Origin of the sequence: Streptomyces sp. NPDC028635 (genome assembly GCF_040637635.1) — a bacterium.
GTDB lineage: Bacteria > Actinomycetota > Actinomycetes > Streptomycetales > Streptomycetaceae > Streptomyces.
The window spans coordinates 1-56,621 of sequence record NZ_JBEZWX010000023.1; the positions used below are offsets into that span (position 1 = coordinate 1).

48 protein-coding genes and 2 pseudogenes (1 of these 50 running past the window's edge) are annotated in these 56,621 nt (G+C 72.9%); 19 read left to right on the forward strand and 31 right to left on the reverse strand.

Annotated elements, in window-relative coordinates; translation table 11 throughout:
* Positions 1 to 126 precede the first annotated feature (126 nt).
* Positions 127 to 1,173 (forward strand): glycosyltransferase, encoded by a 1,047-nt coding sequence (locus AB0E88_RS23175; RefSeq protein WP_361633371.1) that lies wholly within the window; start codon positions 127 to 129, stop codon positions 1,171 to 1,173.
* Positions 1,174 to 1,184: 11 nt separating this feature from the next.
* Here the strand turns inward: AB0E88_RS23175 and AB0E88_RS23180 are convergent, their stop codons facing one another.
* Positions 1,185 to 1,841, reverse strand: coding sequence for a hypothetical protein (locus AB0E88_RS23180; protein WP_361633374.1), 657 nt, complete (start codon positions 1,839 to 1,841; stop codon positions 1,185 to 1,187).
* Between the two features lie 71 nt (positions 1,842 to 1,912).
* Here AB0E88_RS23180 and AB0E88_RS23185 point away from each other — a divergent pair, with 71 nt between their 5' ends.
* Together AB0E88_RS23185 and AB0E88_RS23190 are read left to right on the forward strand one after the other, a co-directional pair.
* Complete coding sequence (locus AB0E88_RS23185) at positions 1,913 to 3,922, forward strand: O-antigen ligase family protein (protein ID WP_361633377.1); 2,010 nt, start codon at positions 1,913 to 1,915, stop codon at positions 3,920 to 3,922.
* Entirely contained in the window at positions 3,919 to 4,836 is a 918-nt protein-coding gene (locus AB0E88_RS23190; RefSeq protein ID WP_361633380.1) for a glycosyltransferase family 2 protein, read from the forward strand. Before AB0E88_RS23185 ends, AB0E88_RS23190 begins: the two co-directional genes overlap by 4 nt.
* Here AB0E88_RS23190 and AB0E88_RS23195 read toward each other — a convergent pair.
* The 10 genes and pseudogenes from AB0E88_RS23195 to AB0E88_RS23240 form a co-directional block, all read right to left on the reverse strand.
* Positions 4,815 to 5,606, reverse strand: a complete 792-nt coding sequence (locus AB0E88_RS23195) for a glycosyltransferase family A protein (protein ID WP_361633383.1) — start codon at positions 5,604 to 5,606, stop codon at positions 4,815 to 4,817. The genes AB0E88_RS23190 and AB0E88_RS23195 overlap by 22 nt on opposite strands.
* Positions 5,607 to 5,617: 11 nt before the next feature.
* A complete protein-coding gene (locus AB0E88_RS23200) occupies positions 5,618 to 6,550 on the reverse strand; it encodes a hypothetical protein (RefSeq protein WP_361633386.1) in 933 nt (310 codons plus the stop codon).
* Positions 6,547 to 8,064: an oligosaccharide flippase family protein gene (locus AB0E88_RS23205; protein WP_361633389.1), complete on the reverse strand. Its 1,518-nt coding sequence runs from the start codon at positions 8,062 to 8,064 to the stop codon at positions 6,547 to 6,549. Before AB0E88_RS23205 ends, AB0E88_RS23200 begins: the two co-directional genes overlap by 4 nt.
* Positions 8,018 to 8,941: a Wzz/FepE/Etk N-terminal domain-containing protein gene (locus AB0E88_RS23210; RefSeq protein WP_361633392.1), complete on the reverse strand. Its 924-nt coding sequence runs from the start codon at positions 8,939 to 8,941 to the stop codon at positions 8,018 to 8,020. Before AB0E88_RS23210 ends, AB0E88_RS23205 begins: the two co-directional genes overlap by 47 nt.
* A 51-nt stretch (positions 8,942 to 8,992) precedes the next feature.
* Positions 8,993 to 10,105 (reverse strand): UDP-N-acetylglucosamine 2-epimerase (non-hydrolyzing), encoded by a 1,113-nt coding sequence (gene wecB / locus AB0E88_RS23215; RefSeq protein ID WP_361633395.1) that lies wholly within the window; start codon positions 10,103 to 10,105, stop codon positions 8,993 to 8,995.
* Positions 10,106 to 10,108: 3 nt separating this feature from the next.
* Positions 10,109 to 11,368 carry a nucleotide sugar dehydrogenase gene (locus tag AB0E88_RS23220; RefSeq protein ID WP_361633397.1) on the reverse strand — a complete coding sequence of 420 codons (1,260 nt, stop codon included), beginning with the start codon at positions 11,366 to 11,368 and terminating at the stop codon, positions 10,109 to 10,111.
* Positions 11,368 to 12,138 (reverse strand): WecB/TagA/CpsF family glycosyltransferase, encoded by a 771-nt coding sequence (locus AB0E88_RS23225; RefSeq protein WP_361633400.1) that lies wholly within the window; start codon positions 12,136 to 12,138, stop codon positions 11,368 to 11,370. The genes AB0E88_RS23220 and AB0E88_RS23225 overlap by 1 nt, the downstream gene beginning before the upstream one ends.
* Positions 12,135 to 13,301 carry a hypothetical protein gene (locus tag AB0E88_RS23230; RefSeq protein ID WP_361633402.1) on the reverse strand — a complete coding sequence of 389 codons (1,167 nt, stop codon included), beginning with the start codon at positions 13,299 to 13,301 and terminating at the stop codon, positions 12,135 to 12,137. The genes AB0E88_RS23225 and AB0E88_RS23230 overlap by 4 nt, the downstream gene beginning before the upstream one ends.
* 306 nt (positions 13,302 to 13,607) lie before the next feature.
* Positions 13,608 to 14,207, reverse strand: a complete 600-nt coding sequence (locus AB0E88_RS23235) for an acyltransferase (RefSeq protein WP_361633404.1) — start codon at positions 14,205 to 14,207, stop codon at positions 13,608 to 13,610.
* 461 nt (positions 14,208 to 14,668) lie between these two features.
* Positions 14,669 to 14,803: pseudogene (locus tag AB0E88_RS23240) on the reverse strand (metal-sensing transcriptional repressor); the annotation flags it as partial.
* Positions 14,804 to 14,885: 82 nt separating this feature from the next.
* On the opposite strand from AB0E88_RS23240, the gene AB0E88_RS23245 reads away from it, so the two are divergent.
* The 6 genes and pseudogenes from AB0E88_RS23245 (at position 14,886) to AB0E88_RS23270 (ending at position 20,130) form a co-directional block, all read left to right on the forward strand.
* The gene (locus AB0E88_RS23245; protein ID WP_361633407.1) at positions 14,886 to 15,785 is read left to right on the forward strand and encodes an MBL fold metallo-hydrolase; all 900 of its coding nucleotides are present in this window, start codon (positions 14,886 to 14,888) and stop codon (positions 15,783 to 15,785) included.
* 213 nt (positions 15,786 to 15,998) lie between these two features.
* The gene (locus tag AB0E88_RS23250; protein ID WP_361633409.1) at positions 15,999 to 17,411 is read left to right on the forward strand and encodes a DEAD/DEAH box helicase; all 1,413 of its coding nucleotides are present in this window, start codon (positions 15,999 to 16,001) and stop codon (positions 17,409 to 17,411) included.
* A 111-nt stretch (positions 17,412 to 17,522) separates the two neighbouring features.
* Positions 17,523 to 17,765, forward strand: coding sequence for a DUF5302 domain-containing protein (locus AB0E88_RS23255; RefSeq protein ID WP_361633411.1), 243 nt, complete (start codon positions 17,523 to 17,525; stop codon positions 17,763 to 17,765).
* A 277-nt stretch (positions 17,766 to 18,042) separates the two neighbouring features.
* Positions 18,043 to 18,174 (forward strand): annotated as a pseudogene (locus AB0E88_RS23260) (substrate-binding domain-containing protein); the annotation flags it as partial.
* Positions 18,175 to 18,649: 475 nt separating this feature from the next.
* Positions 18,650 to 19,309 carry a ScbR family autoregulator-binding transcription factor gene (locus AB0E88_RS23265; RefSeq protein ID WP_361633413.1) on the forward strand — a complete coding sequence of 220 codons (660 nt, stop codon included), beginning with the start codon at positions 18,650 to 18,652 and terminating at the stop codon, positions 19,307 to 19,309.
* Between the two features lie 56 nt (positions 19,310 to 19,365).
* Complete coding sequence (locus AB0E88_RS23270; RefSeq protein WP_361633416.1) at positions 19,366 to 20,130, forward strand: SDR family oxidoreductase; 765 nt, start codon at positions 19,366 to 19,368, stop codon at positions 20,128 to 20,130.
* A 67-nt stretch (positions 20,131 to 20,197) separates the two neighbouring features.
* Here AB0E88_RS23270 and AB0E88_RS23275 read toward each other — a convergent pair whose 3' ends face one another.
* Positions 20,198 to 20,860, reverse strand: coding sequence for a ScbR family autoregulator-binding transcription factor (locus AB0E88_RS23275; RefSeq protein ID WP_361633418.1), 663 nt, complete (start codon positions 20,858 to 20,860; stop codon positions 20,198 to 20,200).
* A 236-nt stretch (positions 20,861 to 21,096) separates the two neighbouring features.
* Between AB0E88_RS23275 and AB0E88_RS23280 the strand changes: the two genes are divergently transcribed.
* Positions 21,097 to 22,062, forward strand: a complete 966-nt coding sequence (locus tag AB0E88_RS23280; protein ID WP_361633420.1) for a ScbA/BarX family gamma-butyrolactone biosynthesis protein — start codon at positions 21,097 to 21,099, stop codon at positions 22,060 to 22,062.
* 7 nt (positions 22,063 to 22,069) lie between these two features.
* The gene (locus AB0E88_RS23285; protein WP_361633423.1) at positions 22,070 to 23,047 is read left to right on the forward strand and encodes an NAD(P)-dependent oxidoreductase; all 978 of its coding nucleotides are present in this window, start codon (positions 22,070 to 22,072) and stop codon (positions 23,045 to 23,047) included.
* 42 nt (positions 23,048 to 23,089) lie between these two features.
* Here the strand turns inward: AB0E88_RS23285 and AB0E88_RS23290 are convergent, their stop codons facing one another.
* The 10 genes from AB0E88_RS23290 to AB0E88_RS23335 all read right to left on the reverse strand — a co-directional run bounded on the left by AB0E88_RS23290 (position 23,090) and on the right by AB0E88_RS23335 (position 34,535).
* Positions 23,090 to 23,842, reverse strand: a complete 753-nt coding sequence (locus AB0E88_RS23290) for a 2OG-Fe(II) oxygenase (protein WP_361633425.1) — start codon at positions 23,840 to 23,842, stop codon at positions 23,090 to 23,092.
* Between the two features lie 101 nt (positions 23,843 to 23,943).
* The gene (locus AB0E88_RS23295) at positions 23,944 to 24,489 is read right to left on the reverse strand and encodes a methylated-DNA--[protein]-cysteine S-methyltransferase (protein ID WP_361633428.1); all 546 of its coding nucleotides are present in this window, start codon (positions 24,487 to 24,489) and stop codon (positions 23,944 to 23,946) included.
* 35 nt (positions 24,490 to 24,524) lie between these two features.
* Positions 24,525 to 25,325 (reverse strand): MGMT family protein, encoded by an 801-nt coding sequence (locus tag AB0E88_RS23300; protein WP_361633431.1) that lies wholly within the window; start codon positions 25,323 to 25,325, stop codon positions 24,525 to 24,527.
* On the reverse strand, positions 25,322 to 25,912 hold the full coding sequence (locus AB0E88_RS23305; RefSeq protein ID WP_361633434.1) for an RNA polymerase sigma factor: 591 nt from the start codon (positions 25,910 to 25,912) through the stop codon (positions 25,322 to 25,324). Before AB0E88_RS23305 ends, AB0E88_RS23300 begins: the two co-directional genes overlap by 4 nt.
* Before the next feature lie 148 nt (positions 25,913 to 26,060).
* A complete protein-coding gene (locus tag AB0E88_RS23310) occupies positions 26,061 to 26,792 on the reverse strand; it encodes an AfsR/SARP family transcriptional regulator (protein WP_361633437.1) in 732 nt (243 codons plus the stop codon).
* A 339-nt stretch (positions 26,793 to 27,131) separates the two neighbouring features.
* Complete coding sequence (gene metK / locus AB0E88_RS23315) at positions 27,132 to 28,352, reverse strand: methionine adenosyltransferase (RefSeq protein WP_361633439.1); 1,221 nt, start codon at positions 28,350 to 28,352, stop codon at positions 27,132 to 27,134.
* 35 nt (positions 28,353 to 28,387) lie between these two features.
* A complete protein-coding gene (locus AB0E88_RS23320) occupies positions 28,388 to 29,785 on the reverse strand; it encodes a lyase family protein (RefSeq protein ID WP_361633442.1) in 1,398 nt (465 codons plus the stop codon).
* A complete protein-coding gene (locus AB0E88_RS23325; RefSeq protein WP_361633445.1) occupies positions 29,782 to 31,752 on the reverse strand; it encodes an FAD/NAD(P)-binding protein in 1,971 nt (656 codons plus the stop codon). Before AB0E88_RS23325 ends, AB0E88_RS23320 begins: the two co-directional genes overlap by 4 nt.
* A gap of 48 nt (positions 31,753 to 31,800) precedes the next feature.
* A complete protein-coding gene (locus tag AB0E88_RS23330) occupies positions 31,801 to 32,814 on the reverse strand; it encodes a methyltransferase (protein WP_361633448.1) in 1,014 nt (337 codons plus the stop codon).
* A gap of 2 nt (positions 32,815 to 32,816) precedes the next feature.
* A complete protein-coding gene (locus AB0E88_RS23335) occupies positions 32,817 to 34,535 on the reverse strand; it encodes a class I adenylate-forming enzyme family protein (RefSeq protein ID WP_361633451.1) in 1,719 nt (572 codons plus the stop codon).
* A gap of 226 nt (positions 34,536 to 34,761) precedes the next feature.
* Between AB0E88_RS23335 and AB0E88_RS23340 the strand changes: the two genes are divergently transcribed.
* Together AB0E88_RS23340 and AB0E88_RS23345 are read left to right on the forward strand one after the other, a co-directional pair.
* Complete coding sequence (locus tag AB0E88_RS23340; protein WP_361633454.1) at positions 34,762 to 36,465, forward strand: FAD-dependent monooxygenase; 1,704 nt, start codon at positions 34,762 to 34,764, stop codon at positions 36,463 to 36,465.
* A 138-nt stretch (positions 36,466 to 36,603) separates the two neighbouring features.
* The gene (locus AB0E88_RS23345) at positions 36,604 to 37,476 is read left to right on the forward strand and encodes an AfsR/SARP family transcriptional regulator (protein ID WP_361633457.1); all 873 of its coding nucleotides are present in this window, start codon (positions 36,604 to 36,606) and stop codon (positions 37,474 to 37,476) included.
* Between the two features lie 112 nt (positions 37,477 to 37,588).
* Here the strand turns inward: AB0E88_RS23345 and AB0E88_RS23350 are convergent, their stop codons facing one another.
* The 3 genes from AB0E88_RS23350 to AB0E88_RS23360 form a co-directional block, all read right to left on the reverse strand.
* Positions 37,589 to 39,157, reverse strand: coding sequence for an MFS transporter (locus AB0E88_RS23350; protein WP_361633460.1), 1,569 nt, complete (start codon positions 39,155 to 39,157; stop codon positions 37,589 to 37,591).
* A gap of 679 nt (positions 39,158 to 39,836) precedes the next feature.
* Positions 39,837 to 40,643 carry an SDR family oxidoreductase gene (locus AB0E88_RS23355; protein ID WP_361633463.1) on the reverse strand — a complete coding sequence of 269 codons (807 nt, stop codon included), beginning with the start codon at positions 40,641 to 40,643 and terminating at the stop codon, positions 39,837 to 39,839.
* Between the two features lie 126 nt (positions 40,644 to 40,769).
* Positions 40,770 to 41,396 (reverse strand): cupin domain-containing protein, encoded by a 627-nt coding sequence (locus tag AB0E88_RS23360; RefSeq protein WP_361633466.1) that lies wholly within the window; start codon positions 41,394 to 41,396, stop codon positions 40,770 to 40,772.
* Positions 41,397 to 41,620: 224 nt separating this feature from the next.
* On the opposite strand from AB0E88_RS23360, the gene AB0E88_RS23365 reads away from it, so the two are divergent.
* Entirely contained in the window at positions 41,621 to 43,294 is a 1,674-nt protein-coding gene (locus tag AB0E88_RS23365; RefSeq protein ID WP_361633469.1) for an FAD-binding oxidoreductase, read from the forward strand.
* A gap of 62 nt (positions 43,295 to 43,356) precedes the next feature.
* On the opposite strand, the gene AB0E88_RS23370 is transcribed toward AB0E88_RS23365, so the two are convergent.
* Complete coding sequence (locus AB0E88_RS23370) at positions 43,357 to 44,019, reverse strand: class I SAM-dependent methyltransferase (protein ID WP_361633472.1); 663 nt, start codon at positions 44,017 to 44,019, stop codon at positions 43,357 to 43,359.
* A gap of 202 nt (positions 44,020 to 44,221) precedes the next feature.
* On the opposite strand from AB0E88_RS23370, the gene AB0E88_RS23375 reads away from it, so the two are divergent.
* The 3 genes from AB0E88_RS23375 to AB0E88_RS23385 are packed head-to-tail and all read left to right on the forward strand — an operon-like array spanning position 44,222 to position 47,617.
* Positions 44,222 to 44,788 (forward strand): flavin reductase family protein, encoded by a 567-nt coding sequence (locus AB0E88_RS23375; protein WP_361633475.1) that lies wholly within the window; start codon positions 44,222 to 44,224, stop codon positions 44,786 to 44,788.
* Positions 44,789 to 44,814: 26 nt separating this feature from the next.
* Entirely contained in the window at positions 44,815 to 46,395 is a 1,581-nt protein-coding gene (locus AB0E88_RS23380) for a 4-hydroxyphenylacetate 3-hydroxylase N-terminal domain-containing protein (RefSeq protein ID WP_361633478.1), read from the forward strand.
* Between the two features lies 1 nt (position 46,396).
* Complete coding sequence (locus tag AB0E88_RS23385; protein ID WP_361633481.1) at positions 46,397 to 47,617, forward strand: MFS transporter; 1,221 nt, start codon at positions 46,397 to 46,399, stop codon at positions 47,615 to 47,617.
* A 165-nt stretch (positions 47,618 to 47,782) separates the two neighbouring features.
* On the opposite strand, the gene AB0E88_RS23390 is transcribed toward AB0E88_RS23385, so the two are convergent.
* The 4 genes from AB0E88_RS23390 to AB0E88_RS23405 form a co-directional block, all read right to left on the reverse strand.
* Positions 47,783 to 48,700, reverse strand: coding sequence for an Ada metal-binding domain-containing protein (locus tag AB0E88_RS23390; protein ID WP_361633484.1), 918 nt, complete (start codon positions 48,698 to 48,700; stop codon positions 47,783 to 47,785).
* A 354-nt stretch (positions 48,701 to 49,054) separates the two neighbouring features.
* Positions 49,055 to 50,440: a class I adenylate-forming enzyme family protein gene (locus AB0E88_RS23395; RefSeq protein WP_361633487.1), complete on the reverse strand. Its 1,386-nt coding sequence runs from the start codon at positions 50,438 to 50,440 to the stop codon at positions 49,055 to 49,057.
* 66 nt (positions 50,441 to 50,506) lie between these two features.
* A complete protein-coding gene (locus AB0E88_RS23400; protein WP_361633490.1) occupies positions 50,507 to 51,616 on the reverse strand; it encodes a 3-dehydroquinate synthase II in 1,110 nt (369 codons plus the stop codon).
* The gene (locus AB0E88_RS23405; protein WP_361633636.1) at positions 51,613 to 52,419 is read right to left on the reverse strand and encodes a 2-amino-3,7-dideoxy-D-threo-hept-6-ulosonate synthase; all 807 of its coding nucleotides are present in this window, start codon (positions 52,417 to 52,419) and stop codon (positions 51,613 to 51,615) included. The genes AB0E88_RS23400 and AB0E88_RS23405 overlap by 4 nt, the downstream gene beginning before the upstream one ends.
* Before the next feature lie 222 nt (positions 52,420 to 52,641).
* Between AB0E88_RS23405 and AB0E88_RS23410 the strand changes: the two genes are divergently transcribed.
* Positions 52,642 to 54,294 carry an FAD-binding oxidoreductase gene (locus AB0E88_RS23410; protein ID WP_361633493.1) on the forward strand — a complete coding sequence of 551 codons (1,653 nt, stop codon included), beginning with the start codon at positions 52,642 to 52,644 and terminating at the stop codon, positions 54,292 to 54,294.
* 102 nt (positions 54,295 to 54,396) lie between these two features.
* Positions 54,397 to 55,905, forward strand: a complete 1,509-nt coding sequence (locus AB0E88_RS23415) for an FAD-dependent monooxygenase (RefSeq protein WP_361633496.1) — start codon at positions 54,397 to 54,399, stop codon at positions 55,903 to 55,905.
* An 85-nt stretch (positions 55,906 to 55,990) separates the two neighbouring features.
* On the opposite strand, the gene metF is transcribed toward AB0E88_RS23415, so the two are convergent.
* On the reverse strand, positions 55,991 to 56,621 hold the 3' portion of the coding sequence (gene metF, locus AB0E88_RS23420; protein WP_361633499.1) for a methylenetetrahydrofolate reductase [NAD(P)H]. The gene runs 260 nt beyond the window's last position; 631 of the gene's 891 nt are visible here — the last part of the coding sequence; its start codon lies off the right edge, out of view; its stop codon occupies positions 55,991 to 55,993.

Consider the following 56,621-nt stretch of genomic DNA (forward strand, 5'->3'; position numbering starts at 1 on the left):
GGGGCGGCCCGTTCTCACCCCCGACCCGCCCCCGCGACCCCAATAATATTCTCCCCCGCCGCGCGGGGGGGGGGGGGGGCGCCCGCCCCCGCCCCCCCCCACCACCGGGGATTGGCTGCCGCACCGATGAGCACCGTCAGTGTTGTCATCCCCTGCTACAAATACGGCCATTTCCTCGCCGACTGCGTCAGCAGCGTCCTGGACGAGCAGGACGGCGTGGACGTCCGGGTCCTCGTCATCGACGACGCCTCGCCCGACGACTCCGCCGAGGTCGCGCGAAAACTGGCCGCCTCCGACCCGCGCATCGAGGTCCACGTCCACGAGACCAACAAGGGCCACATCGCCACCTACAACGAGGGACTGCTGGAGTGGGCCGACGGCGACTACGTCGCCCTGCTGTCCGCCGACGACCGGCTCGTCCCGGGCGCACTCGTCCGCGCCGCCGCCCTCCTCGACACCCACCCCGAGGCCGGGTTCGCCTACGGGCGCCCCCTGCGCTTCCAGCACGGCGGCCCGCTCCCGCCGGCCCGCACCCGCTCCACCGGCTCCGTCGTCTACCCCGGCCAGTGGTGGCTGGAGCGCCGCTTCAGGGAAGGCACCGGCTGCATCACCTCACCGGAGGTCGTCGTCCGCACCAGCCTCCAGCGCACGGTCGGCGGCTACGACCCCGCCCTCCCGCACGCCGGTGACATCGAGATGTGGATGCGGCTCGCCGCCCACGCCGACGTCGGCTACATACGCGGCGCCGACCAGGCCTTCTACCGCGTCCACGGCGACAACATGTCCACCACCGACTTCGGCGGCCAGCTCGACGACCTGCGCCAGCGTCTCGTCGCCTTCGACTCGGTGCTCGACAAGTGCGGCGACCGGCTGCCCCACCGCGACCGTCTCGCCGAGCAGGTCCACACCCGGCTCGCCCGCTACGCCCTGCGCCGCGCCTACCGGGCCTACGACCGGGGCCGTACCGACGTCGTCCCGGTCGAGGCGTGCGTGGCGTTCGCCGAGGAGTGCCTGCCGGGCTACCGGGCGCTGCCCGAGTACCGGGCGCTGCGGCTGCGGCGGCGGATCGGGCCGGCGGCGATGCCGTACCTCCAGCCGCTGGTGTGGTCGGCCGTGGCCGACCGCGGCCGGGAATGGCTGTGGTGGGAGTCCTGGAAGCGCCGCGGCATCTGATGCGACCGAACTCAGGGAGCCACGGGAAGCGGCCCGGCGTGCCGGCCCGGCCTGACCTCGCGGCGGCTCATCAGGTACCGGTCGAGCCACAGCGCGCCCACCACACCACCGGCCAGGCCCAGCAGCGCGGCCCCGGCCAGGCCCCGGCTCGGCGTGCCCCGCACCTCGGCCGCGCTGGGCGACACCAGCACCGAAGCGGTGATCCGCGACCCGTCGGGGACCCCCTGCGACGTCTGCAACGCCTCGACGTGCCGGGTGTAGACGTCGACGACCCGGCGTACGGCGCGCACGGCGGTGCCGGAGTCCGACGCCTGCGCCTGCACTTGGAGCGAGGGGATCAGATAGCGGGGCGTCGCGCTGGTGCCGCTGTTGCGCGGCACCAGGTGATAGGTCCCCTCGACCCCGGCCGCCCGCAGCTCCCGGTCGCCCGCCGGGGACTGGAGCTGCTGGATCACCGAGTAGGAGACCAGGGCGAGCGGCGGCTGCAGATTGGTGAGCTGGTTCGGCTGGTTGCGCGTCACCGGAGGCTTGAGGACGACCACCGCGGAGCCGGCGTACTGCGGCGCGGGACGCACCACCTGCCAGGCACCGGCGGCCGTCAGCAGCAGCGCGGCCACCACGACGTACCAGCGCCGCAGCAGCGCGTCGGCGACGTTCCCGGGCGACATAGGAGATCCTTCCGTCACCCCCGATACTGGCAGGACGCGCGGCGTGATGCCACCGATTGGGGGGACGGTACGTGAGCCTTGGTGAGATATGGGCCATCCTGCGCAGACGCTGGTACTTCATGGTGCCCTTCACCCTGCTCAGTCTGCTCGGCGGCGGCTATCTCTACCTGACGGTGCCCGTCTCCTACCAGTCGCAGAGTTCGGTGGCGTTGCTGGATTCCTCGGCGGTGGCACGGCTGGCCCCGACCTTCGGCAACCCCATCTCGAACGCGGGCGGTTCGCTGATCGTCACGGCCGACGTGCTGATCCGCACCCTGGAATCCAGCGACGCGGCGAGGGAACTGCGCGGCCGGGGCGTCACCGACCCGTACACGGCGGGCTTCGCGCCGCAGAGCGAGAGCCCGCTGCTCTCCCTCAGCGTCACCGGCACCGACCGGGCGAAGGTGCTGCAGGAGACCAACACCCTGACCGCGTTCGCCGGTGAGCAGCTCGTCGCCCTGCAGGAAGCCGCCAAGGTCCCGCCCGCCTACCTCGTGCAGACGGCGCCCGTCGTCCTGCCCCAGACACCCGTCGCGAAGTCGAAGAGCCGCTACCAGGACGTGGCGGCCGTCGTCATCCTGGGGGTCGTCAGCGCGTTCCTGCTGTCGATCCTGATGGAGGGTGTCGCGGTGGTCCGCCGCCGGCGGCGCACCGAGTCAGGGCCGAACGAGACCCGCGCCGCGAAACGCGCCGGCAGGCCGGCCCGGCGCGTCGACGCCACGGCGATCCTCACCGTCTATCTGGCCCTGGCCCTGTTCATCCCGTCGAACCTCGCCCTGCCCGCGCTCGGCGGCGTCGGCACCCCGGCCAACGTCTTCGCCCTGCTCGGCCTGTTGTGGTACCTCGCGACCTGGCTCGGCGGCCGCATCCTGCCCGCCCCGGGCACCCGGCTCGCCCGGGTCGCGATGTGCGTGCTCGGTGTCGCCGTTCTCCTCGCGTACATCGCGGACGCGATGCGGGAGAGTTCGCACCAGGAGGTCCTCGGCGCCGACCGCGGGCTGATCGGCTATCTGGTGTGGGTGTCCCTGGTCGTCCTGACGTCGGCGGCCGTCCAGGAGCGGGGCCGGCTGGACGTGCTGCTGCGCCGCGTGGTGGTGCTCGCGTCCGTCGTCGCCGCGATCGGCTTCTACGACTTCTTCGCCGCCACCAACATCGCCGACTCGCTGCACATCCCCGGCCTGCAGACCAGCGTGGCCCAGGTGTCCGTCATGGACCGCGGCGCCTTCACCCGGCCCCGCTCCACCACGGCCCAGCCCCTGGAGTTCGCCGGCGTACTGGCCATCCTGCTGCCCTTCGCGATCCAGCAGGCCTTCGATCCGGTACGCCGTCATCTGCGGGCCTGGCGCCGCTGGGCGCCGGTCGTGCTGCTGGCGGGCGCGCTGCCGCTGTCGGTGTCGCGGACCTCGATCATCGGCCTGCTGCTGGTGGCCGTGGTGATGGTGGTGCGCTGGAAGCCGGCCCGGCGCTGGGCCGCGATCGGCGTGATGACGGCGTCCGTGGCCGTCTTCAAGGTCCTCGTGCCCGGGCTGATCGGCACGATCACGGGCCTGTTCGCGTCGTTCCTGTCCAACTCCGACAGCAGCACCCAGGCCCGCACGGTCAAATACAGCGCGATCGTGCCGTATCTGAAGGAACACCCGCTGTTCGGGCGGGGCTTCGGCACCTTCACCCCGGACCTGTACTTCTTCACCGACAACCAGTACATGCTGGGCCTCGCCGAGATGGGTGTCGTAGGACTCCTCGCGCTGCTCACCCTGTTCGTCACCGGCATCCACCAGGGCGGCGCCATCCGCCGTCTCGCCCGCACCGAGGCCGACCGCGAACTGGGACAGGCGTTCTTCGCCTCCTGCCTGGTCGCGATGGTCATCAGCGCCACCTTCGACTCGCTGAGCTTCCCGATGTTCGCCGGCATGTTCTTCCTGCTGCTGGGCGCGGGCGGCAGCTACCTGGGGTTCATCCGGCGCGAGGCCGCGGCCGCCGCCGTCGTGCGCCGCAGCACACCCACCGAAGCCCGGCTTCCCGACCTCGTGGAGTCCCGATGAGCCGCGTCGCCGTCATCGTCGTCACCTACAACAGCGCGGCGGTGCTCCCCGGGTTCCTCGCCGCGCTCCCGGACGGCATGACCGGCCTGGACTGGCGGCTGGTCGTCGCCGACAACGACTCCGCCGACGACACCGTCGACGTCCTGAAGACGCTGGCCCCGGACGCCACCGTCGTGCAGACCGGCCGCAACGCCGGGTACGCCGCCGGTGTCAACGCGGCGCTGGCCGCCGCCGGCGACCCCGGTGCCGTACTGATCTGCAACCCGGACATCCGCATGCGGCGCGGCTGCGCCAGACGGCTCGTCGACAGCCTCGGTGACGGCGTCGGCATCGCCGTGCCCCTGCTCTACGAGGAGGGCGGGGACACCCCGCACCACTCGCTGCGCCGGGAGTCGAGCGTGCTGCGGGCCCTCGGCGAGGCCGTCATCGGCAACCGCCGGGCCGGGCGTTTCCCGGCGCTGAGCGAACTCGTCACCGACCCGGGCGCCTACCGGCGGCCCACCCGCGCTGACTGGGCGACGGGCGCGCTCATGGCGATCTCCGCCGCCTGCCTCGCCGCGTGCGGCCCGTGGGACGAGTCCTTCTTCCTCTACTCGGAGGAGACCGAGTACTGCCTGCGGGCACGCGACCTCGGACACGCCACACAGCTGGAACCGACGGCCGAGGCCGTCCACCTCGGCGGGGACTCGCAGGTCTCGCCCTGGCTGTGGAGTCTGCTCACGCTCAACCGGGTACGGCTGTACCGGCGCCGCCACGGGCCGCTGGCGACCGCCTGCTTCCGCGCGGCCGTCCTGCTGCGGGAGACCTCACGCGCCCTCCTCGGCCGCGCCGCCAGCCGGGCCGCGGCCGGCGCGCTGCTCACCCCGGGCGCCCTGCGGGCCACCCCCGGCCCTCAGGCGGACCAGGTCGTGTAGAAACTCCCCGGATTCACCAGGTACCGCACGGTGGCGTGCGGTACATGGCGCACCCGGTGGCCGCGGCTGTAGCGGCGGATCAGCTCCCAGTCCTCGCGCGGCATCACCTCGGGGGTGCGCCGCAGCCGGCTGAAGTGCAGGGCCCGGGTGCGCCGCGCGACGAACGCGTTGGTGTCCAGGAACGACTCCCGGGCGGCCCGGCGCCGGTCGAACGGTACCGACAGCACGTCCCGTTCGGTGCCGTCCGGCAGCACGCGGCGCAGCGCCGTGTAGACGCCGTCGGGCCCGTCCGGGGCCTCCAGCACCGCCAGCGCCCGCTCCAGGTGGTCCGGCTCCCACAGGTTGTCGTCGTCCAGGAACGCCACGTACCGCGAGCGGGTGAGGCGGATGCCCACGTTGCGCACGACGCCGGCCACACCGGTGTTGCGGGCCAGCGACACCGCGAACAGCCGGGGATCGTCGGGCAGTTCGGGCAGCCCGGCGCCGTCGTCGACCACGATCACGACCTGGTCGCGCACGCTCTGGGCGAGAGCCGAACGGACGGCCGCCCGCAGCGCGTCGGGCCGGCGGTGGGTGGCGATGACCGTGGCGACGAGCGCGGCGGGCGGGGGAGCCGCGGCGGGCGCGAGCCGGCGGACCTCCGCCGTCTCCAGGCGGCGCAGGCGCAGCGCCGAGGGGGCGAGCAGCACCTTGTTGCGCAGTTCGAACAGGACGAGCCAGCCGAAGGCGCCCTTGAGCAGCTCCCAGGGGGCACGGACGATACGTCGCATGATCCTCTTCCTCAGCCGGCCGGCCTGGGGACGATCGGGGTGCCGTCGGAGAACCGGTTGCCGCGCCAGACGTTCCCCCTGCCGCCCTCGTTCCAGGCGGTGACCGCCCCGTAGACACCGGAGTTGCGGTGGTAGCGGCGCGAGAAGACGTTGTCCGTGACCCTGACCATCGTGGCGCCCGGCCCGCCCCCGTACAGCGCGTACGCGCCGCCCGCCAGCAGGTTGCGCTCGACGGTGACCCGGGAGACATGGCCGCTGTCCGCGAACAGGCCGACGGCGGCGGACGCCCCGCGGTCCACGGGCACCGGGTTGAGGAGCGTGTTGTGCCGGATCACCAGCTCGCCCGTGCTGCCGCCGCCGCTGATCACCGCGTCGGTGTGCTGCCACTCACCGCCGGTGTTGCGGAACGGCACGAGGTCGTGGACGTAGTTGTCGTGCAGATACCCCTGGCCCATGGACAGGGCGTTGCCGAACACGGAGACGTCGCACCAGCCGACCTCGATCGAACTCGTCCCCATGTTGGAGACGGCGTAGTCCACCCCGCCGTTGTCCGGGCCCTTGCCGGGCTCGGCGGTGATGGTGCTGTGCAGGACCTTCAGGCCGCTGTGGCCGGGGCGCAGGTTGATCCCCCACCAGTTGGCGGAGGTGATCCTCGAGTCGACGACGGTCACGTCATCGGCGTAGACGTCGAGGGAGCCGGTGAGGTCCCAGCCCTTGATGACCGTGCCGTCGGTGCGGATGCTGATGTTCCCCGAGGAGTGCGGGGTGAGGGGGATGCGCGGGCCGGTGCTGCGGGCGTCCGGGAAACCGGCCTCCCCGGGGAGCGGCGGCTTGGCGTCCGCGGTTCGCTCCGGGGAGCGGGCCGGGGCGGGGTCGCCGCCCGCCGAACAGGCGGCGCACAGCACGAGGGCCAGGCCGGCGAGCAGGAGGCGCAGCCTCGTCATACGGTCTCCGGGGTACGCGAGCCGAGCAGGAACCCGCGGCTCGGCAGGACGCACACTACATAGCAGGCCAGCGCGGCCGTGGCGGTGACACACAGGGCGAGCAGGCCGCCGCCGAGGAGCCGCCTCGCGGCGAGCACCACCAGCGTCATCACCGCGCCCCCGAGGAACGGCCAGGCGCAGGCCCGGGCCAGCGGCGCGAGACCTATCCCGGCCCGCCCCAGCGCGTGCAGGAAGGCGGGTACGACGAGACCGGCGGCGACCAGCACATGGCCCTCGGCGACGCCGACGATGCCGTTCAGCCGGGCGCCGGCGACCAGGACGGGGAGCAGGGCGACGACCCACAGGCCCTGGGTGAGGATCAGGGAACGGCGCCGGCCGGCGGCGACGAGGCAGTCGTAGGCGAGTTCGCAGCCGATGCGGACCAGGCCCAGCGCCATCAGCCAGGGCAGCGCGGCCGCGGCGGGCACCCAGGTGCTGCCGTACACCAGGTCGACGACCGGGGCCGCGAGACCGCCGAGCAGCACACACAGCGGGACGGTACCGGTGACCAGGACACCCAGGGCGCGGCTGAAGCCCTGGGCGAGCGCCTGCGGGGAGTCGGCGAGACGGGAGAAGCCCGCGAAGGACACCCGCCGGGCCGCCTCGGAGATGATGCGGACCGGCCAGCCGGACATGTTGAACGCCAGCACGTAGAAGCCGAGCGAGACCCCGCCGAGGGTGGAGCCGACGACGAGGGTGTCCACGTTCACGACGGCGAGCGCGAGCAGGCTGGCGCCGGCCAGCGGCAGCCCGAACGTCAGCAGCGCGCGCGCCTGCACGGGGTCCCAGCCGAAGCGCAGGGTGCCGGGGGCGGCCAGGGCGCAGCCGGCGAGGGCGGCGATGTTGCCGGCGACCGCGCCCCAGGCGAAGCTCATCGCGCCCGCGCCGGTGAACGCCAGCGCCAGCGTCACCGAGGTGCTGAGCACGAAGTTGAGCGCGTCGATGACCATCCGCCGGCCCTGGGCGAACTCCCGGGTGAGGATGGCGGCCGGCACCTGCGCCACGCCGTCGATCACCAGGCACAGACACATCACGCGCAGCACACCCGTGGCGTCGGGTGAGTCCAGCAGCACGGCGACCGTCGGCGCCGCGAGGAACAGGGCGGCGTACAGCAGGCCGCTGGAGGCGGTGGCCAGGGTCAGCACGGTCGGCGCGAAGCGGCGCGGGTCGCCCTCCCAGCGCACCAGGGCCAGGCTGACGCCCAGTTCGTTCGCCGACAGCAGGACCAGCAGCACGGTCTGGGCGATGCCGTACACGCCCCACTCGGCCGGTCCCAGGGCGAAGCGTGCCAGGAGGATGCCGGTGGCGAAGTTGCCCAGGCGCATGACGACGGTGTTGATCAGGCTCCAGCGGGCCGCGGAACGGACCTGGTGGCCGAGCGACGCGGGAGCGGCGGGCCCCCGCCCGGCGTCCTCGCCGCCGCCCGGCTCAGCGGTGCCGCTGTCCGGTGTGCGGACGCTGTCCATGCTGTCCATGCGCAGACTCCTCGTCGAGCGGCTCGGCGGCGGACTCCACGGTCATGACGGACCGCCCGGCCCTCGGCTCCGTGGCGGACCGGGCGTCGGGGGACCTGGTCTCGGCGGACCTGCCGTCGGCGGACCTGGTGTCCGTGGACCTGCCGTCCGTGGACCGGTTGTCCGTCGGCCGGTTGTCGGCGGCACGGGACCAGCTGGGTGAGGTCCGCAGCGCCATCGTCTGCTCCACGACCGTCTCCCCGGGCGTGGGCTGCGCCGGCCGCGCGGGCCTTTCGGCCCGCGGACGCCGGCGCGCCTCCATGAAGAAGACGGCCACCAGGCTCAGCACCAGACCGAGACCGCCGGCCATGATCATGTACTCGAGCCGCGTCTTGGTCTGCGCCACCGGGTCCTGCGGGGGCACGATCGTCGTCATGCGGATCATGGCCTTGGGGTCGACCCGCTGCTGCCGCTGGAACTGCTCCAGCCGTTCCTGGGCGTACGTCGTCAGGATGCGGTCCGCGGACAGCACACCGGCCTTGTCGTCGCCGGTGACGGTGAGCCACATCAGGGGCCCCTGCGCGTTGTCGGCGAGCTTCGCCTCGAAGGTGCCGTTCGCGCCCCGGGATTTCAGCTCCCGGAGCGAGCCGTCGGAGTTGAGGTTGCGGGCCAGGCTGTCGGCCATGCCGGTGAGCGAGGTCTGCGTGCTCAGGAACGGGTTGCCGTCGTAGGCGACGGTGGCCTTCTGCGAGTTCAGCAGGACGACCGTGCTCTGCGACTGGTACGTGACCGGCACCGTCAGCGCCACGGCCGCGGTCAGCGCCGCGGTCAGCAGCAGTCCGGGCAGCAGCACCTTCCAGCGCCTGCGCATGACACGGAAGATCTCAGCGAGATCCATGGCGGTCCCCCCTCGCGACCCGATGTGCCCCGAGCATATGGTGCGAGCGGATCATTCGGGGAGTGTCCGGTCGGTCGGCCGCGGCCGGGTACGCGCGGTGCCTCCCCCCAGCAGCACGTCGGCGATGCGGTCGCTCGCGCGGCCGTCCCACAGCTCGGGCCGGCGCGGCGCGGGCGGGGCGTCCAGCACCCGGTGCACGGTGGACACGATCCGCTCCGGATCCCGGCCGGCCAGCACATTGGTGCCCTGCTCGACGGTGATCGGCCGCTCGGTGTTGTCCCGCAGGGTCACACAGGGCACGCCGAGCGCGGTGGTCTCCTCCTGCACACCGCCGGAGTCGGTCAGCACGAGCCGGGCGCCCTCCTGCAGCGCGATGAAGTCCAGGTACCCGGCGGCCGGCACCAGCCGGATGCCCCCGGGCACGCCGATCTCGGCCAGCCGCCCGGCCGCGCGCGGGTGCACGGGCAGTACGAGCGGGCAGCGGCCGGCGATCTCACCCAGCGCCTTCAGCAGTCCGGCGAGCACCCCGGGGTCGTCCACGTTGGCCGGCCGGTGCAGCGTGACCAGGCCGTACGCCCCCCGGGACAGGCCGTACCGGTCGAGGGCGCCGGAGTTCCCCGCCCGCTCCAGATTGGCCAGCAGCGTGTCGATCATGACATTGCCGACGAGGTGGACTTGGTCGTCCCGGTATCCCTCGGCGCGCAGGTTCTCCACGGCGTCCGGCGAGGGGGCCAGCAGATAGTCGCTGACCCGGTCGGTGGCGACCCGGTTCACCTCCTCCGGCATGCTCCAGTCACGGCTGCGCAGCCCCGCCTCGACGTGCGCGAGCAGCGGTCCGGCCTTCGCCGTCACCAGGGCGCAGGCCAGGGTGGAGTTGATGTCGCCGACCACGACGACCACGTCCGGGGACACCTCGTCCAGCAGCGGCTCGAACGCGGTCATCACGCGTCCGGTCTGCTCGGCGTGGGTGCCGGAGCCGACCCCGAGGAAGCGGTCCGGCGGACGGATGCCGAGGTCGGCGAAGAACACGTCGTTCATCGCCGGGTCGTAGTGCTGACCGGTGTGGACGAGGACGACCTCGGCGCCCCGGCGCTCCAGGGCGTCCATCACCGGCTTGATCTTCATGTAGTTGGGTCGCGCCCCGGCGACGCAGACGACGCGCATGTCTCAGAGCACCTCGATCGTGGGGCCGGCCGTCAGGCGCCGACGGCAGTCGAGCACGAAGGGCGCGTACTCGGCGATCAGTTCGTAGTCGAAGTTGTCGTGGTCGGTGAGCAGGACGACCACGTCGGCGGCCGCCAGCTCCTCGGGCACCGGCTCCACCCGCACCAGCCGCGCGTCCACCGGCAGGTCCTCCACGACGTGCGGGTCCGCCGCCCGCACCTGGGCGCCCATGTCGAGCAGCAGCTGGGAGATGCGCAGCGCGGGCGACTCCCGGGCGTCACCGGTGTTCTTCTTGTACGCCAGCCCCAGCAGCAGGATGCGCGAGCCGTTCACGGACCGGCGCCGCTGGTTGAACAGGTCGCTGATGCGGCGCGCCACGTACTCGGGCATGTGGCTGTTGATGTCGTTGGCCAGCTCCACGAACCGGAAGGACTGGCCGAGTTCGCGCTGCACCCGCCAGGACAGGTAGGAGGGGTCGATCGGCAGGCAGTGGCCGCCGACGCCCGGCCCGGGCGTGAACTTCATGAAGCCGAACGGCTTGGTGGAGGCCGCGTCGATCGCCTGCCACACGTCGATGTCCAGGTGGTGGGCGAACATCGCGACCTCGTTGACCAGCGCGATGTTCACATGGCGGAAGGTGTTCTCCAGCAGCTTGGCGAGTTCGGCCTCCTTGGGCGAACGCACCGGCACGGTGGTGTCGACGAGCTCCGCGTAGAAGTCCTGGACGGCCTTCAGGGACGCCGCGTCGACGCCGGAGACCACCTTCGGCGTCTGCTGGAACCCCCAGACCGCGTTGCCCGGGTCGATCCGCTCGGGGGAGTAGCCGAGGTGGAAGTCGGCGCCTGCCTTCAGGCCCGAGCCGTCCTCAAGGATCGGTGCGAACAACTCCTCGGTGGTGCCGGGATACGTCGTCGACTCCAGGACGACGGTGGCCCCGGGGCGCAGATAGCGGGCGAGGGTGGCCGCCGACTCCCTGATGTAGCGCAGGTCGGGAGTGCCCTCGTGCAGCGGGGTCGGCACGGTGACCACGGCGACGTCGAAACCGCCGCAGTCGCGCGCCAGATCGCTCGGTCTGTAGGTGCCGTCGTCCAGCGCGGCGCGGATCCGCTCCGAGGAGACGTCCTCGACGAAGGACTCACCGGCGGCGAGGCTCTTGATCCGCCGGGCGTCGACGTCGTAGCCGATCACCTCGTGTCCGACCTCGGCGGCGCGGACGGCCAGCGGCAGCCCGACGTAACCCTGTCCAACCACGACGACGCGCATCAGTGACTCCTGTCGGCGGAAGCGGGCGACGGGGTGAGCCGGACGAACTCGCGCGCCGTCATGAGAAGGAAGGAGGCGTTGGTGGTGACATAGCGCCTGCCCAGGCGGCGCGGCTCCTGCAGCGCGCGGTAGAGCCATTCGAGCCCCCACCGCTGCCAGGACTTCGGGGCCCGCTTGGTGACCCCGGCCAGGATGTCGAACGAGCCGCCGACGCCGTGCACGACACGGGCTCCGGTGCGGGCGCCGTGCGCGGCGGTGAAGATCTCCTTCTTGGGCGAGGTCATGCCGAGGAAGAGCATCTGGGCACCGCTGCGGGCGATGCCGTCCGCGATCGCCTCCTGCTCGGAGTCGTCGAAGTAGCCGTTGCGGCTGCCGGCGACCTTCAGGCCGGGGAAGCGGATCGCCACCCGGCGCAGCATCTCGGCGAGCACGTCCTCCTTCGCGCCGAGGAAGTACACGGAGACGCCGGCCGTCTCGGCCTCGGCCAGCAGCCGCAGGAACAGGTCGATACCGGCCACGCGCTCCGGCAGCGGGGCGCGCAGGATCCGGCCGGCCCACACCACGGCCTGCCCGTCGGCGAGGACGAGATCGCAGCCGGTCACGGCGTCGGCGAGCCGCGGGTCGCGCCGCATGTTCACCAGCTTCGCGGCGTTGACCACGCCGATCTCCAGCTGACGGCCCTCACGCACCGCTGCGAGGCAGCGCTCCACGGTCTCGTCCATGGTCAGCGCGTCCAGCTCGACTCCGAACAGGGACTGACGCGCGCTCATATCGCGCTCCCCAGCCAGGCGTGCAGCATCCAGCCGAACTCGTACGGCCGGCACTCGCGGTCCACGGACAGCGGGCGGTACACCCGGTCCAGCGCGGTCAGCCGCAGCTTCGGGGCGACGCGGGTGGCGAGGCCGCGGGCGGCGCGTACGGCCTTCTTCGGGTCGCCCCGGAAGACCTTGCGCCAGGTGACGCCGAGGTCGTCCAGGATCATCGGCTCCCGGTACGCGGCGCCGGCCAGTTCGGGCACGTCCGTCATCCAGCGCAGGCCCTTGCGGATCGCCGCGCCGAAGTCGGTGCCGCCGGCGTCGGTGAGGTCGAACAGCGCGGTCGGGGCCATCGCGTGCTGGTGGACGCTGTAGACCGGGTAGCCCTCCACGACGGAGCCGGTGCGGGCGTCGTAGTGCCACCACCACTGGCCGCCTTCGCCCTGCAGCGCGCAGATGCGCGCGGCGCACGCCTCGGACGCGGCGAGCGCTTCCGGGTCGCCCCCGACGCTGCTCGCGTGCGCCCGGGCCAAGGCCTGCAGGGGGTACGTCTGGTCGGCGAAGCAGCTCACGTGCTCCCGGTACCAGGGCACCAGGCCGGGTCCGGTGGCGTGCGGGAACAGCGGGCTGTCGCCGACGCGGGCGCGCAGCAGACGGTCGCGGGCGGCGGCGAAGTGCGCCTCCACGTCGACGGTGTCCCGGGCCGCGGCGAGCGCGGACAGCACCCACGCCGCCTCGGCGGTGTACTGCGCCCGGCCGGCCGTGTCCAGGGCCTCGACGCGGGCGAGGGCGTCGGAGAGCTTGGGGTGCCCGGTGTCGGCGGCGGCCCACGCGATGAGCGCCGCGTCGCCGAGGTTGGTCACCGCGGGCAGCGACTCGACCAGCAGACCGACGAACTCCTCGGCGCTGCGCCCGCCGAGCGCCGCACGCTGGCGGTCCTCGGGGAGGAACCGCACGCCGAGCGCGGTGATGGCCGCGTACCGGGTGCTGATCCCGCGCCGCTCCAGGGCCCAGGAACCGTCGGGGCGCTGCTGCCCCGCCATGGTGAAGGCGAAGGCCTCACCGCCGGGCAGCAGCATCTTCGGCAGCCCCGATTCGGCGAGCGCGAGGAGGCGCCTGGCGAGCGGGAGCAGCGGCGGCTCCTCCTGAGCGAGCGCCGCGAGACGTGAAGTGGTCATCGTGTGGACACACCAACCCCCCTGTTGTGCACAGACTTGTGATCGCCGGGACGGATGGCCGCACGGCGGAAACAGACGTCGGACGCCGGTCGTCGGACGTCGATGCGCGGATGTGGACCCGCGGATGCCGATCGTCGGACGTCAGGCGTCGGAGCGGCGCTCGCTCCTCGCGTCAGACACAGATGTACCCACCCGGTACCCCCCCTGGGCGCTGGTTTGTGTGCTCACTGTGCCCCGCCTCCACAGTACGCACACATGTTATGCCTGCGGATGTTCGAGGAATGGTGTTTTGCGAAAATCAGAAAGTCATACGCGTTCGAAAAGTTCGCCGTTCTTCTCGTCGTAGAACGCGCCCGTCTCGGGGCACTCCCACGTGCCCGGCTCACCGTCGCGCTCCACCAGTCGTACGCCGGCCCGGCCCACCCAGCCGATCCGGCGCGCCGGAACACCCGCGACCAGCGCGAAGTCCGGTACGTCCCGGGTGACCACCGCCCCCGCGGCGACCAGCGCCCAGCGCCCCACGCGCACCGGCGCCACGCACACCGAACGCGCCCCGAGCGACGCCCCCTCGCCCACGGTCACGGCCACGGCGTCCCAGTCGCCACCGCGCTTGAGCTTGCCCTCCGGGTCCACCGAGCGCGGGAAGTAGTCGTTGGTGAGCACGGCCGCCGGACCGACGAACACCCCGTCGCCGAGCACCGCGGGCTCGTACACCAGGGCGTAGTTCTGCAACTTGACGTGGTCGCCGATCCGCACGCCCGGCCCGACGTAGGCCCCCCGGCCCACGGTGCACCCACGGCCCAGCGTCGCGTCCTCGCGTATCTGGGCGAGATCCCAGACGGTCGTCCCGTCGCCTATCGTCGCGGCCTCGTCGACCTGGGCGGTCGGCTGGATCCTGGAACTCATCGCGCTGAACCTCTCTCTCGTCGAGCGGGCCGGGAACGCCGGGTCCGCGCGCACGCGGTGACCGGTGCCCGGCCGGACGCGTACGGGTTCGCGCCGCGCAGCCGGAAGCCGCACCGAACCGGGCCGAACGCCCCGCTCGATGGCCGCGCCGCCGAAAGTACCGCCCCCGGCCCCGTCGAACCAGACCGTACTCAGTCAGACAGGGGTTCGCTTCCGGGCTCGGCGGAGGGTGACGCGGGGCGCGCCGGTGGCGAGCGCCGGTCGACCCGGCGCGGCCTGGGGTGCTCTCGCGACGCGGGCAGCCCGTCATCGCCGGTGGGGACGACTACGAGCGGCCGCCCGAAGGGCACCGGGGCCGCACGCACGTACACGAGGGGGTACCAACTGCCGGGCTGCTGACGCGAATTCGCCCGTAACCTGCCCCGTGAGCGGCCGACTTCCCGCTTGCCCTGCGGGAACAGCCTCTCCAGCCGTGCGCGCGAGGCGGCCGCGAGTCGGGTGACGACCTCCTCGCAGTCCCGCCCTTCCTCGATCATCCGGATCACGCCGGAGATCCGGCCCCGCGCACGCCGTAGCCGATTCCGTACGGCCTTCAGGGACGCACCCTCGAGTTCAAGCTCGGGTGGGTCCCGGTACCGTGCCCGGCAGGCTCGTCACGATGCGGAGGGCAGGAGAGTCGTGGACGCACAGAGCACGGGATGCACAACCGTCGCGTACGGCGGGGTGGACGTCCTCGTCGGCCCCCGGCAGGGCGCCTACCCGTACGGCAACTCGCTGCTCGTGCGCGGCGCGTCGGAGACCCTGGTCGTCGATCCGTCGCTGTCGCTCGTCGAGGGCGCACCCCCGGCGGACCTGGTCCTGGTGAGCCACGCCCATGAGGACCACATCGCCGGCCTCGGCAGCTACGACCTCGCACCGGTCCACGTCCACGGCGCCGACCTCGCCGCGCTGCGCTCGCGCGAGGCGATGGTCGCCGGGCTCGGCCTTCCGTCCGACGCGGCGAAGGAGGTGGACGCGACGTTCCGCGACCACTTCCACGTACGGGGACGTCCCGACGCACTCGGCTTCGACGACGGCGCTGTGTTCGATGTGGGCGGGCGCACCGTGACCGTGGTGCATCTGCCGGGCCACACCGCGGGCCACTGCGGCTTCCTGATCGAGCCGGACGGTTTCCTGTTCGTCGCGGACATCGACCTGACGTCCTTCGGTCCCTACTACGGCGACCCCGGCAGCAGTCTCGCCGACTTCGAGGCGTCGATGCGCCGCTGCCGGGACATCGACGCCCGCTGGTACGGCACGTCCCACCAGAGAGGCGTGATCGAGGGCGCCGCGGAGTTCCGGAGCCGCCTGGACGCCTTCGCGGCCGTGGTGGTCAGGCGGGACGCGGCCCTGCTGGCGTTCCTCGGCGAACCCCGCACCGTCGAGGAGATCGCCGAGCACCGGCTGGTCTACCGGCCCCACGTCGAAGGCCCGCACGTGGGCCCGGTGGAACGCAGGACGGCTGCGCGGCACCTGGACCGGCTCCTGGGTGAAGCGCGGGTCGTGGAGGTGGAGCCGGGGCGGTTCCGGGCGACATAGCCCCGGGCGGCAGCAGCGGGTGCGGAGTCAGGGGGGCAGGGCACGGGGCCAGGGGGTGATCGGCGTCACGGCGCGACGATCCTGCCCTGTGTTAAAGTCACGCTTTTGCGTGGTCGTCGCGGTGGGCGACTCTGTCAGTTCGGTTCCGCTCGTGCGGAGGCTGTTCCATCCTGCCGGGCCTTCCTCGGTACGTTCCCCTGCGGAAGGCTGTTCATGAACCACCCCGACGGCTCCGGCATCACTCACGGCGGTCCCGCCCGGCCCGAGCCCATGCCCCCGGCGCTGCCCGCGCCCGCGTCCTTCGCCGACCTGCCGCTGCCGGTGGAGGTGCTGCGGACACTGACCGGGCTCGGGGTGCGCGAACCCTTCCCGATCCAGGCCGCGACGATGCCCGACGCCCTGACGGGGCGCGACGTCCTCGGGCGCGGCCGCACCGGGTCCGGCAAGACGCTCGCGTTCGGCCTGCCGCTGCTGACCCGTACGGCCGGGCGCCGCGCCGAACCGAAGCAGCCCCTCGCCCTGGTCCTCGTGCCCACCCGGGAGCTGGCCCAGCAGGTCACCCAGGCGCTGGCGCCGTACGCCGAGGCGCTGCGGCTGCGGATGGCCACGGTCGTCGGCGGCATGTCCATCGGCCGGCAGATCGCCGCGCTGCGCGAGGGAGCCGAGGTGGTCGTCGCCACCCCCGGACGCCTGCACGACCTGGTCGAGCGCAACGCCTGCCGCCTGGGCCGGGTGAGGATCACCGTGCTGGACGAGGCCGACCAGATGTGCGACCTGGGGTTCCTGCCGCAGGTGGTCGACGTGCTCGACCGGGTGCACCCCGACGGTCAGCGGATGCTGTTCTCGGCCACCCTCGATCGCGACGTCGACCAACTGGTGAGCCGCTGTCTCCACGACCCCGTGGTCCACTCGGTCGACCCGTCCGCGGGCACGGTCACGACGATGGAGCACCACGTTCTGGTCGTCCACGGTCCCGACCGCTACGCCGTCACCACGGAGATCGCCGCCCGCGACGGCCGTGTCCTGCTGTTCCTCGACACCAAGCACGCCGTCGACCAGCTCACCCGGCACCTGCGGGCCAGCGGGGTGCACGCCGGGGCCCTGCACAGCGGCAAGTCGCAGCCCCAGCGCACACGCACCCTGGCGCAGTTCAAGAACGGCCAGATCACCGTTCTGGTGGCGACCAATGTCGCGGCCCGCGGCCTGCACGTCGACGACCTCGATCTCGTCGTCAACGTCGACCCGCCCACCGACCCCAAGGACTACGTCCACCGGGCCGGCCGCACCGCCCGCGCCGGTGAGTCCGGCAGCGTGGTCACGCTCGTCGTGCCGGGCCGGCGCCGCGAGACGAGCGAGATGCTGGCCGCGGCCGGCATCGAGCCGACCGTCACCAAAGTGCGCTCCGGCGAGGCGCAGTTGAGCCGGATCACCGGCGCCAAGGCTCCCTCCGGCATCCCGCTCGACGGCGGGCCCGCCGCACCGCGCCCCAAGAACACCAACGCTCCCTTCCGTGGCCTCGGCACCAGCAAGGACCCCCGCGGCGCCGGCGGCAAGTCCCGCAAGGCGGGCGAGGCCCGCAAGCTCGCCGAGGCCCGCAAGGCCGCCCTGGTCCGGCGCAACGGCTGAGAATCGAGGGCGGCACTACCGGGACGCGGCAGGATGACGTGGCCGGCGCCCCGCACCGGGCCCGGCATGACAAGCTGTGCCTTGCCCAAACCCCCGAACCAGGAGGTCACCATGACCGCAGAACCCGTATCCCCCGAAGGTTCGGAGCCGGCCGCCCCCGAGACGTCCCCGCTGACGGCGGACGGCGACGGCAACTACGACCTCAAGCGCAAGTTCCGCGAAGCCCTGGCGCGCAAGCGCAGTGCGCAGGCGGACGCCGCCGACACCGCGGCCAACCCCGATGCCTCGAAGGTCCGTGCGGCGCACGGCCCGGCCGCGAGCCAGCGGTCGTTCCGGCGCAAGAGCGGCGGCTGAGCCGATCGTTCCCGCCGCCCGGCCGCCTGACCGGCACCGGGCGCGCTGACCACACACGAGTCCGGTGCCACGGCCCGCAACGCACGCACGCCCTGCGCACGTTGCGGGCCGCGGCATGACCGGCGGGCTCGTGTGGACGAGGCGCCGGTAGGGGCCGGACGTGGTGCCGGTGCCCGGATCAGTGGTTGCCCGGATCAGTGGTTGAACCTGAGACGCGGGGCCCCGTCGCGTGCCGGCGCGTGGGCCTTGCCGGCGGGCCCCCTCCCGGGTGGACGCGCTCACCACCGTCCACCAGCCCAGAGAGGCTTTCGGACGGGAAATGGCGCGCATGCTCGCCGCACTGGTCAACGGGCAGGTCCCGACCCCGCTGATCCTCCCCACGCGACTGGTGACCCGCGCCGGCGTCTGAGGGCCGTGCCCCGGCGCCGGCCCTCGACGCGAAGAACGGGCGGAGGCAGCGCCGGCCGCCGGTTCCGGATGGTCTCGACGAGCAGCAGGTGCTGACGGCGTGTCCTGGGCCGACGCCACGGCCGGCCACTGACCCGGACGCACCGGTGAACCGGGCGGTGCGGGCGGCGAGTTCGCACCGGCCGATGCGTCGTAAAAGCCGGGGCGCGGGTGGAGCGGCCACCGCCGGCGACGAGCGGGAAGGCATCCAGCGGCGCTCGAGTGCCCCCGGCTACCGTCGCGGTCAACCCCCCGATTTCACAAGCCAGTCGACCGGCTTTTCATTGACAAGTCGTTCGACCGGTTTCTAGTGTGGCCGCAGACGGGGGAGCCGCGCCCGTCTGCCGGGTACCGCGAGGGCGGGGACGGACCGGCGGTGCAGGCGGTGGACCTGTGGGGACGGGTCCTGCCGCTTCGATGTATGGGGGGACCGACCGATGGCGAAGCAGGAGCGATCGGAACGCACGCTGGAGAGGCTGGTCGTCGCGGCGGCCGAGGAGTTCGCCCTCCACGGCTTCGTCAGGGCGACGCTCGGCGGTGTGAGCCGCACCGCCGGTGTCACCAAGGGGGCGCTGTTCTTCCACTTCCCGACCAAGGACGACCTCGCGGACGCCGTGCAGAAACGGGGCCAGGACATCCTGGAGACGATGCTCACGGACGTGACCCGTGCCGAGAAGTCCTGTCTCCAAGTCCTCGTGGACGCCACGCACACGCTGAGCGGAATGCTGCGCTCGGACCCGTTCATCAAGGCCGGCGTGCGGATCGCGCGGGAGCGGACGGCGGGGAGCCCGGTCCCCGCGGACTTCTACCCGCTGTGGCTGGGCCGGCTGGGGCAGTTGCTCGAAACGGCGCGCAAGGACGGTGAGCTGGCCGCCGATGTTCCCGATCTGTCCGCGCGCACGCTCGTCACCGCGGTGGTGTGCGGAGTCGAGACGCTGGCCTGGATGGGCGTGCCCGAGGACGAGAGTCACCAGTGGCTCGGGTGCCTGTGGGAACTGGTGCTTCCCGTCGTCGCCTCTGCGGACGCCCTCCCGCGGCTGCGGACCGCGGCGCCCGTGGCCGCGTCCTCGGGACGCGGGCGCGCCGTACGTCACTGACCGGTGCCACACCGTGCCACGGCTTGGATCCGGGCAGGTCTCAAAGGGGGAGCGACATGCGCGCGTTGGCGGGCAAGACGGCGCTGGTGACGGGTGCGAGCAGAGGGATAGGGCGGGGCATCGCGCAGCGCCTCGCGCGGGACGGCGCCTTGGTGGCGGTGCACTTCCGCGAGGACGAGAGCGCGGCCGCCGCGACCGTCGGAGCGATCCGGGACGGTGGCGGACGGGCGTTCGCGGTACGCGCGGACCTCGGCGCGCCCGGGGGAGTGGAGAGCCTCTACGCCCAGTTCGACGCCGCAGCCGCACGCCATGGCACGGGTCCCGGACTGGACGTCCTCGTCAACAACGCCGGGGTCAGCGGCTCCGCCCGCATCCACGAGGTGACGCCCGAGCTGTTCGACCGCATCTTCGCGGTGAACGCCAAGTCCCTGGTGTTCACGGCCCAGCAGGCGCTCGAGCGGATGCCGGACGGGGGCCGCATCGTCAACATCTCCTCGGCGGCCGCCCGCATCGCCTACCCGGAGTCCCTGGTCTACTCCATGAGCAAGGGGGCGGTCGACACGTTCACCCTGGCGCTGGCCAAGGAGGTGGGGGCGCGTCACATCACGGTGAACTCGGTGCGGCCCGGGTTCATCGAGACGGACATGAACGCGCAGAAGCGCCGTACGAGTCGAGCGGCGGCGGAGCTGGCCGCGTGGTCCGTGTTCGACCGGCTGGGGCAGCCGGCCGACGTGGCCGACATCGTGGCCTTCCTGGCGTCCGAGTCGGCGCGGTGGATCACGGGTCAGTGCATCGACGCCTCGGGCGGTTCCCGGCTGTGACGGCTCCCGCGGCGTGACACGCGTGCCGTCATTGGGCCGCCCGGTGCCGGGCGGCGTCGCCGGAGCCTCAGTCCGCCTTCCGGCCCTCGCCGATCGCGGCCCGCAGCTCGCCGGACCCCGCCGGTGCGAACCGGGCGAGGCGGCGGGCCGGGACGACCCCGGGCAGCAGCCACGTCCACATGTCCGTGACCCGGTCGTGCAGGTCCTGCCGGGCGGTGCGCACCTGTGAGGTGATCTGCACTCCGGCGAACGCCCCCACGATGTACGTCGACAGGTCGCCGATGTTCACCTCGGGCTTGACGTCACCGGCGCCCTGGGCGTTCGCCAGCAGGTCGCGGACGGAGTCGATCCACTGGTTGTACGGCGCCGGGTCGGGTGCCGCGAACGAGCCGAGCTCTATGACGAGCCGGATGCCGGCCCGCAACCGGGTGCTGGAGCGCAGACCGTGGGCCATGCTGTGCGTCAGGTCGATGGCTCGCTGCAGGGCGCGCACCTCGGGACCGGCGCCCCCGGGGAGCAGTTCGAACTGTTCCGCCACCAGTTCCCTGGCCAGGGCCTCCTTCGACTGGAAGTGGAAGTACATCGCCCCCTTGGTGACACCGGAGAGCCTGGCGATGTCGCTGAGGCTGGTGCTGCCGAACCCGGCCGCGTCGAACGCGGCCGCCGCCCCGTCCAGGATCGCCTGCCGGGTCGCCTCCGCACGCTCCTGCCGTGTCCTCGTTCCCGTCACCAAAGTCGAATCTCCTCCCTCGCGGTGCGGATGACGGTATTCCGCCCTCTCCGTCGATCACCGCGATCCCTCGCGCGCCCAAACTTCCTTGTCGCTTTAGCTGAAGAATACCATTCGGCTAGTATTCTCGGCGCGGAGCCCCGGACGCTCGCAGAGCCTTCGAGGCTGCATCGGTACTGGTCAAATGGTGTTTCCACATCAGTTTCCAGAGCTCGGGGGGCACAATGGAATCCCTTTTGCAAGCCGACCGTCCGCATTTCGGAGAGAAGCGCGACCCCAGGCTGTTCGAGCAGACCGTCCCACGAAGCCTCGTCCACCGTGCCGCCGTGTCCGAGGTCCTGCTGACCGGGTGGGAGTCCGTTCACGACGATCACCGCCTCGGTGCGCAGTGGTCCCGCACCCACAGCTACTACGGAGCGGTCGACGGCCGCTGGCACGACCCGATGCTGTTCGCGGAAACGATCCGACAGGCCTGCCTGCTCTTAGCCCACGAAGCGCTCGACGTGCCCATGGGTTCCGGCTTCCTGACCGAGTCCACCGACTTCGAGGTCGACGAGGAGCAGGTACGCCTCTCCCGTCCGGCCCGGCCCGCCCACGTGGTGCTCGACATGCGCCTGAGCCACATACAGCGGCGCGCCGGGACCGTCAGCCGCTACGGCTACGACGTCGTCGCCCACCGCGACGGCGCGCGGCTCGGCAGCGGCCGGCTGAAGGGCAAGTGCACCTCGCAGGCCGTCTACCGGCGGCTGCGCGGCGACCGGATCGACGCCCGACCGCCGCACACCACGACGGCCCCCGTCGACCCGCGGCTCGTGGGCCGCGACTGCGAGTCCGACGTCGTGCTCGGCGCCCGCACCGGCGCCGGCGCCCACCCGCTGCGGATCGTCGCCGACCATCCGGTGCTCTTCGACCACCCGGTGGACCACGTGCCCGGCATGGTCCTCATGGAGGCGGCCCGGCAGGCGGCCCTGCTGGCCCTGGACGCGCCCCGTGGTCTCCTGGTCGCGTGCGAGGCGCAGTTCCGGCGCTACGTCGAGTTCGACCTGCCGTGCCTGGTCCTGGCCGACGAGCCGGTGCGCGTGTCCGCCGAGGAGCCGGAACACGACGGCACAAGACGCCACGCCCTCACCGTCCGCTTCCTGCAGGACGGCATCGAGGCCGGCACCTGCCGGGTCGCGATCCTCACCGCGCCCGGGGAGTGAGCGGCACGTGGCCGAACCCACGACACACGTCCCGCACGGGACCGGCACCGTCCTGGTGGCCGGAGGCACCGGTTTCATCGGGGGCGCCGTGGTGCGTGCGCTGCTGCGGGGCGCCCACTGCGGTGCCACGGACCTGAGGGTGCTGTCGTCGCGCGGCGCACCGCTCGTCTCCCGCGCCGACGGAGTGCGGCACATACGCGCCGACCTCACCCGTCCCGAGACGCTGCGCGGGGTGTGCGAGGGCGTGACGACGCTGGTGCACGCCGCCTCGTACGTGGGCCGTGATCCCGACCGGTGCGAGGCGGTCAACCACCTCGGTGTGCGCGCCCTGCTCGACGAGGCCCGGCGCGCCGGGGTCGCGCGCATCCTCCATCTGAGCACCGCCTCCGTGTACGGGACCGGCCCGCACCGTGGAGCCGGCGAAGACGAGATCACGCCCCGCCCCTTGTCCCCGGCGAGCGTGTCCCGGCTGCGCGGGGAGTCCGCCGTCCTGGACGCCGGCGGCATCGTGCTGCGGCCGCACCTGATCTACGGGGAGGGCGACCGCTGGGTGGTCCCGAGCCTGGCCCGGATGCTGACGGCCGTTCCGGACTGGCCGGCGCACACCAGGCCGCTCACCTCGCTGATCTCGCTGGAGGACCTGGCGCGCTGCGTCGTGGCCCTCGTCCGTGACCACGAGGCGGCCCGGGGCCCCGCGATCTACCACGCCGCCGATCCGCGTCCGCTGCCGTTCGGCCGGCTGCTGCTCGCCCTGCACCGTGTCCTCGGGCTGCCGCCGGCGCCCGGCGACATCTCCCCGGCCGAACACCGCGCCCGCATCCGCCGGGCGATGCCCGCGCTCTCCGACCATCAGTACGCCCTGGTCACCCAGGACCACTGGTACGACGCGCGCAGGCTGTGGGAGCGGTGCGGGCAGCGGCCCGGGCCGGAGTTCGAGGTGCAGTTCGCCGCATGCCGGGACTGGTACGCGCGGCAGCCGGCCTGACACCGTGGCCGGTGCCCCCCGGCACCGGCCACGGCTCCGGCGTCACGGTGCGTCGTGGAAGATCACACCGAGGACGTGCCGCCGGCCTTCGTGCACCGAGCTCACCCCGTGGCGCAGCATGGTGCGGCTCCAGCCGCGTGCCGACCGCACCGGCCGGTCGTGCACCGCGAAGATGATCCCCTGCCCCTGGGCCGGCCGTTTCACCACGGGACGGGACTGGGCGCGCGGACGCTGCTCGACGAAGACGCTCTCTCCACCGGTGAAGTCGACATCGGGACGGTCCAGCATCACCGCCACCTGCAGCGGGAACGTCAGCTCGCCGTAGACGTCCTGGTGGAGGCAGTTGTAGTCGCCCGGGCCGTAGCGCAGCAGCAGGGGGGTGGGCCGCAGCTGTCCGGCCGCGGCGCACGCGGCCGTCAGTTCGGCGTGGGTCTGCGGGAAGCGGGGCCGGTCCAGGCGTTCCGCCCACTGGTTGGCGATCCGCGCCAGCGGCGGGTAGAGCCGCGTGCGCAGCGCGGTCACGACGTCGGGCAACGGCGCCGCGAAGTAGCGGTAGCGGCCGCTTCCGAAGCGGTGGCGGCCCATGTCGACGGTGCTGCGGAACACCTCGTCCCGGTCGAAGAGCGCGCGGATCTCCTCGCAGGCCTCCGGTGACAGCAGGGGCGGGGTGACGGCGACGCCCTCGGCGTCCAGCTCCGCGCTCAGCGCCGTCCAGTCCAGCGCGTCCACGGCGGGCAGGTCGAGGGTGTCGTCGGCGCCGGCGTCGGGCGCGGTGGGGATGCGGTCGTGGTCCATGCCCGGCAGGTGAGGGGTGTCGTAGCTGGTCAGGGTGGGCTCCGCGGTCGTGGATGAAGACGGGCGCCGGAGGCGGGGGATGTGCTCCGGCGCCCGCCCGTTCAGTGGGAGGGCGTGGCCGTGCGGCCGGACTCCAGGTCGAGCAGGAACCGCTTGGCCGCGACACCGCCCGCGTAGCCGGTCAGCCGGCCCCCCGAGCCGACCACCCGGTGACAGGGCAGCACCACGCACAGCGGGTTCGCGCCGAGCGCGGTGCCCACGGCCCGCGCGGCCCGCGGCCGTCCCAGCGCGGCGGCCAGCTCGGCGTAGGTGCCCGTCCTCCCGTACGGGAGGATGCCGTCCAGCCGCTCCACGGTGGTACGGCTGAAGGGTGTGGCCAGACGCAGGTCCATCCGTACGGTGAACGCGCGGCTGCGGCCTTCGAGGTACGCGTCGAGCTCGCGGCCCGCCTCCTGGAGGATGCGCAGCTGGGCGGGGGTGGCGGCGTCGGCGTCCACGGCGGTGAGACCACCGCGGGTGATCCGGTTCACCGCCTGCTCACGGTCGTCGAAGGCGCACAGCACCAGCGCGTCGTCGGTGGCCGCGAGGGTCAGCTGACCCAGCGGGGTGCGGTGCGAGGCGAGTGCGGCGGTGAGTGGGGTGGGCATGGGGACCTCTCTGTGGTGCTGCGTGGTGCGCCGGGTCAGACGGTGAGGGGCCGGCAGCTCTTGCAGGCCCGGTAACCCGCCTCGCGGGCGTCCTGCGCGGTGCGGAAGTGCACCCGGTGCCCGGGGGTGATGCGGCGTGCGTGGGCGCAGGTGGGGTGGCAGTAGATGAAGGTGGTGTCGCTGCCGAGGAACACCGCGCCGGCCCGGGACAGCTCCGCCACCCGGCGCATGTCGATGTGTTCGGCCCGGCGCAGGGCCTCACCCGCCTTCGGCAGGTACGCGGCGTCGCACGGCGATCCGTTGTCGTGCGTGACCCGGTGGCACGGTATGAGCACGGCGACGGGGTTGGCCGCCAGCGCGCGCAGTATCTCGGGGACCGAGGGCGGGGCCTCGGCGCCTGCCTCGCGGGCGATCCAGCTCAGCGGCCGAAGCTGCCCCGCGGGAATGTTGCGCACCGCCTCCAGCACCGCGCGCTGTTGTGCGGGCAGCCCGGACAGGTCGATCGCGAGCCGGCGGGCCCGGCCGGTGCGCAGCGCGGGAAGGAGCCCGGGGAGCGGCCGGCCCCCCGGGATCGCCGAGCGGCCGGTGCGCGCGCGGTGCAGTTCCTCGAATCCGGTCGGGGTCAGGCCCGCCGAGTCCAGGCAGGCGCCGGTCACGGCGCGTGGACCGGCGGCCACGAACAGACCGCCCGCGGCGGTGTCGAGGCGCACGTACGTGTCGTAGCGGTCCTCGGAGATGCCCGCACGGCGCAGCACGCGCAGCGCGAAGTCCTCCGGTGCCCCGGTCGCGAGATCCGGCAGACGCCGCGTGACCGCGTCGCCGTTGCTTTCGTTCACATCGTCACCTCCTTCAGGGCCGTCGGCTCCGGTTCGAGCAGTCGCCGCAGGCCGGCCAGCCCGCGGGAGACCTGCGCCTTCGCGGTGCCCACCGCGCAGCCCTGTACCTCGGCCACCTCTGTGTAGCTCATCCCGATCACATGGTGAAGCACGACCGGTATGCGATGGTGCTCGGGTAAGGCGGACAGCGCCGTGACCAGGCGGGAGCGGTCCTCCGCGGTCGCCGCGCGTTCCTCCGGACCCGGGCCGTGGTCGGGCCAGACGTCCATGGTCTCCTCCACGGGCAGTCCGGCCGTGGCCGGGCGCCGTGTCCGGGTACGGACGTGGTTGCGCCACACGTTCGCTGCGATGGTCATCAGCCACGCGCGGGGACGCAGCTCACGGCGCCGTGCGGGGCTGTATTCCTGCAGCGCCGTGTAGGCGCGCAGAAACGTGTCCTGGCCCAGGTCGTCCGCCTCGGCGAACGAGCCGGAGACCCGGTACAGGAACGCGTGCACCGCCCCGGCGTGCACCCGGACCAGCTCCGTGAAGCCGGATTCGAGGTGCGCCGCCAGGAGATCGGTCAGCTGCTCGGCCTTGTCGTCCATCACTGAGAGAAACACCGTCCGGGGCCAGGGGGTTGCAGACGTCGGGAAACGGTCGTCCGCCGACGCCGGGAAGCGGTCGTCGGCCGATCACGGGAAGCGGCCGTCCGGGGAGGACCGGAAGCGGCCGTCCGGGGAGGACGGGAACGGGTCATCGGTGGACGACCGGGGCGTCCAGCGCCGAGCTGCCGGCCAGGACCGCCTGGTACAGGCGCCGCATCCGGGGGACGGGCTCGATGCCCAGGGTGTCGCCGAGTGCCCGGCGCAGGCCGTGGAAGACGTCCCCGGCGCGTTTGCGGTCGCCGGAGCGGTACAGCGCCACCATCAGCTGGGCGTGCACGTTCTCGTGGGTGGGGTGGCGGGCGGTCAGGTCACTCAGCTCGTCGACCAGCTCCCGGTGTTTGCCGAGGGCCAGATCGGCCTCGATGCGCTGTTCCAGGACGCCTTGCCGGGTCTCCGCCAGCTCCGCCAGGTGCGGTGAGCTCAACGGGCCGGTGCGGACGTCCGACAGCGCGGGCCCGCGCCACTGGGCGAGGGCGAGGGTGAACATCTCCGACGCGGTGCGGTGCTCCCCGGCGGCGGCGGACAGGCGCCCGCGCCGCGTCAGGTCGGTGAACAGGAACCGGTCGTGGTCGGTCGTCTCCAGGGCCAGCTGGTAGCCCTGGTTCCTGGTGAGCAGCAGACGGCTGTGGTCGCCGCGGGGGCCGCGCAGAGCCTGGCGTATGTGGAGCACGTAGGTCTGGAGCGTGGACATCGCGCTCTTCGGGGGAGTCGATCCCCACAGCTCGGTGATGCAGTCGCCGGCCCGCACCATCCGCGGTGCGTTCAGCATCAGGAAGGCGAGGAGCTGGCGCGGCTTCGGTGCGCTCGGCACCAGATTCACGTCGGAATCGGACAGTAAGAGGGGGCCGAGAACGCCCGACTTCATAAAGAATTCCTATCCCCGTGGTGTCGTAACACTTCGAACAGGCATCCTGTTTTTCGTTTCGAGGATAGGCATGTAACGTTTTCGACGTCAAACGGAATGGGGACTTATAATTAATTCGGTCAGCCGGCCGGTTCTTTTTCCGGACGGTATTTCGGTACGGTAATCCGGCGGCCGGGTGATCCGCGGCGTCCGGGCCCGAGGCGCACAGGCACGGGACGCCACCCGCCGGGAAACGGGTGGGCGACGACGGGGCCCCGGACCACGGGGGTCCGGGGCCGCGTTCGGAGCGGACGGTTACCGCCGGGCGGCCCGGCGCAGCGCGTCGACGCGGTCGGTGCGCTCCCAGGTGAAGTCGGGCAGTTCCCGGCCGAAGTGGCCGTAGGCGGCGGTCTGGGCGTAGATCGGGCGCAGCAGGTCCAGGTCGCGGATGATCGCGGCCGGGCGCAGGTCGAAGACCTCCTTCACGGCCTTCTCGATGGCGGCCTGCGGGACGGTGGCGGTACCGAAGGTCTCCACGAAGAGGCCGACGGGTTCGGCCTTGCCGATGGCGTAGGCGACCTGCACCTCGCACCGGGAGGCCAGACCGGCGGCGACGACGTTCTTGGCGACCCAGCGCATGGCGTACGCGGCGGAACGGTCCACCTTGGAGGGGTCCTTGCCGGAGAAGGCGCCGCCGCCGTGGCGGGCCATGCCGCCGTAGGTGTCGATGATGATCTTGCGGCCGGTCAGGCCCGCGTCGCCCATCGGACCGCCGATCTCGAAGCGGCCGGTGGGGTTGACCAGCAGCCGGTGGTCCTCGGTCTCCAGCTTCAGGCCCTCCTGGGCCAGTTCGTCCAGGACGTGCTCGACGACGTGCTCGCGCACGTCGGGGGTGAGCAGGGCGTCCAGGTCGATGTCACTGGCGTGCTGCGAGGAGACGACCACCGTGTCCAGGCGCTTGGGCTTGCTGCCCAGATACTCGATGGTGACCTGCGTCTTGCCGTCCGGGCGCAGGTAGGGCACCGTCCCGTCGCGCCGCACCTCCGACAGCCGCCGCGACAGCCGGTGGGCCAGGTGGATGGGCAGCGGCATGAGGCTGGGCGTCTCGTCGCAGGCGTACCCGAACATCAGGCCCTGGTCGCCGGCGCCCTGCAGCGCCAGCCGGTCCTCCTGCGCCGGCGAGGAGCCGTCCACCCGCTGCTCGTAGGCGGTGTCGACACCCTGGGCGATGTCGGGGGACTGGGCCCCGATGGAGACGGACACCCCGCAGGAGGCGCCGTCGAAGCCCTTGACGGAGGAGTCGTAGCCGATCTCCAGGACGGCCTCGCGCACGAGGGCGGGGATGTCGGCGTACGCAGTGGTGGTGACCTCGCCCGCGACATGGACCTGACCGGTGGTGATCAGGGTCTCCACGGCGACGCGGGCCGTGGGGTCCTGGGCGAGGAGGGCGTCGAGGATCGTGTCGCTGATACGGTCGGCGATCTTGTCGGGATGGCCTTCGGTGACCGATTCCGAGGTGAAGAGCCGAGCAGACATGAGAACTCCTGAGGGTCGGGGCGACGGGGCATGGATCAGGGCGTGCGGTGACGTTCCAGGGCGTGGTCCACCAGGGAGGCGGCCGCGCCCGTGTACGCGGCGGGATCGAGCAGATCCGCCAGTTCCGCGGGGCCCAACGAGGGCCCGACGAGCGGGTGTTCGGACAGGACGTCGGCGAGCGGGCGCCCGGTGCGCGCGGCGGTCTCGGCCGACTCGGACAGCACCCGCTTCGCCGTCGCCTTGCCGAACGCGGGCGCCAGCACCGCGACGATCCGCTCGGACGCCATCAGGGCGCCGGACGCGGCCGCGTTCGCCCGCATCCGCTCCTCGTGGACGACCAGCCCCTCGCACAGCTCGACGGCGGTGTGCGAGGCGCCGCCCGCCAGCCGCAGACACTCCCGCAGCAGCAGCCATTCGGCGTGCCAGACGCCACCCGAGCGCTCGTCCTCGGTGACCAGGCACTGCGTCAGCGCGCCCGCCAGCGCGGGCACCTGGAGCGCGGCCGAACGGATCAGCGTGGTCAGCACCGGATTGCGTTTGTGCGGCATCGCCGAGGAGGCGCCCCGCCCGGCCACGGGCGGCTCGGCGACCTCACCGACCTCGGTCCGGCCCATCGACTGCACGTCCACGGCGATCTTCCCCAGCGCCCCGGTCACGAAGGCGAGCGCCGCGGCAGCGTCCGCGACGGGGGAGCGCAACGCGTGCCAGGGCAGCGGGGCCTCGGCCAGCCCGGTCTCCGCCGCGAACGCCTTCGACAGCGCCGCCGCGTCCGCGACCGGCGCGCCGTCCACCGCCGCGTACTCCAGATAGCCGGCCAGGGTGCCCGCCGCACCGCCGAGCGAGACGGGCAGCCCGCCGTCCAACAGCCGGCCCACGCGGCCGGCCGCCTCCCGCACCAGCAGCCCCCAGCCGGCCGCCTTCAGCCCGAAGGTGATCGGAACGGCGTGCAGCGTCAGCGTCCGCCCGGCCATCAGGGTGTCCCGGTGCCGCGCCGCCAGCCCGTCCAGCGCCGCCGCGACGCGCAGCAGGTCGGCGTGGACCAGGCGCAGCGCCCGGTCGCAGACCAGCATGGCGCCGGTGTCGAAGATGTCCTGACTGGTCGAACCACGGTGCACGTAGTCCGCCGCCTCCGGGTTCTCCTCGGCGACGACCGCGGTGAGGGCCCGGACCAGGCCCACCACCGGGTTGGCGCTCTCCCGGGCGGCGACGGCGAGCCGGCGCACGTCGATCCGCTCGGCCCGGGCGGCCCGGGTGATCGCCGCGGCGGCCCACGCGGGCAGGGTGCCGAGCCCGGCCTGGGCGCGTGCCAGCGCCGCCTCCGCGTCCAGCATCGCCTGGAGCCAGGCCTCGTCACCGACCGCCCGCTCCACCGGAGTGCCCGCCCGCACCGGGGAGAGCAGCCCCGAGTCGAGACCCGCCGGGTGCGCCGTCATGCGGGTGCCTCCGTCAGCGTCCTGCCCGGACGGCCCGCGGAGGCGTCCGCGGCGGCGGGGTCGAGGGCCAGGACCGCCCGCGCGATGGCGTCGGAGTCGCCCAGGGTCACCGAGTTCACGCCGGGCCTGATGCCGGCCGCGGTCACCCAGTGCACCGCCTCCGTCGGCACCCCGTACGCGAAGCGCCGCGGATGACTGCGGCCGTAGGCGTCGACCAGGTGGTACGGGCGCTCGGTGACCTCGAGGCCGCCCGTCTCGTAACTCGTGCCGCACGCGCCGGGAATGCGGAACGGACGGCACTGCCCGCTGGACAGCAGCCCGCGCAGCAGCGGATCGGCGGTCCGGCGCACATCGGGCTCCGGCAGCCGCGCCTCCACCAGTACCCGGGCGGGCACCGGGGCACCGCCCACACCGTCCGACTCGGCGACGAACGCGCCCGCCGTGCCGTCGACGCGCACCCGCATGCCCGGACCGATCAGGTCCAGGACACCCGCCTCCAGCAACGCGATCAGCTCCTCGACGCGCGAGGAGGGCGGCCCGATCGACAGGAAGGCGTTCAGCGGGGTGTACCAGCCCTCCACCTCGTCCCGGTAGGACGTGCCGTCCAGGCCGCCGTGGTCGAGGGCGAGCCGCACCTCGTTGCGCAGGTCGCGCAGCACGTCCAGGGCCGCCTTGAGCGGTCCGCTCACGTTGCCCGCCCGGGCCTCGCGCACGTCGGAACGCAGATGCTCCAGCATCCAGCGGCGGAACTCCGCCCGGTCGGCGAACTCCCCGTCGCCGTACGGCCGGAAGATCCGCTCCCAGTCCCACCGCTCCTCGCGCGGGATGCGGTAGGTGTCGAGCAGCCGCTCGGTGTGGCCGGAACCCTCGGGCAGCGAGACGAACCGCTGCGTGAACTCCTCGCGTTCGGCCTCCCGGCCCCGGCAGCTCAGCAGCGTCCCGTAGTAGACGCTCTCCACCTCCCGGGCGATCAGCGGCCACAGGTCGGTGCCGAAGTACACCCGTTCCCCGTCCACCGCGCGCTCCCGCAGCGCCGCGACCACCTCCTCGGTCAGCACGCGCGGCTCGTGACGGCCGTGCGCACCCTTCTCGTTGGCGCCGCGGGCGTGGTACGGGATGCCGCGCCGCGAGCCCGCGACGATCCGCGGCTCGCGGCCGCAGGGGCGGTAGACGAGACGCTCGCCGACCCGGTCGAAGCGGCCGCCGCGCCCCACGGTGAGCAGCGCCATGTGGTCGAAGAAGTTCAGTCCGAGCCCGCGCAGCAGCACCGTCTCACCGGAGCGCACGTGCGACAGGTCCAGGTCGGCCGGGTTGGCCGGCAGGACGTGCAGCAGCCCGTGGGCCCGCGCGCGCTGCGTGAACTGGCGCTGGGCGGAGGAGACGGAGGCCGGCACGTGTCCCTGGGAGAGAACGACCGCGTCGAGGCCGTCGATGACCTCCCCGTCGGACAGGACGACCTGCTGCGCGCCGTCCTCGGGCCGCTCCCGCAGGGCGACGGCCCGGGCCTGGTGCACCCGCACCCGTACGTGCGGCGGGGCGTGGGACACCACCCGGGCGAAGACGTCCTCCAGGTAACGGCCGTAGAAGGCCCGGGTCGGGTAGTCGTCCGGGCCGATGCGGCGCGCTTCGGCGAGCACGGCCTCGTCGTACAGCGGCGCCTCGCGGGACCCGTCGCCGAGCGTGCGCGCCCATTCGTACAGGCTGGGGCCGGGCTCGACGGGGCCGTCCATCTCCACGCTGGCGTCGGTGAACACGGTCACCTGGGAGGCGACGGTGTTCATCAGCAGCACACGCGGCTGTCCGGTGCGCCACACCCGTCCGGCTCCGGGACGGTAGGGGTCGACGACGTGCACGGTGACCGCCCGGTGAGCGGGCGCGGAGCGTTCGTTGGCGCACAGCCGCTCCAGGACCGACAGACCGCGCGGTCCCGCACCGACGAGGCACAGGTCGAGGTCACCGCTGGGCATAGGGAGACTCCATGGGTGTCAGGGGAGGGCCGGGACGCGGGGAACGCCTCATACCGGTGCGGCGATCAGCAGACTCGTCTCGAGGGCGAGGGAGTGCACGCTCTCCAGCCGCAGGCCCGCGGCGCCCAGGACGGAGCGGTATCCGTCGAGGGTGCGCTCGCGGCCGCCCGCCGCCATCAGCAGGTGCAGGTCCCACAGCAGCGGCAGCACGGGCGCCGTGCCGTCGGTGGCGACGACCCTCTCCAGCACCAGCAGGCGGCCCGTGTCCGCCATGGCCTCGCGGACGTTGGCGAGGAGCGTCACGCATCGTTCGTCGTCCCAGTCCTGGAGCACCCGGGACAACAGGTACACGTCGTGGCCCGCGGGGACCTTGTCGAAGACGTCGCCCGCGACCGTCTCGAACCGGTGGGCGTCGACGGTGGCGCCCAGGTGCCGCTCGGCCACCGGCAGCATGTGCGGCAGGTCGAAGACGGTCCCCGTCAGGTGCGGATGGGCCTGGAGCACGGCCGACAGCAGCAGTCCGCTGCCGCCGGCCACGTCGACCACGGTGTGCGCCCGCGTGAAGTCGAAGGCCGCCGCGACCTCGGGGAAGAACACGTTGCCGGCGTTCATGGCGCGCAGGAACCGCGGCCCGGCGTCCGGCTCGTCGCGCAGATGGGCGTGCAGCGAGGTGCCGAAGGCGTGCTCGAAGCCGGAGGTCCCAGTACGGATCGCGGGGACCACCGCACCCCAGGCGCGGTGGAACTCCTCCCCGTACAGCAGCACCATGTCGCGCATGGACTGTTCCCCGTCGGCGACGAGGAGCGCGCCCACGTCGGTGAGCCCGTAGCCGCCCTCCTCGTCGCCGCTGAACACGCCGAGCGCCGCGAGCAGCCGCAGCAGCCGCGCCAGGCCGTCCTCGCTGGCGCCCGTGCGTTCGGCCAGCGCCGGGACGGTGCGGTCTCCGGCGGCGATGTGGTCGGGCAGCGACAGCGCGGCCGCCGCGTGCAGGGCCTGGGCCCGCCACGTGCCGGTGATCAGATCGACCACCTGACGTGCCGCCGTCGTCTCGGTACCGGACATGATCAGACCTTCCGTACGGGGGAGGACACGGCGAGCGCGGGGTCGCCGGTGCGGGACAGGACGGTGCGCAGGCGTTCGCGCAGCAGGCGCTTGAGGACCTTGCCCGTCACCCCCACGGGGAGTTCGGAGCGGTCGGCGGCCAGCAGCAGGCCGCCGAGCGGTGCCAGGCCCTCGCGGACCAGGGCCGCGTTGCAGGAGGCGAGCAGCCGGGCCGCGTCGCGCTCCTCGCCGTCGGTGAACAGGACGACCGCCAGGGGACGGGAGTACCCCGGGGACTCCGGATCGTCGACCGCGACGACCGCCGCGTCCAGCGCCTGCGTCGCGAGCAGGACGACCTCCTCCGCGGGCAGGCTGTGCACGGGACCGCCGGCGGTGTGGATCACGTCGGGAGTGCGGTCCAGGTGGTACCAGGTGCCGTCGCGGTCGCGGCGCATGATGTCACCGGTGAGGAAGTACCCGTCGACCGTCGACTCCTCGGTCAGGTCGGGCTCGTCCAGATAGCCGGCGGTGATGCTGGGTGTGCGCACACCGAGCCGGCCGGCCTGCCCGTCGGGCAGTTCACGGCCCTGCTCGTCGAACACGGCCGCCTTGCGCACCACCTTGGCGGGCAGGCCGATGTGGCGTGCGTACCGGGTCGTCTCGGGTGTGTAGGCCTGCTTGAACAGCACCATGCCCATCTCCGACGAGCCGAGTCCGTCGAGGTAGCGCGAGCCGTTCAGCACCTTGCCGTTCTCGGTGCGCCGGCCCAGCGCGATCAGCGGCCGGATGTGCCGCTCGTGGGAGGCGTCACCCATGCCGTGCCACGTGTGCAGGTGCCGGGCGGCCTCCGGGCTGATCTGCTCGGTGGGTATCTCGGCCAGGGTGAGCGGGAAGGCCAGCACGGTGGTGGGGTGGAACAGGTTGACCGCCCGCGCCACGGCCTCGCCGCTCGCGTCGTCCAGGATCAGTGTCGGGATGCCGAGCATGATCGCCAGGCTGAGATAGCTGATGCCCGCCGAATGGCTGTGCGGCAGGGCCGTCAGCAGCCGGTCGGAGCGCAGGGAGGGGAAGGACCACAGCCGTTCCCGCTTGCCCGCGAAGAACGAACCGTGGTGGAACACAGGCGCCTTGGGCCGGCCGGTGGTGCCCGACGAGTGCGAGATCATGACCAGGTCACCGGCGGCGTGCCGGTACGGGAAAGCGGGCATCGGCCGGGGCGGCAGCGCGGCGGTGGCGGCGAGCGAGGCGATGTCCGCGACCTCGGGCGTGGCCTTCCCCGGCGCGTCCGCCTCCCAGGCGTCCGCGAGGCCCTTGAGCAGGTCGCCGTCACCCACCAGCACCGTGGTCCGGGTGCGCAGGAAGTACTCGGCGGCCGTCGCCGGGGCCATCTTCGGGTTGCAGTGCACGGCCGCGGCACCGAGCGACGTGATGGCGATGTGGTGGATCAGGCCGAGCAGCCCGTCGCGGGTGTGCAGGCCCACGTGCGCCCCGGGCCGCACCCCGTGGCCCCGGTACCAGTGGGCGTAACGGATCGCGGCGACGCGCACGTCGTCCAGGGACATCGCCTTCGGTACGCCCGTCGCCCAGTGGGGGGAGGACACATCGGGGTGGAACAGCAGCGGACGGTCCCGGTCGCGGGCGATGCGCCACGCGCGCCAGAAGAAATTCCCCGCCCCCAAATCCCGGTCCGTGTGCAGGCGCAGGCGTTGCGCGACGGACCTGTGGGTGCCGGACAGGAACATAGGAATACCTCACACTCCGCAGTGATGCGCCGAATTCATCGGTCACCGGTGAGACATCGCGGCCCGTGATACCCCAGCGGTTCGGTAAAGGTTCGTGGCGGAGTCTCCAACCGGCTGCTAAAGGGCCGATGGAAAGCCGTCCCGGGCGCCGATCTTGCTTCGTTCTTCAGAGCGGGTTGCGACGATCGCACCGGTTCGATCGAGAGAAGGCTGGAGGCCGCGTCGGATGGACGACCCGCTGACAACCCCGGTAGCCGTGGTCGGCGGCGGTCCGGTCGGATTGATGCTCGCGCTGCTGCTGGACCGGCAGGGAGTACCGTGCGTGGTCCTCAACACCCAGGCGGGCGTGCCCGATCAGCCGCGCGGCAGCACCCACAACGCGCGGACGATGGAGCACTACCGCACACTGGGACTGGCCGAGCGGATCCGCCGGCTCGGTCTTCCCGCCGGCCACTCGGCCGGCATCTCCTTCTTCACCCGCTACAACGCGCACGAACTGGCGCTGCTGCCCTGGCCCGGCAGCGGCGACGTGCTGCGCCGGCGGATCGCGGCCGACCGCACGGACCCGACCCCGGAACCCATGCACCGGGCCAACCAGATGTACGTCGAGCGGCTGCTGCTCGACCACGCGCGCACCCGGCCGCGCATCACGCTGCGCTACGGCTGGACGGTCACCGCCCTGCACGAGAGCGCGCGGCACGTCGACGTCGTGGCCGAACGCGACGGGGCCCGGAGCGTGTTCCGGGCCGGGTTCGTCGCGGGCTGCGACGGCGGCCACAGCCTGGTCCGGCGCCACCTCGGCATCCGCTACGAGGGAGAGGGCACCCTCGACCAGGACATCCTCGGACGCCGCTCCACCGCCGCCCACCTGCGGGTGCCGACGCTGTACCGGGACTTCCTGCGGGATCGCGGCGCATGGAGCAACTGGGTCGTCAACGCGGACCTCGCGCTGAACCTGATCGCGCTCAACGGCGTGGACGAGTTCTTCCTCCTCACCAGCTCCGTCGACCCGGACACGGCGACCGACGCCGAACTGGTGCGGCTGGTGCAGCGGGCGGCGGGCGAGCCCCTGCCGGTCGAGGTGCTCAGCCACCGGCCCTGGACCGCGGGCGCGGCGCTGGTCGCCGAGTCCTTCGGCACGGGCCGCATCCGCCTCGCCGGCGACGCCGCGCACCTGTTCACACCCAACGGTGGCTTCGGCATGAACACCGGGGTGGACGACGCCGCCAACCTCGCCTGGAAACTCGCGGCGGCCGTGGCCGGCTGGGCGGGCCCGGACCTCCTGGACACCTACGGCGTCGAGCGCCGGCCCATCGCCCTGCGCAACACCTCGGCGGCCCGGACCCTCGGCCAGGGACTCGGCGCCGTCGACCGGCCCGCCTGGCTGGAAGCGGACTCCGCATCCGGCGAGGCCGCCCGGGTCAAGACCGGAGCGGAACTGGCCGAGTACGGGATGCGCACCCTGGACACCCTCGGGGTGCAGCTGGGCGCCCGCTACGACGGCTCACCGATCGTCGCCGGGGACGGCACGGGGCCGGTGCCCGACTCCTTCGCCGCGTACACGCCCTGTGCCATGCCGGGCGGCCGTGCACCCCACCTGTGGCTCGACGACCGCCGCACGGACGGCAGTTCGCTGTTCGACCGGTTCGGCCCCGGGTTCACCTTGCTGCGCCTCGGCCCCCGCCCACCCCGGACGGACCGGATCGAGGCCGCGGCGGCTGCCCGGGGCGTGCCGCTGCGCACCCTGACGCTCGACGATCCGCTCGCGCGCGAGGTGTACGAGCGTGATCTGGTGCTGATCCGCCCCGACCAGCACGTCGCCTGGCGCGCCGACCGGGAGCCCGGTGACCCCGGGGCGCTCCTGGCACAGGTCACCGGGTGGCCGGACGGGGCGGCGCGCCCACCGGGCCCGGCCCGCGGGCGGTGGTGAACAAGCGCTGAACAGGTCCCCGTGACGGGGCCGGCACGACTTGAGCGACGGTAGAATCCGCGCGGATCGCGACGTTTGACCGGGTATTGCGGCGGGATGACCTCCGCCGGCCCGCCCGGGCGACGATGGGGGAGTCACATGGAGTTTCGCGTTCTCGGTCCTCTGAACGTGTGCGACGACGACGGCCGCCACAGAACCCCGACGGCGCCGAAACAACGGCAACTGCTGTCGCTCCTGGCGCTCAACGCGAACCACGTGGTGTCCGTGGCGCAGATAGTCGAGGAGATATGGGAGTACCGCCCGCCGTCGAGCGCGGTCGCGGCGGTGCACACCTACGTCATGCAGTTGCGCCGCTTCCTGGACGGGGCCCGGCGCGGCCCGGGACGCACCCCCGGCCGGCTGCAGACCCGCGACCAGGGATACCTGCTGAAGCTGAACGCCGGCGAACTGGACCTGGACCGCTACGAGCAGCAGGTGCGGGCCGCGCGCGCCGTCCTGGACGCCGGCGAGTACACCGAGGCCGCCGAGCAGTTGCGCGCCGCCGAGATGATGTGGACGGGGCCGATGCTCGTCGACGTGCCGACCGGACCGCTGCTCAGGGCCGCCATCGAGGTCGTCGAGCGTGACCGGCTCGACGCCGTTCCGCAGCGGCTGGGCGCCGAACTGCGCCTCGGCAGGCACCATGAGATCCTCGGCGAACTGACCGCGCTGGTGCATCAGTACGGCACGCACGAGGATCTCGTCGCGCACCTCATGCTCGCCCTGTACCGGTCGGGCCGGCAGGCCGACGCGCTGATGGCCTACCACCGGCTGCGGGCCCGGCTGCGGGAGGAACTCGGCACCAGGCCGTCGGCGCGGCTGCAACGCCTGCACACGCGCATGCTCTCCGGGGACCAGCGGCTGGAGCCGCCCTCGAGCTCGCGCTCCCGGCAGTCGCTCAACCTGCTGGCCGAGCGCACCGTCCCCGCCCCCCGGGACTCGGTGGGCGACGGCGGGCTGGTCCGGGTCTGACGGCTCTGCGGGGGAGCCGGGCGGCGCGGGAGGCGCTCTCCGGCCCGCCGCGGACGCCGTACGAGGTCGACGGCGTCGAGGACGTCCCGTGGCCTGACGGCGGCCGGACCGTTCAGTCACCGGTTCGCGCAGGCCACGGCCGTGGCCGGACCGGTTCGCGCGCGGGCCGTGTCGACCACGGGGTGGCCGCGACGCCGGGTGCGCGGCGGCCGGGGACGTACGGACGCCGGTGCGGGCGGCGCTCCCGGCCCAGGGGGCGAGCGGCCCGGCTCCGCGCCCGGCGGTCCGGGCCGGACGGGCGGAGGCCCGGCAGGAAGAGCAGGGCGCCGACCAGTGCCGGTCCCATCAGCAGGGCTGCCGCCCCGAACGCCTGCCCGGCCCCGGCGGCCACCCCGGTGCCACGGCCGCACACCGCCACCGCGAGCACCGTGCCCAGCGCGGTCCCGAACTGTCCCGCGCACTGCACCAGGCCCGCCGCGAGCCCCGCTCCGCTGCCCCGGAACCGGGCCAGCGCCACGACCTCGCACGACATCCAGATCAACGGAAGCCCCGCGCCGGCCAGGACCAGCCCCGGCAGCATGCCCGAGACGTACCCCGGTGCGTGCGAGCGGGCGGCCAGCGTCCACAGGCCCGCCCCCAGGAGCAGACAGCCGAGCGCACACGGCAGGCGCGGACCGTACCGGGTGAGCAGCGCGCTGCAGGCCCGGCCCACGACGAAGATGCCCCCGACCATGGGAAGCAGCGCCACTCCGGCTGCCGGCGCGCCGAACCCGTAGGTCTCGCGCAGCCGCATCCCGCCGAGGAAGGCGACAGGTGCGGCGGCCGCCGACACGAGCAGGACGCCGGCCGCGCCGCACATCAGGTTCCGGTCGCGTATCAGGGACGAGGGCAGCAGCGGGTGGGGACATCGGCGTTGCCGGTGCGCGAAGAGGGCCGCCGACGCGGACGCGGCGAGCGCCGCGTACGCCGTGTACCGGTCCGCGCCGTGAGCGGCCAGGCGGACCAGGGTGTACACGGCCGCGAGCGATGCGCCGGTCAGCGCGGCGGCCCCGGCCAGGTCGAGGCGGGCACCGCGGGTACGGGGCGGATCGGGCAGCGGGGTGCGGCGCGACACCACCAGGGCGACGGCGATCACGGGGACGTTGATCCAGAAGGCCCAGCGCCAGTCGAGGCCGCTGACCACGAGGCCGCCGCACACCACACCGGCCACCGAGCCGGCGCCGCCCGCGCCCGCCCACAGGGCCAGGGCCCGGGCGCGCTGCTGCGGTGCGGCCGCCGTCACCAGAAGCGACATCGCGGCGGGCACGAGTACGGCCGCTGCCAGCGCCTGCCCGGCGCGGGCGAGGACGAGAAGCGGGCCGCTGGGGGCGGCGCCGCACAGGGCCGAGGCCACGGCGAAGGCGCCCATGCCGTGCAGGAACAGACGCCTTGCCCCGGCCAGATCGGCCAGCCGGCCGCCCAGCAGCTGGAGCCCGCCCACCAGCAGCACGTAGACGTTGGTCACCCATTGCACGGCGTCGAGCGACATCGACAGGTCGCGCCGGATGTCGCTGAGGGCGAGCGTCACGATGCCGCAGTCGGCGTTGGCGAGCAGCGGAGCGAGCACCGCCAGGGCGAGCAGCCGGCGGTCCAGCGGGGGCGCCGCGCGGTCGCGTGGGCGAGCAGGGGCGGCCAAGGCCATGACGGCTCCAGGGAGTTGACATCGATGCCGCCGCGCCGGCCCCGGAGCGGGGCGGACGGAAAGAAGCGGCCCGCGGTCCGCCGTGCGGATCGGCGCCGAGGAAGCGGCGCCTCCCGGTGCGGGCGGGCACGGCGAAAAGGCCACGCACCGGGGCGGTGGCCGGCGGTGACACGGCTGCGAGCCCGGCGATCCGAACGAGTGGCGGCCCTGGGGCCGCGAGACATCACGGCGGGCAGGACAGGAAAGGGGGTGAGGCGGGCGGGGCCCGCGGCAGGGCGCCCGCGACGGCGGGGCGCTGCGGTGGCACGCGGGAGCGAGCGGGGCGCGGCGAAGGCGCGCGGAGCGAGCGGGGCGCGCGGAAGGCGGCCGGGCGGTGCGGAGTTCCCGGAGGACGTCCGTGCCGCCGCGGAAGGCACGGACGGTCTTGGGCGGTGCCGTCGCGGAGCCGGGTCCGGGAGCGGACGGAACCCCTGCGGCCCTCCGCGGACACCGGGGGCCGGCGGCAGACGGCCCCCGGTGCGGAAGCCGCGCACAGCACCGCCGGCGGCGCCGGCGGCCCGCGCGGATCAGGTCACCGCACGCCGCCGGCGGCCGTGGTGCGTCGTACGCCCGGCCGCGGTGCGGCGGCCGGGCACGGGCGGAAGGGCCGGGCTGCGCCGGCCCTCCCGCACGGTGGTGCTCAGAGCTCCTTGAGGAGCCCGCCGTCCACGACGAACTCGGCACCCGTGGTGCTGCCGGAGCGCGGCGACGCCAGCAGCACGACGGCGTCGGCCACCTCCTGCGGCTCCACGAAGCGGCCCGTGGCCAGGTTCAGCATCTCCGGGACGACGCTGTTGATGACGTTGTCCTTGTCGGTGCCGGCCTGGGAGGCGATCATGTCGGCGACGCCGCCCTCGTCGGTCCACCACGGCGTGCGCACCACACCGGGCGACACCGTGTTCACGCGGATGCCCTGGGGGGCGAACTCGCCCGAGAGCACCTTGGTGATGTTGCTCAGGGCGGCCTTCGCCGCACCGTAGTCGACGTTGATCGGCGAGGGCTGCCGGGCGTTGCCGGAGGAGATGTTCACGATCGCGCCGCCGCCGCGCTGCTGCAGGTGCGGGATGGCGGCACGGATGGCACGCACGGCCGAGAACAGGTTGAACTCGAACATGGCACGCCACTCCTCGTCGGAGGCGTGCAGGAACGAGCCGCGGGGCAGGGTCACGCCGGGCGGCGGGCCACCCGCGTTGTTCACCAGGATGTCGAGCCCGCCGAACTGCTCCACGGCGCGTTCGACGACCTGCGCCGGCGCGTCCTCGTCCATGAAGTCGGCCGGGACGTGCACGAGGTTCGGGCCGGCCAGCGCATCCAGTTCCGGGGTGCTCTTGCGGGAGGTGGCCACGACCTTGGCGCCCTCTTCGAGGAGCGTGCGGACGATGGCCAGGCCGATGCCCTTGGAGGCGCCGGTGACGACGGCGACCCGGCCGGAAAGCTGCAGATCCATAAGGTTCCTTCTCGATGGTCGGCCCCGCCCTGAGGTGGGGGAGGAGCGCGGTGCGGTGTGCTCTCGTCATGGGAAACACCGCCGTGCCCGAAGGTGTTGCAGGCGATGTCCACCGGGCCGGCGGGATCAGCGGTGCCAGCGCATGACCTCCTCCGGAAGCTCCTCCAGCTCCGCGATCTCCGACGGCTTGCGGTCCATGTACCGCGGGTCGCACCCCTGGTGCCCCAGCAGCCGGGCGATCGGGGCCAGCACGGTGAACAGGGCGCGCTGCAGCGCCCAGGGGGGCGAGGTGAACCGCACCACGTCGCCGAACTCCAGCGTGGTCACCGCCTGTTGCAGCAGCCGGGGCATGCCCTCGGGTGTGGTCTTGCCGTCCTGCGCGAGCCCGAAGAGCTGGCGCAGCACCAGCTGCTCGAAGCGGTCGCTGTTGGTGCGGATCTCGCAGATGTGAAAGGCCTGCTCACCGCTGCAGTTCCACCAGCGGTGCCGGATGCCGGGCTGGATGAGCACGCTCTGCCCGGGCTTGTCGAGGGTCACCTGGCGCCCGCCGATCAGGAAGGCGACCTTGCCCCGCACCAGCGTGAAGCGTTCCTCGCTCACCGGGTGCAGGTGCTCTCCCGACACGGCGCCGCCGGGCTCGGAGTACACGTCCATCACGGTGCGCGCCCCGTCCGTGTGCGAGGACGGCGTTCTGATCACGACCCGCTCCCTGCACCGCGGGTTCTCGTACACCTCACCGACGCTGACCGTCACCGGCCCCGCCTCCTTCCACCATGGCGAATTCAGCCTGGACTCCGATGGTGGCGACCGGCGGGCCGTCCGACACTCCCCATCTTGCGGTCGTATCCCGGAATGCCCCGTTCAGGGATTCGACCGCAAGATCCGGGGTGTTTTCCGCGATGGCTGATTCGTACTGTCGCGGCGCAGGTCAACGCGTGAAGCGGTGCGCCGAAAATGGCGAGAACGGGAGACGTAGAGTGCGCGACAACAGTGGGATAGGCCGCAGGCGGTTCTTCACGACCGCCGCCGCGCTGGGCGGCACGGCCGCCGTGGGGGGAGCGCTCGCCGGGCGGGCGGCGGCAGCGGAGCAGGAGGCCACGACCGTCACGTTCGCCCCGGTGACGGTGACCCCGGCGGACGCCCAGTACGGGGAGCTCGTGCACGGCATGAACAACCGGTACGTCGGCAGCCCCGAGTCCGTCCAGATCGTGGACGACGTCTCCCAGGTGGCGGGCGTGGTGCAGGCCGCCGTCACGGCCGGCAAACGTCTGACCGTGCGCTCCGGCGGCCACTGCCTGGAGGACTTCGTCTTCAACCCCGAGGTCCAGGTGGTGCTCGACCTGTCCAGGCTCGACAAGGTGTACTACGACGCCGGGCGGCGCGCGTTCGCCGTCGAGACGGGCGCACAGCTCCTGGACGTCTACACCCTGCTCTACCAGGTGTACGGCGTCACCGTGCCCGGCGGCATCTGCTACTCCGTGGCGGCCGGCGGTCACGTCAGCGGCGGCGGCTGGGGCCTGCTGTGCCGCCAGCTCGGCCTGATCATCGACTACCTGTGCGCCGTCGAGGTGGTCGTCGTCGGCGCCGACGGCAAGGTGCGCACCGTCGTGGCGACCAACGACCCGGGCGACCCCAACCGCGAGCTGTGGTGGGCCCACGCGGGCGGCGGCGGAGGCAACTTCGGTGTCGTCACGCGCTACTGGTTCCGCACACCCGGCGCCACCGGCACCGACCCCAAGAAGCTGCTGCCCAAGCCGCCCCGCGAGGTGTACCTGGTGGCGCAGGCCTGGCCGTGGGAGACCATGACGGAGACGAAGTTCTCCCGGTTGGCGCAGAACTACGCGCGCTGGTTCACCGCGCACAGCGCACCCGGCGCCCCCGAACTCGCCCTGGCCAGCTTCCTCGTGCTGACCCACAAGTCCGCCGGCCAGATCGCCATGGTCACCCAGGTCGACGCGACCGCTCCGGGCGCCCGCCAGCTGCTGGACGGTTACCTCGCCGCGATCGCCGACGGCGTCGACGTGCCGACCGTCGCCGTCACCCGCCGCTTCGCCGAGTTCGGCCCGATGGCGAGCTACGCCGAGCCGCGCAAACTCCCCTGGCTGGAGGCCACCCGCTACCTCGGCACCACCAACACCAACCTCACCGACCCGACCTACCGGCAGGAGTACAAGTCCGCGTACATGCGCGCGGCCTTCCCCGACCGCCAGCTCGCGGCGCTGTACAAGCACCTGACGCGCACGGACGTCACCCTGCCCGGCGCGTCCATCACCCTCAGCTCCTACGGCGGCGAGGTCAACCGGCTCGCCCCGTCGGCCACCGGCTATCCGCACCGCGAGTCGTTCTTCAAGATGATGTGGATGTCCCTGTGGAACGACCCCGCCGAGGACGCCGCCTACATTTCCTGGAACCGGCAGTGCTACGCGGAGGTCTACGCCGACACCGGCGGCGTCCCCGTGCCCAACGACGTCACCGACGGCTGCTACGTCAACTACCCGGACAACGACCTGAACGACCCGAAGTACAACACGTCGTCGACGCCCTGGCACGCCCTCTACTACAAGGGCAACTACCCGCGGCTGCAGCAGGTGAAGAAGAAGTACGACCCGACGAACTTCTTCCGCCACGCCCAGTCCGTCCGCCTGCCCTGACCCACGCGTGAAGGCCGCCCCGGTCCTCCCGGGGCGGCCTTCACGCGTGCGCGCAGCGGATCTCAGCGCTTGACGGCGAACGTCAGGCCGTCCGCGTAGGGGATCACGCTCAGCTCCACCCGCTCGTCGTGCAGCAGCCGCGGGTTGAAGGCGCGCAGCGCCTGCGTCTCGGAGTCCTGGGCGGACTCGTCGAGCAGGGCGCCGTGCCACAGCACGTTGTCGACGACGACGAGACCGCCGGGGCGCAGCAACTCGAGCGCGAACTCGTAGTAGGCCGTGTAGTTCTCCTTGTCCGCGTCGATGAAGACGAAGTCGAACGTGCCGGCGGCGTTCTCCTCCTTCAGCAGGTGCTCCAGGGAGGCCCGCGCGTCGCCGATGCGCAGGTCGACCTTGTCCGCCACGCCGGCCCGCTTGCAGTAGTCGAGCGCCATGGCGCCCCACTCCTCGTTGATGTCCAGCCCCACCACACGGCCGTCGGCGGGCAGCGCGAGCGCCGTCGACAGCAGGCTGTACCCGGTGAAGACGCCGACCTCGAGAGTCCGCCGGGCCCCGGTCGCCTTCAGCAGGGTCCGCATGAACTGCCCCTGCTCCGGCGAGATCTGCATCAGGTGCAGGGGAAGCTGCGAGGTCTCCTCACGCAGCTGCCGCAACAGGTCGGGCTCGCGCAGCGAGACATCGGCGACGTAGTCCTGGAGTGCGTCGGTCAACTCGACCTGGAGTCTCATGATGGGCCACCTCGTGTCGGTTACTCGAATCCGAGAAGGAATTACAGGCGCCCGCCCACACCGGTGTCAATCATTTCCGCTCTCCTGGATATTGCGCAGAAATACCCGCCGTTCCCCTCGATCGATCCTTCAGCGGACACCGGCACAATGCCCCTCAGAGAGCGCCGAATTCGAGGGCTCATTTCCTTTTCGAGGAGTGTCGATGGGCGACAGCCGACGCCGCTTTCGTGACTGCCTCGGCCGGTTCGCCACAGGCGTCACCGTGGTCACCGTCGAACACGGCGGCGGCGTGCACGGCGCCACCGTGGGCTCGTTCACCTCCGTCTCCCTCGACCCCCCGCTGGTGATGGTGTCCCTGGACCGGCGCAGCCGGATGTGCGACCTGCTCACGGGCGCGCCGTCGTTCGGCGTGAACATCCTCGCCGCACACCAGCGGGACCTGGCCCTGCACTTCGCCGGCCGGCCCCTGCCCGCCGACACCCCCGTGGCCTGGGACCCCGACGCTGCGGGACCACGCCTGGCCGGCTGCGCCGCCCACCTCGACTGCGTGCCCTGGGCCGCGTACGACGGCGGCGACCACGTGCTGCACATCGGGCGGGTGCGCGCCTTCACGACATGGGACGCGGAGCCGCTGGTCTTCCACGGCGGGGCCTTCCGCCTCCTGGACACCGCGCCCGGCCACCACGTGTGGGCGGGCACCCTCGACGGACCGGCGGACGGCGCCTGGCCGTCGGGAACCGCGGCGCTCCACATCCCCCTGGGTCACTGACCGCCACGACCGGACAAGGACACACCATGACGCTGCAGCAGGGCGAGGCCTCCGCCTCCGCACCGGCTCCCCGCACCACCCGCCCCCTGACCGGCGACGAGTACCTGGAGAGCCTGCGCGACGACCGAGAGGTCTACATCTACGGCGAGCGCGTCGACGACGTCACCAAGCACCCGGCGTTCGCCAACCCCGCCCGGATGACGGCCCGCCTGTACGACGCGCTGCACGACCCGGCCCGCCGTGACGTGCTGACCACCCGCACCGACACCGGGAGCGACGGCTACACCCACACCTTCTTCCGCACCCCGCGCAGCGTCCAGGACGTCGTGCAGGACCGTGAGGCGATCGCCGAGTGGGCCCGCCTCACCTACGGCTGGATGGGCCGCAGCCCGGACTACAAGGCGGCCTTCCTCGGCACCCTCGGCGCCAACTCCGACTACTACGCGCCGTTCCAGGACAACGCACGGCGCTGGTACCGCGAGTCCCAGGAGAAGGTGCTGTTCTGGAACCACGCGATCATCCACCCGCCCGTCGACCGCCACCGCCCGTCCGAAGAGGTCAGGGACGTCTTCGTGCACGTGGAGAAGGAGACCGACGCCGGACTCGTCGTCAGCGGCGCCAAGGTGGTGGCCACCGGCTCGGCCATCACGCACTACAACTTCATCTCGCACTACGGACTGCCGCTGAAGGAGAAGGAGTTCGCGCTGGTCGCGACCATCCCGATGGGCGCGCCCGGCCTGAAGCTGATCTGCCGCCCCTCCTACGCCGCGACGGCCGCCGTCATGGGCAGCCCCTTCGACTACCCGCTCTCCTCACGCCTGGACGAGAACGACACCATCTTCGTCCTCGACAAGGTCCTCATCCCCTGGGAGAACGTCTTCCTCTACGGCGACGTCGACCAGGTCAACGGGTTCGCCCCCAAGTCCGGCTTCATCCCGCGCCTGACCTTCCACGGCTGCATCCGCCTCGCCGTGAAGATCGACTTCATCGCCGGACTGCTGGCCAAGGCCGTCGAGATGACCGGCACCAAGGACTTCCGCGGCATCCAGTCCCGGATCGGCGAGGTGCTCGCCTGGCGCAACATGTTCTGGGCCCTGACCGACGCCGCCGCCCGCAACCCCGAGGAGTGGAAGGACGGGGCCCTGCTGCCGCGCCTGGAGTACGGCATGGCCTACCGCTGGTTCATGACCATCGGCTACCCGCGCATCAAGGAGATCATCGAGCAGGACGTCGCCAGCGGCCTGATCTACGTCAACTCCAGCGCCGAGGACTTCAAGAACCCCGAGGTGCGCCCCTACCTCGACAAGTACGTGCGCGGCTCCAACGGCTACGACGCCGTCAGCCGCGTCAAGCTGATGAAGCTGCTGTGGGACGCGGTCGGCACCGAGTTCGGCGGCCGGCACGAGCTGTACGAACGCAACTACTCCGGCAACCACGAGTCGGTGCGCAGCGACATCTACATGACCCAGATGGAGACCGGCCAGCTCGACGCGTACAAGGGCTTCGCCGAGCAGTGCCTCCAGGAGTACGACCTCGACGGGTGGACCGTCCCGGACCTCGACTCGTTCCAGGGCCTGCGCAGCGCCAGGAAGAACTTCTGGCACTGACATGACCTCCGTTCCCCTCTCGGTGGCACGGCGGCCGGGCCCGGCCCTCGCCGCCCTGTTCCTGGCCACCTTCGTCATGGGCAGCGCCGAACTCGTCGTCGTCGGCCTGCTGAAGCTCGTCGCGGGGGACCTCGCCGTGTCCGTGGACACGGCGGGCACCCTGGTCACCGCCTACGCGCTGGGCATCTGCGCCGGCGGCCCCCTGCTGACCGCGCTGACCATCCGGGTCCGGCGCCGCACCCTGGTGTGGGCGTCCCTCGCCGGATACGTGGCCGGCAATCTGCTGGCCGCCCTCGCCCCGGGCTTCGGCACCCTGCTCGCGGCCCGGGCCGTCACCGGGGCCCTGCAGGGCCTCTTCCTCGGGACGGCGTTCACGGTCGCGGCCGCCCTGGTCCCCCCGGAGCGCACCGGACGCGCGATCTCCGTGGTGTTCGGCGGTATCGCCGTCTCCACGGCGCTCGGCGTCCCGCTCGGCACCCTGGCGGCCCAGCACCTGGGCTGGCGCGCGGCGTTCACGGCCATCGTGGTCCTAGGGACGGTGGCGCTGCTGGCGGCGGCGGTGTGCGTCCCGCCGGTCGACGGCACGGGCACGGGCGGCCTGTGGGCGCAGTCCCGGCACGCGCTGGCACCCCGCGTGCTGGCCGTGCTCGGCGTCGGATTCCTGCTGCTCGGAGGCCAGTTCGCGGCGTTCACCTACATCACGCCGTTCCTGGAGGACGTCACCGGGGTGTCCGGCGCCCGGCTGACCGTCTTCCTCTTCGCCTACGGGGCCGCGACGGCCGCCGGCACCTTCCTGGGCGGCTGGGCGGCGGACCGGGACGCGGCACGCACGCTCGTCGCGGCGAACCTCGCCCTGGTCGTGGCGCTGACGGTCCTGCACGTCGCCGGCGCCTCACGGGTCCTGGTCGCCCTCGCCCTCGTGCTGTGGGGAGTGGTCGGGTTCGGCCTGGTCCCCTCGCTGCAGTACCGGGTCGGGCTGCTCGCCGGCCCCGGCCGTGACCTCGCGGCGACGCTGCCGGCGTCCGCGGTCAACGCGGGCATCGCGGTCGGGGCGGTGGCCGGTGGTGCGGCCGTCTCGCACGGCGGTGCGCGGGACGCGGTGCTGACCGGACTGCTGGTGTGCGCGGTGGCGTTGCCCGCGACGTGGGCATCGGGGCGGCTGCGCCCGGCGGTGGCCGCGCGGACGGCGGCCGCCGGGGCGGAGTCCCGCTCGCCGGGCTGAGCGGAACCCCGGCGCGGCCGGCCCCGGACTCCGTTCCGATGGAACGCGGCTGGGCGCGGGCCCACGGCCGTGTTCCCGGCGGGTCCGGTCAGCCGTACGGCGCCGTGCACGGGGCCGTCCCGCTCCGTCCTGCACCGACGTCACACGGTCGCGCCCCGGCCCGCTTCACCTGCTCGGGACGGCGGCCGGCGCGGCAACCGCGTGCCGTACCCGCACCGTCTGCGTCGGCACCGCGCGCCGCACCCGCACGGTGAACGCGGACCGCCGTATCCGCAGGGGCAGTTCGCGGCCGAGCTGCGGCGGCTCCGCCTCGCGCACGGCCGCGGCGACGGCGGCGGCGAAGTCGTCGTCCGCCGGCACCAGCCGGGCCTGCCGGAACATGGTGCGGAGCTGGTTCAGCAGCCCCGGCACCTCCTCTCCCGTCAGCACCCCGCACACCCCCTTGTCCGTCGTCGCGACGAGGACCGGCCCGAGCGACGACCCCGCCACCGCGTACCGGATGTCCGTGCCGTCGCCGCCCGCCCGGTACGCCTTGGGCGTCATGCCCAGCATCTCCGGGGCCGCCGCGTAGAAGTGACCTCCGGAGTTGAACCCCGAGCTGTACATGGCGTCGGCGATCGTCCCGGACAGCGGCAGGGCCTCGCGCACCCGGCGGGCACGCGCCGCCGCCAGATAGGCGTGCGGGGTGATGCCGGTGAACGACTTGAACAGACGGTGGAAGTGGAAGCGGCTGTAGCCGACCTTGCGGGCCAGCTCGTCGAGACTCGGCGGCAGCGGCGCCTCGTCGATGATCCGGCAGGCCCGGGCCACCGCCTCGGCCGCCGCGGCGTGCCGGTCGGAGTCGTCGGGGCAGCAGCGGCGGCACGGGCGGTAGCCCTCGGCGCGGGCGGCCTCAGGGGTCGGGAAGAAGCGGACGTTCTCCCGCAGGGCCAGCTTCACCGTGCACGAGGGGCGGCTGTACACGCCGGTCGTGGTGACCACGTAGCAGAAGTGGCCGTCCGCGCGGGTGTCCCGGTCCCGTACGGCCTGCCAGCGCGCCTCGTCACAGGGGTACAGCGTTGCGGCGGTCGTCGTCACCGTCATGCTCCGTGCCTTCCATTTCCTCTGGGAGGTCGTTTCTCATGGCTCTCGCGGCGGATGGCGCCACGGACGAAGGGGCAGCGTCCGAGGGCGGCGCGGGGCGGGCGGCCCTGCTAGTGGCGGTGCGGGAGAAGGCCGACGTGAGTGATCCGGCCGCAGCCGGACCACGGACAAGGGGGCGCCGGAGAAGGGGGCACCGGCCCGGCCCCGCCGATGCAGGGAACCCCGCCCACGCGGGGCCCGCCGTGCTCGCGCGCGCCGGACGAAGGGCGCAGGCCACCGCGTCGCCCGCCCGGGCACCGAGCCGCCCGGGCGGGTCTTCGCGTTCCGGCCGCCGTCCCCGGCTGCCGGGACGGCTCACCAGCTGATGCAGCGGCACGCCCCGGGCGGATGCGTGCGGTGCCGGCGCAGGACGCCACGGTCCCGTACGGCCTTGCCGTTGGCGGTGCGGGGCAGCTCCGGCAGCAGGTGGTAGCGGTCCGGCGCCGGCGCCCCGCCGAGGAACCGGCGGCACCAGGAACGCAGGTCCTCGCCGTCCAGTTCCGCGCTGCTCGCCACATGGGCCTCGATCGGGCCGACCCCGAGGACCACCGCGTCCGTGATGTGCCGGTGGGCCCGCAGCACCGACTCGATGCGCAGCAGGTCGACCGAGGCGTCCCCGACGCCCTGGACCCGCCCGCGCAGACGCAGCGCACCGGTACGGGGATCACACGTGACCAGGTCACGGGTGGACATCCAGCCGCCGGTCCACGGCGTGTCGTCGTACAGGTACGGGGACTCGGGGACGTGCACCTCCAGCACCCCGCCGACCACGCGGGTCCGCGCGCCGGGCACCGGAACGCCGACGACGGCGGGGCCGAAGCGGCCGGTGAGGTCGGCGGCGACGAGTCCCGTCTCGGTCGTGCCGTAGGCCTGGCCGACGCGCACCCCGTGGCGGCCGTGGAACACCGCGGGGATCTCGGGCGGCAGGGCGTCCCCGCTCGACACGGCCAGCCGGAGGTGGCGCAGCTCTTCGGGCCCGGTCCGCGCCAGCGGGCGGAAGTGGTGCGGATTGCCGAGCACCACGTGCGCGCCGGAAGCCGCCCGCACGGTCGCCGCCGCAGTGCGCGTCACCGGCAGCACCACCGTCGCGCCGACCGCGAGAGCGTGGAGCACCCCGCCGATCAGCCCGAAGGAGTGCGTGAGCGGCTCCAGCACGGCCACCCGCTCACCGGGGCGCGGTGCGCCCTCCACGGCGGCGAACCGGTCCAGTTCCGTCAGGAGCGAGCCCGGACTCCTGCCGACCGCCTTGGGGCGGCCGGTGGTACCGGACGAGAACTGCACGAGGCAGTGCCCGCCCGCCGCCGGCCGGCCGCCGGAGTGGCGGCGCACCAGCACCTCGCACTCGTCGACGAAGTCGTCCGGCCGCCCGCGGCTCTCGCCGAGCGACACCGAGAACTGCGTCGGCCGCGCCCCGGGCGGGACCGCCCCCGACCACCGGCCGGGCGGTGTCTTTCTCAGCACCACCTGGGCGCCGAGCGACCACAGCGCGAACAGCGTCCACAGGTACGTGAAACTCGCGTTGGCGTACAGGGCGACCGTGCTGTGCGCCCGGATGCCGTGCTGCGCCAGCACATCGGCCAGCCACGCCGTCTCGCGGCGCATCCTGCCGTACGTGACCTCGCGGTCCGCGGCACGCGCCCACACCTTGTCGTCGGCGTGGCGGCCGAGTAGTTCGGCGCCCCACCAGGACCGTTGCGTCATCGCCTCCACCGGACTCCTCGCCGCGGCGCCGGGGCCGCGACGAACGCGGCCCCGGACGCCTGTCGCCTACTTCTCGACGCAGAACTCGCCGACCGGCCAGCCCACGTGGCGCTTGTCGGTGGCCACATGACCCAGCAGTTGGTCGCCCTTCTTCAGCTCCGTCACGTTCAGCACCGCCGCGCCGGGACCGAGGACCCGCACGTGCCAGTCGTCCTGCACGATCAGGCTGACCTCCACGCCCTCCGGCGACACGGCCTTGATGCCGAGCAGCGGGCGGGACTCCAGCTTGATGCGGCCCACCACGATGCGCCGGGTGCGGCCGTCGGCGCCGACGGCGAGCACCGGGCTGCCGGCCTTGAGCTCGCTCAGGTAGTTGGTGCGGTTGTCCGCCCCGAACACATAGCTGTGCAGCGCGCCCGCGTTGATACGGAACGGCCGGGTCGGCATGTACGGCAGCGGGTGCGTCTCGCTCACGCACAGCACGAAGCCGTGCGCGTAGGAGCCCACCAGCATGCCCTCGTCCTTCTCGAAGTGCGTGCACGTGTCGATGCAGACCCGGTCACCGAGGCCGAGGTGCTCGATCGACTCGACGGTGAGCGTCTGCAGCTGCAGGTCCGGGGTCTTCACCCGCAGCATCTCCACCAGTTCGAAGACGTCGTTGGCGGAGCGCGGGGCCACCAGGACGCCCTCCGAGCCCTTCTCCAGGACGTCGACGATGATCTGCGCCTCCTCGATGTCGGAGGCCTGGCAGATCAGCTGTCCCGGCGAGGCGTCCGCCGCGGCGATCACGATCTCCAGCGGGATCTTCGTCGGGTCCTTGAACTCCACCACGGTGAAGGGGAGTTCACGTGCGGCCTCGCAGGCGAGCTTCAGGGTGGGGTCGTCGACGACGTTGACCCAGGCGGCCGTCGCCTTCTCGCCGGCGCGGTGCCGGCTCTCCAGCGCGCCGAGGCTGTCGGCGTCGACGACCTCGCGCAGCACGACCAGGTCCTCCGGGGCCTCCTCGCCGAGGCGCGCGCCGGGCGCGAGGACGCGCTTGACGGTGTTCGGCAGCAGGGCGAGGCGCTCGGGGTCGCTGTCGACGATGCCGTCGACCCGGGCGTGGATCGCGGCGTCGACGACCGCCTCGCGGTGCTCGGCGGGCACGGTCCGGAGGTCGATCCAGGCAAACTTCACAACACACCTGCCATCTCGGTCTGCGGCGCGGGCTCGGACGTGAGCTCGCGGCGGTGAATGATTGAGGCCAGTTCCCGGACCGCCTTCTCGGGCGACGGGCTGGTGAACACCCGCCGTCCCACGGCGAGTCCGGCACAACCCAGGTCCATGGCGGTGACCGCGAACTCGTACAGGTCGTGTTCGGTGGAGCCGCCGCCCGCCACCACCACCGGCAGCGGCGAGGAGGCGATCACCTCTTCCATGCGCTCCGGCGGCGCGACGAGCACCGTCTTGACGATGTCGACGCCCAGATCGGCGGCGATGTTCACCACATGGGCGACGAGCGCCGGGTCGGTCGGATCGGTCACCCGGGGACCGCGCGGATAGATCATGGCCATGAGCGGCATGCCGAAGCGGTCGCAGGCCGCGGCCACGGCGCCGAGGTCGGCGAGCTGCTCCGCCTCGGTGTCGGAGCCGATGTTCACATGGACGCTGACCGCGTCCGCGCCCAGCCGGACCGCCTCCTCCACGTCACCGACCAGCACCTTGGCGTTGACGTCGGGCGCGTGCGCGGTGCTCGCGCTCAGATGCACCACGAGGGAGCACCGCGTGAGCAGCGCCGGGGCGATCATGCGGGCCCTGCCCTTGTGGACGACGACCCCGTCGGCGCCGCCGTCCGCGATGGAGCGGACCAGGTCTCCGAACGCCGCGGCGGTGGCCACGGGCCCGTCGGACACGGAGTGGTCCAGCGGCACGAACAGGAACCGGCCGTCTCCAGGCCGGGACAATCGTGCGAGGCGTACCGACTTACCGGTGAGCGGCATGCTCGACATGACACCCCTCCTCGTTCCTGGTCACAGGGTTCGGATGGGATTCCGCTGGGGGTCCCGGGCTGAACTGTCGCAGTGGCCTCTGAAGAATCGAGCCAGGTGCGTCCCGGGCGCCGAGCACGCCGCAAGATGCGGAGTGCGGCAACCGCCGCACGGTGCCTAGCGTCGGCGGCATCCCGCGTGTGATCCGCACGCGACAGCGGGAGGGGAGGCCCCATGACGCACGGCAGGCGACAGGTGAGCAGACGGGGGGTGCTCGCGGCGAGCGCCGGGATCGGCGGCGGCATGCTGCTGCCCACCGGGCAGGCTGCGGCGCAGCCGGAGGAGCTGGTGACCGTCACCGCGGGCGACGCGCGCTACCCGGACCTCGTCCGGGGCTGGAACCAGCGGTACGTCGGACGGCCCGAGGCGGTCTACGTCCCGCGCTCGACCGCCCAGGTCGCCACCGCCGTCCGGCAGGCGGTCCGGGCGGGCAAGCGGCTCACCGTGCGCAGCGGCGGACACTGCTGGGAGGACTTCGTCTTCAGCCCCGACGTCCAGGCGGTCATCGACATGTCGGCGATGCGGGACGTGGACTTCGACACGTCCATGAACGCCTTCATGGTGCAGCCGGGCGCCCAGCTCCTCGACGTCTACGAGCGCCTGTACCGCACATGGGGCGTCATCGTGCCGGCGGGCATGTGCTTCCAGGTCGGGGCGGGCGGCCATGTCAGCGGGGGCGGCTGGGGACTGCTGTGCCGCCGGCTCGGCCTGGTCGTGGACCACCTGTACGCCGTCGAGGTCGTCGTGGTGAACGCTGACGGCGCCGTGCGCACCGTCGTCGCCACCCGCGAGGACGACGACCCGAACCGCGACCTGTGGTGGGCGCACACCGGCGGGGGCGGCGGCAACTTCGGCGTCGTCACCCGCTACTGGTTCCGCAGCCCCGGCGCGAGCGGCACGGACCCGGCCCGGCTGCTGCCCGCCCCGCCGCCCGAGGTCCTGGTCAGCGCCGTCTCCTGGAAGTGGGCCGACCTGGACGAGCGGTCCTTCACACGACTGGTCCGCAACTACGCCGACTGGCACGTGCGGCACGCCGCCCCGGGCGACCCGGCGACCGCCGTGTGCAGCCTGCTCTCCCTCAACCACGTCTCCAACGGAGCCGTCGGCCTGATCACGCACGTCGACGCGAGCGTGCCCGGCGCGGCCCGGCTGCACGACGAGTTCCTCGCCGCGGTCACCGACGGCGTCGGCGCCGCGCACGGTCCGGTCACCACGCGGATGGGCGAGCTGGCCGCGCTGCCGGACCTGGCCGCCCCGCGCCGCCTGCCCTGGCTGCAGGCCGCCCGCTACCTCGGCACGGCCAACCCCACCACCAACGACCCGACCCAGAAGAGCGACTTCAAGTCGGCGTACATGAAGGCCGGTTTCCCGCAGCGCCAACTGGCCGCGCTCCACCGGCACCTGACCCGCACGGACATCGGCAACCCGACGGGCTCGGTCATGCTCAGCTCCTTCGCCGGCCAGGTCTCGGCCGTCGCCCAGGACGCCACGGCGAGCGCCCACCGGGACGCCGCGTACAAGCTGGCCTGGATGATCTGGTGGGACGACCCGGCCGACGAGAAGGACTGCGTGCGCTGGCTGCGCGAGTTCTACGCCGACATGTACGCCGACACCGGCGGCGTCCCCGTCCCCGGCGCGGTCACCGACGGCTGCTACGTCAACTACCCCGACGCCGACCTCGGTTCGCCGGAGTTCAACCGCTCGGGCACGCCCTGGCACGACCTGTACTACAAGGGCAACTACCGCCGTCTGCAACGCGTCAAGCAGGCGTACGACCCCGGCAACGTCTTCCGGCACCGGCAGTCCGTGCGGCTGCCGGGCAGCTGAACCGGCGCCGTCGTGCAACCCGCCGACGCGGGCCGGTGTTCCTCCTGACGTACCGCGTCCGAACGAACGCCCAGAGTGCCGTCTACCACCGCAGGAGCCCCCATGCCGAACAGCCCAGCCGTGGACACCCAGGTCGCCGTCGTCGGCGGCGGGCCCGTCGGCATGCTGCTCGCCCGGGAACTGGCCCTGCTGGGCGTACGCGTCACCGTCCTGGAGAAGCTGCCCGCGCCGACCGGTGAGTCGAAGGCGGGGACCCTGCACGCCCGCACCGCGCAGACCCTGCACCGGCGCGGGCTCCTCGAGGCCGTGCAGCCCGGCCCGCCCGCCCCGCCGGTGGGCCGTGGTCCCGTGCCGTTCCACTTCTCCGGCATGTTCGACCTCGACCTGAGCCGTGTCGTCACCGAGGGCCCCGTCATGGTGGGCAGTCCGCAGGCCTGGGCCCAGGAGGTGTTCGCGGCCGAAGCCGAACGGCTCGGCGCGCGCATCCGGCGCGGCCGCGAACTCGTCGGCCTCGACGAGGAAGCGGACGCGATGCGCCTGACCGTCCGCGATTCCCGGGGCGTCACGCAGACGCTGCGTGCCTCCTGGGTGGTCGGGGCCGACGGCGCCCGCAGCGCCGTGCGCAGACTGACCGGCATCCCGTTCACCGGCACACCCGCCCGCGTCGGCGCCCTGATCGGCGAGGTCCGCCTGCTGGGACCGGCGCTGGCCCCGCAGGGCTGGCAGCGCAACCCGCGGGGCTGGACCCTGGTGTGGCTCAACCTGTTCGGACGCAGCCGGGTGTGCACCTACGACTTCCGCGGCCCGCATCCCGACCGGCAGGCGCCCGTGACCCTGGACGAGTTCCGGGCGGAGGTGGAGCGGATCGCGGGCCACCCGGTACCGATGGACTCACCGAGCTGGCTCACCCGGTTCAGCGACGCCGCCCTGCAGGCCGAGCACTACCGCGTCGGCAGGGTCCTGCTGGCCGGCGACGCCGCGCACGTCCACTTCCCGGCCGGCGGTCAGGGCGTCAACCTCGGCCTTCAGGACGCCGTCAACCTGGGCTGGAAGCTCGCCGCCGAGGTGCACGGCTGGGCGCCGGCCGGACTGCTCGACACGTACGAGACCGAGCGCGCGCCCATCGCCGAGGCGGTCCTGGAGAACGTGCGCGCCCAGGTGGCCCTGATGGACCCCGACCCGCGCATGGACGCGCTGCGCACGCTGTTCGCCCGGATGATGCACTTCGACGACGTCAACCAGTACCTCGGCGGCATGATCAGCGGAGTCGACGTCCAGTACGACACCGGCCGCGCCGGCGACCCGCTGGCCGGCCGCTTCGCCCCCGACGTGCTGCTGAAGACCGGCGAATCGGTCACCGGGCTCTCCGAACTCCTGCACAGCGCACGGCCGTTGTTGCTGCTGCTGGCCGACTCGCAGGACCTGCTCGAAGCCGTCGAGCCGTGGCGCTTCCGGGTGAACGTGGTGACGGCGACCGCGACCGAGCAGATGGGCACCGACGCCCTGCTGGTGCGGCCCGACGGATACATCGCCTGGTCGGCCCGCGGCGACGCCGCCGACCCGGACACCCTGGCCGGCGCGCTGGGGTGCTGGTTCGGGGACCCCGAGTAGGCGGCGCGGCCCGCACGCTGCCACGGCGGTGGCCGTACGGGCCCCGCCACCCGGCGGGACGCACCCTCAGCAGTGGCCGGTGACCTCAGCCGACACGGGAACTCCTCGCGGTCATGACGTCACGGTGGATGTCCAGGGCCGCGGTGGACCTGTTCAGGGTGATGTAGTGCAGGCCGGGCGCGCCCTCGGCGAGCAGCCGCATGGCCATGGCGGTGGCGTACTCGACGCCGATCCGGTGGCCCGCCGCGGCGTCGTCCCGGGCCGCTTCCAGACGGTGGGCGAGGTCCTCGGGGAACGCCGCGTGGGACAGTTCGGCGAACCGGCGGATCTGCCGGACGTCGGTGGCCGGCATGATCTCCGGGATGATCGGGATGTCGCAGCCCGCGGCCGCCACCCGGTCCCGCAGCCGCAGGTAGTCCTCGACGCGGAAGAACATCTGGGTGATGGCGTAGTCGGCGCCCGCCCGGCATTTGGCGACGAAGTGCCGGATGTCGGAGTCCCAGTCGGGCGAGCGCGGATGCCGCTCCGGGAAGGCCGCCACCCCGATGGTGAACTCGCCCAGCGAGCGCACCAGTTCCACCAGTTCACGGGCGTGGGTGAAACCGTCCGGGTGCGCCGTCCACGGGCCGTTCGGATCGCCGGGCGGATCTCCGCGCAGCACCAGGACGTCCCTGATCCCCGCGTCGGCGTACTGGCCGATGATGTGCCGCAGTTCG

Excerpts from the sequence above, each read along its gene's own strand:
- AB0E88_RS23175 (WP_361633371.1), top strand. The coding sequence starts at position 127 with ATGAGCACCGTCAGTGTTGTCATCCCCTGCTACAAATACGGCCATTTC.
- AB0E88_RS23415 (WP_361633496.1), top strand. The coding sequence starts at position 54,397 with ATGCCGAACAGCCCAGCCGTGGACACCCAGGTCGCCGTCGTCGGCGGC.
- AB0E88_RS23200 (WP_361633386.1), bottom strand. The coding sequence starts at position 6,550 with ATGACGAGGCTGCGCCTCCTGCTCGCCGGCCTGGCCCTCGTGCTGTGC.
- AB0E88_RS23205 (WP_361633389.1), bottom strand. The coding sequence starts at position 8,064 with ATGGACAGCATGGACAGCGTCCGCACACCGGACAGCGGCACCGCTGAG.
- AB0E88_RS23255 (WP_361633411.1), top strand. The coding sequence starts at position 17,523 with ATGACCGCAGAACCCGTATCCCCCGAAGGTTCGGAGCCGGCCGCCCCC.
- AB0E88_RS23405 (WP_361633636.1), bottom strand. The coding sequence starts at position 52,419 with ATGCCGCTCACCGGTAAGTCGGTACGCCTCGCACGATTGTCCCGGCCT.
- AB0E88_RS23225 (WP_361633400.1), bottom strand. The coding sequence starts at position 12,138 with ATGAGCGCGCGTCAGTCCCTGTTCGGAGTCGAGCTGGACGCGCTGACC.
- AB0E88_RS23250 (WP_361633409.1), top strand. The coding sequence starts at position 15,999 with ATGAACCACCCCGACGGCTCCGGCATCACTCACGGCGGTCCCGCCCGG.
- AB0E88_RS23195 (WP_361633383.1), bottom strand. The coding sequence starts at position 5,606 with ATGCGACGTATCGTCCGTGCCCCCTGGGAGCTGCTCAAGGGCGCCTTC.
- AB0E88_RS23325 (WP_361633445.1), bottom strand. The coding sequence starts at position 31,752 with ATGCCCAGCGGTGACCTCGACCTGTGCCTCGTCGGTGCGGGACCGCGC.
- AB0E88_RS23330 (WP_361633448.1), bottom strand. The coding sequence starts at position 32,814 with ATGTCCGGTACCGAGACGACGGCGGCACGTCAGGTGGTCGATCTGATC.
- AB0E88_RS23320 (WP_361633442.1), bottom strand. The coding sequence starts at position 29,785 with ATGACGGCGCACCCGGCGGGTCTCGACTCGGGGCTGCTCTCCCCGGTG.
- AB0E88_RS23220 (WP_361633397.1), bottom strand. The coding sequence starts at position 11,368 with ATGCGCGTCGTCGTGGTTGGACAGGGTTACGTCGGGCTGCCGCTGGCC.
- AB0E88_RS23385 (WP_361633481.1), top strand. The coding sequence starts at position 46,397 with ATGACCTCCGTTCCCCTCTCGGTGGCACGGCGGCCGGGCCCGGCCCTC.
- AB0E88_RS23230 (WP_361633402.1), bottom strand. The coding sequence starts at position 13,301 with ATGACCACTTCACGTCTCGCGGCGCTCGCTCAGGAGGAGCCGCCGCTG.
- metK (WP_361633439.1), bottom strand. The coding sequence starts at position 28,352 with ATGTCTGCTCGGCTCTTCACCTCGGAATCGGTCACCGAAGGCCATCCC.
- AB0E88_RS23305 (WP_361633434.1), bottom strand. The coding sequence starts at position 25,912 with ATGGACGACAAGGCCGAGCAGCTGACCGATCTCCTGGCGGCGCACCTC.
- wecB (WP_361633395.1), bottom strand. The coding sequence starts at position 10,105 with ATGCGCGTCGTCTGCGTCGCCGGGGCGCGACCCAACTACATGAAGATC.
- AB0E88_RS23345 (WP_361633457.1), top strand. The coding sequence starts at position 36,604 with ATGGAGTTTCGCGTTCTCGGTCCTCTGAACGTGTGCGACGACGACGGC.
- AB0E88_RS23290 (WP_361633425.1), bottom strand. The coding sequence starts at position 23,842 with ATGGACCACGACCGCATCCCCACCGCGCCCGACGCCGGCGCCGACGAC.
- AB0E88_RS23190 (WP_361633380.1), top strand. The coding sequence starts at position 3,919 with ATGAGCCGCGTCGCCGTCATCGTCGTCACCTACAACAGCGCGGCGGTG.
- AB0E88_RS23350 (WP_361633460.1), bottom strand. The coding sequence starts at position 39,157 with ATGGCCTTGGCCGCCCCTGCTCGCCCACGCGACCGCGCGGCGCCCCCG.
- AB0E88_RS23355 (WP_361633463.1), bottom strand. The coding sequence starts at position 40,643 with ATGGATCTGCAGCTTTCCGGCCGGGTCGCCGTCGTCACCGGCGCCTCC.
- AB0E88_RS23375 (WP_361633475.1), top strand. The coding sequence starts at position 44,222 with ATGGGCGACAGCCGACGCCGCTTTCGTGACTGCCTCGGCCGGTTCGCC.
- AB0E88_RS23210 (WP_361633392.1), bottom strand. The coding sequence starts at position 8,941 with ATGGATCTCGCTGAGATCTTCCGTGTCATGCGCAGGCGCTGGAAGGTG.
- AB0E88_RS23370 (WP_361633472.1), bottom strand. The coding sequence starts at position 44,019 with ATGAGACTCCAGGTCGAGTTGACCGACGCACTCCAGGACTACGTCGCC.
- AB0E88_RS23410 (WP_361633493.1), top strand. The coding sequence starts at position 52,642 with ATGACGCACGGCAGGCGACAGGTGAGCAGACGGGGGGTGCTCGCGGCG.
- AB0E88_RS23340 (WP_361633454.1), top strand. The coding sequence starts at position 34,762 with ATGGACGACCCGCTGACAACCCCGGTAGCCGTGGTCGGCGGCGGTCCG.
- AB0E88_RS23270 (WP_361633416.1), top strand. The coding sequence starts at position 19,366 with ATGCGCGCGTTGGCGGGCAAGACGGCGCTGGTGACGGGTGCGAGCAGA.
- AB0E88_RS23265 (WP_361633413.1), top strand. The coding sequence starts at position 18,650 with ATGGCGAAGCAGGAGCGATCGGAACGCACGCTGGAGAGGCTGGTCGTC.
- AB0E88_RS23235 (WP_361633404.1), bottom strand. The coding sequence starts at position 14,207 with ATGAGTTCCAGGATCCAGCCGACCGCCCAGGTCGACGAGGCCGCGACG.
- AB0E88_RS23335 (WP_361633451.1), bottom strand. The coding sequence starts at position 34,535 with ATGTTCCTGTCCGGCACCCACAGGTCCGTCGCGCAACGCCTGCGCCTG.
- AB0E88_RS23395 (WP_361633487.1), bottom strand. The coding sequence starts at position 50,440 with ATGACGCAACGGTCCTGGTGGGGCGCCGAACTACTCGGCCGCCACGCC.
- AB0E88_RS23180 (WP_361633374.1), bottom strand. The coding sequence starts at position 1,841 with ATGTCGCCCGGGAACGTCGCCGACGCGCTGCTGCGGCGCTGGTACGTC.
- AB0E88_RS23295 (WP_361633428.1), bottom strand. The coding sequence starts at position 24,489 with ATGCCCACCCCACTCACCGCCGCACTCGCCTCGCACCGCACCCCGCTG.
- AB0E88_RS23380 (WP_361633478.1), top strand. The coding sequence starts at position 44,815 with ATGACGCTGCAGCAGGGCGAGGCCTCCGCCTCCGCACCGGCTCCCCGC.
- AB0E88_RS23390 (WP_361633484.1), bottom strand. The coding sequence starts at position 48,700 with ATGACGGTGACGACGACCGCCGCAACGCTGTACCCCTGTGACGAGGCG.